We start from the raw sequence: 57,671 nt of genomic DNA on the forward strand, positions 1-57,671 counted from the left end.
CGAAGCGTTCCGCACAAAAATGCCAATCCTTGGGCTGTCGCATGGCCAACTCAGGTCGAATATCGAGCGCGCTCGCCGCCGGATCAATGCGCAAGGCGGCGCTTGGTTGCGTCGCGTGCTTTTGCGCATCCGGCGCGGCGCTCGCCGCCGACAAGGATGAGGAGGGTGCCGCGCCCTGGTGCAGATCCAGCCCTTCACCCAACCGATCCTGCGGCTCGACCTCGACCGCATGGACGACAACGACAATCGCCTGTTCGGCATCACGGCGCAAATCGCGTGGATGCCGAAGCCGTCCTATCAAGTGACGCTGCGGACACCGCTTTACGCCGTGCGCAACTGACTCCCCGCGTGGTGGATTTTCGGTAAAGCAAACCCTGGATGAAGGTGCTGCGCGTTCTCTCGCGCTCACTGATGGACAAGGCTTTTTCGCACGCCGCGCGTCCGCCCGACGACATTATCCGTCAACCGATCGTTAGCCTTCCCGCAAAATCGCCAGCTGCGTTATCCCGCCACAAGGGGCATTGCGGCAGACTGGAAGCGGTTTCGTCTGGGAGGTTGTGATGCCCCGCTTGACGCCGGAACGAACGTTCCTGGCCGGGAAAATTATCTTCAACTTCGGGCAATCATCGCTCGATTGCGTGGTGCGCCGCATGTCGGAGGAAGGAGCGACGCTCCAGCTCGAGACGGGCCTTGGCGTGCCCGACCAATTCCAGTTGAAGCTTGCAGATGACGAGCTGCTGGCATGCCGCGTGGTCTGGCGTTCCGACCGCGAGATCGGTGTCGCACTCGGCAGGGTCGGAGGCGAGGTTCGGAACGAGGCCCCGTCTGCACGGCGCGGCGATGCCTTGATGCGCAGCCAGATGCTGGCGCTGCGCGCGGCGCTCGATCACGTGCCGACCGGCATCGTGCTGCTCGACGCGCAGCTCAGGGCGCGTCTCATCAACCGGTCATTCCGCCAGATGTGGCGGCTGCCCGAAGAGGTTGCCGACAGCAATCCGTCGATCCTCACGCTGCTCTATCACGGACGGGATACCGGGGCCTACGAAGTGGCGGCCGCGGAGCTCGACGCGCTCGTTGCGATGCGCGTCCGCCAGATCGAGGCAGGAGACCCCACGCCGGTCGATCTGCGTCGAACCAACGGCGACGTCATGCGCGTGCAGTGCACCCCTCTGCCCGACGGTGGGAGGATGCTGACCTACACGCCCGTCACCGATATCGTGCGTTCCTCCGACGAGCTGAAGCTTCTGCGAGATGCGCTGGAGAACGTCCAGGACGGCGTGCTTCTCCTCGATTCCGACCTGAACGCGGCCTTCATGAACCGGCGGATGCGGCGATTCTGGGAGGTCAGCGACGAGGAGGCAGCGGGCCGGCCGGCCTACGCGTCGCTGGTGCGGCGCGTGCATCGTGCCAGCGCGCCCGATCTGCCTCCAAGCGAGCTCGCGAGATTTCCGAGCAAGCGCGTGGAAGAGGTCAAGGCCGGCGATCACGTGCGCGACCTTCAGACGCCTGACGGCCGGCGCATCCGCGCCCATTGCACCACGATGTCGAATGGCGGCCGCATGCTGACCTATGTCGACATCACCGATCTCACGCAAAAGGCCAAGATGCTGGAGACGCTGGCCACCACCGATCCGCTCACCGGCCTGTTCAACCGCCGCCATTTCCTCGAAAGCCTCGATGCCGAATGGAGCCGCTTCCAGCGCTATTATCGCTCCGTCTCGGTGTTGATGCTCGATATCGACCACTTCAAGTCGGTCAACGACCGCTACGGTCATGCGGTCGGCGACGCCGCGATCAAGACGGTCGCGGCTGCGTGCCTCGATGGCAAGCGCAAGTCTGATATCGTCGGCCGTCTTGGCGGCGAGGAGTTCGCGGTTCTGCTCCCCGAAACCAGCCTGTCCCGCGCTAGAACGGTCGCCGAGCGTATCCGCAAGCGCGTGATGAGCTCGCTTATCGCAGCTCACAAGATCCAGTTCGGCGTCACCGTGAGCATCGGCATCGCCGAGGCCAGCGTCAGCATGTCCGGCATCGACGCGCTGATGGGCGCAGCCGATCACGCGCTCTACCAAGCCAAGGCCGAAGGCCGCAATCGCTGCATCGCCTGGGCGCCCCCGCCGCCCGCAAGCAAGGCGGCGGAGTAATCGGGCAAGCGTGCCGGCGTCTAGTCCGGCACCGGCACGTCGAACGTGTTCAGCGTGACCGAGACCATGCAATAGACGCCGACGAGATAGGACAGTTCGGCGGCGCCGTGCTCGCCGAACTCCTTCACCGCCGCGCGCCAGGTCAGCTCGGGTAGCACGCCGCCGCTCACCAGCGCGGACGCCACGTCGTAGGCGACGGCCTCCTGCTTGGTCAGGTCGACGGGCCGCTGGCCGGCCACGATTGTCGCGAGCTTCTCATCCGACAGGCCGCGCTGCTCCGCGACCAGCACGTGGGCGTAGAGCTCGTAGCCGGAGCGGAAATGCGAGCCGGTGACCAGAATGGCGACCTCGCGCACCGGCGCCGGCAGCAGTGGATTCGATGCGATCGCCTTGACCAGCTCCCACACCGGTCCGCCGAAACGCGGCTCGCGGAGCCACGGATTCCAGGGCCCGAGCAGCGCACCGTCCTCGCGCATGTTCACAAAACCCTTGAAATGATCCTTGATGCCCGCTCGCATGTCGTCATAGAGCGGCTTCTGCTCGTTGCTCAGGTCTTTTGGATCGAGAATGGGAAGGCGCACGGCAGATCTCCTCGTTCAGGAAGGGGCGAAAGTCGCTCGGGGGCTGGCGCAAGGCAAGTGAAGTTGCCGTGACATCGTCGCAGTCGTTTTGCGGTGGCATGGAGACGCCGCTACAACCATGCTATGCCATGGAGAGAGCCGATCAGGGCAGGAGACGGCGTGGCCGGTCCAAGAAATCACGGTCCAAGACGTCACGGTCCAAGACATCAGTCATGCATCCGGATTGTGCTGACCGCATGCATTCTTCTTGCCGCAATTCCGCGCATTGCCCGTGCACAAAGCGTCACGATCTGGCCGACTGCGGGTTGGCAGACCTCCACTCCCGAAGAGCAGGGCATGGACCCGGCGGCGCTCGCCAGGTGGGTCGCGTTCGGCAAGACCCATAGCTTCGACAGCCTGCTGATCGTCCGTCACGGCGTGATCGTGCTTGATGCCTACTATGCCCCGTCTACGCCTGAGACGCCCCACGTCATCAACTCCGCCACCAAGGCCGTCACCGCCACGCTGATTGCGATGCTCCTCAAGGACGGACAGCTCGATAGCCTGGATCACCCCATCCTCGATTTCTTCGCCTATCGTGACATCGCAAATCTCGACGAGCGGAAGAAATCCATAACGGTGCAACACCTGCTCGACATGACGTCGGGCTTCGAGTGGGAGGAGGGCTTTGAAGGCGGCCGGGAGCAATCGCTCATCGACCTCGGAAACAGTCCCGACTGGATCAAGTTCATTCTCGATCGCCCGATGGCACATGCGCCTGGCGAAACGTTCTATTACAACAGCGGCAATTCATATCTTTTGTCTGCCATCATCACCAAGTTGACCGGCAAGCGCGCGCAGGAGTACGCGAAGACAAGGCTGTTCGAGCCGCTCGGCATCGCGCCGCCATACTGGCGCGAGGCACCACGCGGGCTCACGCAGGGATCCGGCGGGCTCGAGCTGAAGCCGCGCGACATGGCCAAGATCGGCTATCTCTATCTGCATCACGGCGAATGGGCAGGCCGGCAATTGGTGCCGCCGGAGTTTGTCGAGGCGATCACGCATGCCACGGTGAACATGCAAGCCTCCTACGATCCAAACCTGCGCTACGCCAACCAGTTCTGGGTGATGCCCGACAGACACGTTTTCATGGCCTGGGGCTATCACTGTCAGGCAATCATGGTTTTCCCCGAGCACGACATCGTCACGGTCGTGACTGCCCACGACAATTGCCCGTCCAAGAGACTTGCCCGCGATATCTCGGCCGCCGTGACGTCGGAGGCCGCATTGCCGGCTAATCCGGCCGCGGCTGCCGAGCTTGCGAAGGCGCTTCGCGACGCTGCGGTCGCGCAGTAACCCCTGGTCCGACGGAATTGCTGGCACACTTTCGAACCGGGCTCTCTAGTCCACCGACAAAGGCGGGCAGGTCTGATCAAGAGAGCGTTTTGGATGCGAAAGTTCGTCGTTTTTGCGCTTGCCAGCGCGATGTTCGCTGCAGGCTTGTACATCGCAGGTGTTGAGCTGTTTTTGCGCGAAACGATCTACTATCGCCTTCTCTTCGTTGGCGGCTCCTTGGCCTTGCTGGGCGGTTATCTTCTTTGGACCGATTTTCTGGCGCCGTCACTCAACGTCAGGACCTGGGAGGACTGACGTCCGACCCGGCTGCGCCCAGCTCACGCCACCGGCTCGCCCAGCGTGTGCATCAGCCGGTTGGCCCAGCCGAAGATCGCGGCCGAGAGCACGAGGTCGAGCTGCTCGAGCTCGCTGAGACCAGCGTCAGCCAGCCGGTGTGCATCATCCGTCGTGGCCTCGATCGGCGTCGTCGAGAGTTTCGTGGCGAAATCGAACAATGCCTGCTGCCGCGTCTCCAGCTTCGCGTCGCGTTCGTCGGCAAAGATCTGCTCGACGACATCGTTTCGTCCCGAGAGGCCGATGAAGCGCGAGGCGTGGACGGCTGCGCAATAGATGCAGCGATTGACGATGGAGGCGCTCAGCGCACCGAGCTCGCGCTCCGCTGAGGACAGGCCGTCCTTGCCATACATGATCATGTTGAACAGCGGCGAGCGAACCTCGAGCGATTCCGGATCATGCGCCAAAGTCAGCACGTAAGGCGAGACGCCCTTGTTCGACGGCGTGACCTTCATCGCCGCGAGCTGCTCCGGCGTTGCGGATGCGAGCTCGACCGGAGTGACGTAAGGCGACCAGGTCGGGATCGTGGCGGTGAAGGTGTGAACGACCTCGCTCATCGGGCCTCGACTGCTTGGAGAAGTTTCAGGCCCGCAACAACCCGCAACTGATAGTTCACGAAAGCGGCGAGCTCGGACAGCCGCACGATGTCGGCCTCGCCGACGCCTGCGGCTTTCAGTGTCTCGACGTCCAGTCGTGTCGCCTTGCGCGGGGAGAGCGTCAACAGGTCGGCGTGGCGCGCCATGGCGTCGTTCAGCACATTGCCGCAAGTGCCACCGGGCTCGGCGAGGGCGGCGACATCCAGATCATGCGAATGCGCGAGATAGGATTCGTAGTGCGCGGTCAGCGCGACATCGCCGACATGCCGGCACATGCGCGCCGCGAGCGCCGCGCGCAGGCCGTGGCTCAGTCCGCCGGGTTCGCGCGGCAGCAGAACCGCGTCATGGGCGGCTTCGCTCAGGCGCAGAATCTCGGCGCGCGCTTTCAGCGCCTGACCGAGCCGCGACCCCTCGGGCACGCCGGCCATCGTTTCGATCAGCGTGGTCACGCGCCACCTCGCGAGCTCTGTGGGTTTGCCACATCCGCGACCGCAAAGCTGAGCGGCTTGCCCGTTTCCAGGAGGGCCGACAACTCGGCTTCATAAGGTGCGGGATCGAGTCCGCGTGCGGCCAGCCATTGCGGCTCGTAATAGGTCTGCCGGTAACGGTCGCCGGAGTCGCAGATCAGCGTCAGCAGCGATCCCGTCTCGCCCGCATTGCGCATCTGCGAGGCGATGCGGCACAACGCCAGGAAATTGGTGCCGGTGGATCCGCCGACCGCCCGGCGCAGCCGGCGTGTCAGCAAATTCATCGCGGCGATCGTCGCGGCGTCCGGAATCTTCATCATGCGGTCGACCACGCCGGGCACGAAGGAGGGCTCGCAGCGCGGACGGCCGACGCCTTCGATCAGCGAGGGCCGCTCGCAGATCTGCGTGCGGTCCTGGGTGTGGAAGCAGTCGAAGAAGGCGGAATGCTCGACGTCGGCAACGCACAGTCGCGTCGGATATTGCCGATAGCGCAAATAGCGCCCGATGGTCGCCGAGGTGCCGCCGGTGCCGGCGCCCATCACGATCCAGTCCGGCACCGGGCGCGGCTCGCCCTTGAGCTGGGTAAAGATCGACTCGGCGATGTTGTTGTTGCCGCGCCAGTCGGTAGCGCGCTCGGCAAAGGTGAACTGATCCATGTAGTGGCCGTTCAGCCGCGCGGCGAGCGCGGCGGCCTCCGCATAGAGCGCGCGGCCATCGTCGATCAGATGGCAGTTGCCGCCATAATGCGCGATCGCGGCGATCTTCTCCGCCGAGGTCGTGCGCGGCATCACCGCATAAAAGGGCACGCCGATCATCTGCGCGAAGTAGGCTTCCGACACCGCCGTCGATCCCGACGAGGCCTCGATCACCGGCGTGCCTTCGCGGATGTGGCCGTTGCAGAGCGCGTAGAGGAACAGCGATCGCGCCAGACGATGCTTCAGGCTGCCGGTCGGGTGGGTCGATTCATCCTTCAGATAGATGTCGATGCCGGTGAGCGCCGGCACGATCAGGCGGATCAGGTGCGTATCAGCCGTGCGGCACTGGTCCGCTTCGATCGCCGCCACAGCCTCGTCGACCCAGCCGCGCCTGTAGGCCGGTCCGGCCGGGTTTTGATGGCGGAAAGGGGCTGGCTCCTTTGGCATGACAAAAATCTCTCATAATTCTTCTTGCGCATCAAGAAATATTGTTCATTCTATAATCGAATAATGCAAGCAGCCCGTCCATGAACAATGAAATTATCGACATCCGGCTCTTGGAGGCCTTCGCGGCGGTGATGTCGGCCGGCAGCATCACCGGCGCGGCACGGCTGCTCGGCCGTTCGCAGCCGGTGGTGACGCGGCAGATCCAGGACCTCGAGGCCGATGTCGGCTACCTCCTGTTCACCCGCAATGGACCGCGCATCAGCCCGACGGCGAAGGGCGTGTTGTTTCATGCCGAGGTCGAGCGGCTGTTGATGGGCCTGAAGCACATCCGCCAGCGTGCCAACGCGATCGGCGCCGGCGCGCTTCCGGTGCTGAGCCTCGCCGCAATCCCGGCGCTCGCCGCGGGCTTCGTCCCGGCTGCGCTTGCCGCGCTGGAGCGCGAGCTGTTGCCGGGCCAGGTGCATGTGCAGGCGCTCTCGGCCGAGAACGTCGTGCAGTCGGTGCTGTCGCAATCGGTGGATTTCGGGCTCGCCAGCCTGCCGGTCCAGCATCCCGGCCTCGACGTGCAATGGGTCTGCGAGGTGCCGTGTGTCGCTTGCCTCGCGATGGATCATCCGCTCGCGAAGAAGAAGGTGATCCGGCTGAAAGATCTCAGCGGCGGCCGGCTTCTGACGATGGCCAATCCCTACCGGCTGCGCCGCCGGGTGGACGAAGCGCTGGAGCGCGAGGCGGTGGTGCCCGCAGAGGTCATCGACACCAATTCCTCGATGACCGCGATCGCGATGGCCAAGCAGTCGCTCGGCATCGCCATCGTCGAGCCGGTGCTGACGTCGAGCCTTCCGGTGGAAGGCGTCGTCACCCGGCGTCTCGATGTCTCCATTCCCTTTCTGTTTGCTGCACTCTCGCCAACCGGGCGCGAGCTGACGCCGACTGTCGCCTCCCTCAACGGCGCGCTGCGCGCGGCGGTGGCGCTGATGCCCGGCGCGAAGCTGCACAGCGGCGCGGCCGCAAGCCTCGAACCCGATGAGGCGGTCGACGAATTCGAGAAGGCCAATTCATGACGACGATGACGCCAAACGCAGCCGGCCTCGCGACGCTCGAAGAGCGACTCAAGCAGGACCTCTCGTGGCTGGAATTGCCGGCCAAATCCTGGGTTCCGCGGCGCGCCGTGGAGGGCGAGGCCGTCGTCGACGTCGTGATCGTCGGCGCCGGCATGGCGGGCCTCGTTGCCTCGGCCATGTTGAAGCGGCTCGGCGTCGACAACCATTTGGTGCTCGATCGTGCGCGCGCAGGCAAAGAAGGGCCATGGGTCACTTTCGCGCGGATGCGCACGCTGCGCTCGCCGAAGGAATTGACCGGCCCCGCGATGGGCATGCCGGCGCTGACCTTCCGCGCGTTCTATGAAGCGCAATACGGCCGCGACGCCTGGAAGGCGCTCGACCGCGCGCCGCGCACGATGTGGATGGATTATCTCGTCTGGTACCGCAAGGTGCTCAACCTGCCGGTCCGCAACGAGGTGACGGTCGAGCGCATCCACGCGCGTGCCGACGAGCTGTTCGAGCTCGACGTCAGCGAGCGCGGCGCGCCGCGAAAAATCCTGGCGCGTCACGTCGTGCTGGCGACGGGCCGCGACGGCCTCGGCGGGGTCTATGTGCCGCCGCTCGCCGATGGCATCGATCGGCACTTCTGGGCGCATTCGTCCGATGCGATCGACTTCGAAAAGCTGTGCGGCAGGCGCGTCGCCGTGGTCGGCGCTGGCGCATCCGCGATGGACAATGCGGCGGTGGCGCTGGAGAGCGGCGCTGCGCGGCTCGATCTGTTCATTCGCCGTGCCGACATTCCGCGCATCAACAAATTCACCGGCATCGGCAGCCAGGGTGTCGTGCACGGCTTTGCCGGCCTCACCGACGCATGGAAATGGCGCTTCCTCGATCACACGCTGAAAGCGCAGACGCCGCCGCCGCGGCAGAGCGTGCTGCGCGTCTCCGGCTATCCACACGCGCGTTTCCATCTCGCAAGCCCGATCGACGATCTCGCCGTCAAAGGCGATCATCTCGTCGTGACGACGCCGAAGGGTCGCTATGAGACCGACTTCATCATCTTCGGCACCGGCTTCAAGGTCGACCTCGCGTTGCGGCCCGAGCTTGAGGAGTTCGCCCCGCATATCCGCTTCTGGCGCGATCGCTTCCCGGCGCCCGTGGGTATGGACAATGCCGAGCTGGAAGGCTCGCCCGACCTCGGCGACATCTTCCAGTTCCAGGAGAGAGTGGCCGGCGCCTGTCCGATGCTGTCGCGGCTCTACTGCTTCAACTATCCGGCGACGCTCAGCCACGGCAAGCTCTCCGGCGATATCCCCGCGATCAGCGAAGGCGCTGACCGGCTCGCCCGCGGCATCGTCCGCCGGCTCTTCGTCGAGGATCGCGAGCTTCACTTCGCCAATCTCAAGGCGTTCGCCACGGCCGAGATCCTCGGCGACGAATGGACCGACGCCGACGCCACTCCCCAACCCGCCGAGTAACCCAGCAACCGGACAGGCAAGCGCGAGATGCAGACGAACAGAAAAGCCATCGTGGCGGCGATCGCCGGCAATGCGATGGAGTGGTACGATTTCACGGTGTTCGCGCTGATGACGCCGGTCATCAAGAACCTGTTCTTCCCGGTCGACCCGAAGGTTCCGGGCAGCGAGATCAACGCGCTGCTGCTCACCACGGCGCTGTTCGGCACCGGCTTCTTCATGCGGCCGGTCGGCGGCCTCGTGCTCGGCTATTTCGGCGACCGCAAGGGACGCAAGGCGGCGATGACGCTCGGCATGGGCATCATGGCGCTCTCGGTCGCGCTGCTCGCGCTGACGCCGACCTATGCGACGGCGGGCATCGCCGCGCCGCTGATCGTGCTGCTGGCGCGGCTGCTCCAGGGCTTTTCCGTTGGGGGTGAGTTTGGCACCTCGACCGCCTATCTGATCGAGGCTGCGCCTGCCGGCCGCACCGGCTTCTACGGCTCCTGGCAGATCGCAGGCCAGCTCATGGCCAACGTGCTCGGTGCCGTGCTCGGTGCCATCCTCACGCTCACGTTCACGCAGGAGCAGCTCGCGGCCGGCGCCTGGCGCATCCCGTTCTTCGTCGGGCTCGTGATCGTTCCGATCCTGCTCTACATGCGCGCCAAGGTCGTCGAGCCCGAAGCCTCCCAGCGCAACATGGCGGCTGTGCACAAGGAGCGCTTCATCGCCGCGTTGAAACATCCTGGCCGCAACTTCCTGATCGGCATGGGCATGGTGGTCGCGAGCGCAGTCTCGTTCTACGTCACTTTCGGTTATACCGTGACCTATGCCAAGGAAGTGCTGAAGCTGCCGCTGATGCAGAGCTTTCTGGTGCAGATGATCGCGGCAATCGTGATGGTCGTCGTCGTCCCCGTCGCCGGCGCTGTCTCCGACCGCTATCCGCGCAAGCCGCTGCTGCTTGCCTCGCTCACCGGGTATTTCGTCTCGCTCTATCCGCTCTATGCCTGGGTGATCTCCGAGCCGTCGATCGCAAGGCTCCTCGTCGCCCAGGTCGTGATCGGCTTCTTCAGCGCATTCTTCCTCGGCGTCTACTGCACCACGCTGGTCGAGCTGTTCCCGATCCGCGTTCGCTCGACGGCGCTTGCGATCGTCAACAACGTCGCGGTGCTGATCTTCGGCGGCTTCGCGCAGTTCTTCGTGACCTGGCTGATCGCGCTCACGGGCTCTCCGCTCGCGCCGATCTTTTACGTCATGATCGGCGTCGGTCTCGGCCTGATCTCGGTGGTCGCGATGCGGCCCGAGGACAGCGAGCGCGGCGTGGCTGCGGCGGAGCGCGTCGCCGAGCAGGTCTCGTGACGCGCGCGTGCTTCTATTGTTTGAGCATGACCTTTTCGGAAAACCGCTGCACACTTTTCCGGATCATGCTCTAGAACTCCAGCGGCGCGTTGTCGACGACCTCCTTCATCACGAAGAAGGTGCGGGTCTGGCGCGCGCCCGGCAGCGCGATGAGCTGTTCGCCATGGATGCGGTTGAAGTCCTCCATGTCGCCGACCCGGATTTTCAGGAAATAATCGAAATCGCCGGCGACGAGGTGGCAGTCGAGCACGCATTTCAGCTTCGCCACCGCCTGCTCGAAGAGCGCAAAGCTCTCCGGCGTCGAGCGGTCGAGCACGACGCCGACCATCACCAGCGTGCCCTTCGCCACCTTCTTCGGCGCGACCATCGCGCGCACCGAGGCGATAAAGCCGTCCTCGAACAGGCGCTGGGTGCGGCGATGACAGGTGGCAGGGCTGATGGCGACCGCTTCGGCCAGCTCCGCGTTGCTGAGCCGGCCGTTATTCTGCAGCAATCGCAATATCTTAAGATCGGTGCGGTCGAGTCTTCCCGACATGGAAGAAGATTCCGAATTTAGATCATATTATGAAAGAAATAATACCTATTTTCACATTGGCTGCAAGTTTAGCGCATTGTTGGCGTAGCATTTGAGAGCACATTTCATTGGAGAGGTGATAGTTGCTTTTCCGAGTTCAACGCCAAATCGGGATGATTTTGCATGAAGCTGGAAAAGTTCGAGCGCTATCCACTGACCTTCGGGCCGACCCCCATCGAGAAACTGGAGCGGCTCTCAAAACATCTCGGCGGCAATGTCGAGATCTATGCCAAGCGTGAGGACTGCAATTCCGGTCTCGCCTATGGCGGCAACAAGCTGCGCAAGCTCGAATACATCGTTCCCGACGCGATCGCCTCGAATGCCGACACGCTGGTGTCGATCGGCGGCGTGCAGTCCAACCACACCCGCATGGTCGCCGCGGTCGCGGCCAAGATCGGCATGAAGTGCCGCCTGGTGCAGGAAGCCTGGGTGCCGCACGAGGACGCCGTGTACGACCGCGTCGGCAACATCCTGCTGTCGCGCGTGATGGGCGCCGACGTGCGTCTCGTCGAGGACGGCTTTGACATAGGCATCCGCAAGAGCTGGGAGCAGGCGCTCGAGGAAGTGAAGGCAGCGGGCGGCAAGCCTTACGCGATTCCCGCCGGTGCCTCCGTGCACAAATATGGCGGTCTCGGCTATGTCGGCTTCGCCGAAGAGGTGCGCAAGCAGGAGCAGGACCTCGGCTTCAAGTTCGACTACATCATCGTCTGCACCGTCACCGGCTCGACCCATGCGGGCATGCTGGTTGGTTTCGCCGCGGACGGCCGTGCGCGAAAAGTGATCGGTATCGACGCCTCCTTCACGCCGGCGCAGACCAAGGCACAGGTTCTTTCGATCGCGCAGAACACGGCAAAACTCGTCGAGCTCGGCAAGGAGATCGTCGAAGACGACGTCGTGCTGGTCGAGGACTACGCCTATCCCACCTACGGTGTGCCGTCGGAAGAGACAAAGGAAGCCATCCGCCTCACCGCGCGTCTCGAGGGCATGATCACCGACCCCGTTTACGAGGGCAAGTCGATGCAGGGCCTGATCGACCTTACCAAGAAGGGTTATTTCGAGAAGGGCGCGAAGATTCTCTACGCGCACCTCGGCGGCGCACCCGCGCTCAACGGCTACGCCTACGCGTTCCGGAACGGGTGAGGCGGGCCGAATTTCGTCCCCTCACTGGTGTCGTCCCGGCGAAGGCCGGGACCCATACCCACAGGGTGTAGTTTGGCGAAGACTCGTGGTTCGGTACTCCTACCGATCGCAGTCGATGGTTTCCGCGGTATGGATCCCGGATCAGCGCTCGCTTGTCCGGGATGACAGCAGAGATATTTGCGCGCCCTACCGCGTCCTGACCAGCCGCAGCAGCTCCTCGCCGTAGTGCTCGAGCTTCTTGTCGCCGATGCCGGGCACGTTGCGCAATTCATCCAGTGTCGTCGGCCAGGCGCGCACGATGCCGTCGATCGTTGCATCGTGCAGCACGACATAGGCTGGTACCCCGCGCTCGCGGGCGACTTCGGAGCGCCAGGCGCGCAGGCGCGCGCGCAATTCGGGATCGACGTCGCCCTGCGGCGCGCTCGACGCCGGCGCAAGATCGCCGCGACGAGATTTCGCGCGGCTGGCGCGAAGGCGCGTGCCTGGGGCTTCCTCGCGCAGCCAGACTTCCGTCTCGCCGCGCAAGACGCCGCGCGAGGATTCCGTCAGCTTCAGCGAGCCAAAGGCTTCGCTGTCGCTCTGCAAATGCCCCATCGCCACCAATTGTCGCAGTACCGTGCGCCATTGCTTCTCGTTGAGCTCGCGGCCGATGCCGAACACCGTGAGCTTGTCGTGACCGAACTGCGTCACCTTCTCGGTCAGGCGTCCCACCAGCACGTCGATCAGGTGCATGGCGCCAAAGCGCTGTCCGGTGCGATAGACGCAGGACAGGAGCTTCTGCGCCAGCACCTTGCCGTCCCGCATCTGCGGCGGTGTCAGGCAGTTGTCGCAATTGCCGCAATTCTCCGCCGTAACCGTCTCGCCAAAATAGGCGAGCAGCCGCCTGCGGCGGCAATGTGCGGTCTCGGCAAGCCCAACCAGCGCGTCGAGCTTGCCGATCGATGCCCGCTTGAACTCGTCGGATGCTCCGGACTCGTCGATCATCCGGCGCTGCTGCACAATGTCCGAGAGGCCATAAGCCATCCAAGCGGCGGATGGATCGCCGTCGCGGCCGGCGCGTCCCGTCTCCTGGTAATAGGCCTCGATGCTCTTGGGCAGGTCGAGATGCGCGACGAAGCGCACATCGGGCTTGTCGATGCCCATGCCGAAGGCGACGGTCGCGACGATGACGATGCCGTCCTCGTTCAGGAAACGATCCTGGTTGCGCGAGCGCACACTGCCGTCGAGCCCGGCATGATAGGGCAGCGCCGGAATGCCGGCATCGCTCAAGGCGGCAGCGACTTCCTCGACCCGATTGCGAGAGAGGCAATAAACGATGCCCGCATCGCCGGCATGGCGTTCCCGGATGAATTCCTTCAATTGCGCCACCGAATTGCGCTTGTCGACGATCTCGTAGCGGATGTTCGGCCGGTCGAAGCTGGAGACGAATTGCGGCGCGCCAGAGAGTTGCAGCCGTTCGACGATCTCCTTACGCGTCAGCTCGTCGGCGGTGGCGGTGAGCGCGATCCGCGGCACGTCGGGAAAGCGCTCGGCGATGACCGAGAGCGCAACGTATTCAGGACGAAAGTCATGCCCCCATTGCGAGACGCAGTGCGCCTCGTCGATCGCAAACAGAGCGACCCTGGCCTGCGCCAGCATCGACAGGCAGCGCGGCGTGACCAGCCGCTCGGGCGCGACATAGAGCAGGTCGAGATCGCCCGCGATGAGCCGCCGCTCGACCTCGGAGGCCTCTTGCGGCGTCAGCGAGGAGTTCAGCGCGGCAGCGTTGACGCCGGATTCGATCAGGCCCGCGACCTGGTCGCGCATCAGCGCGATCAAGGGCGACACCACGATGCCGCAGCCTTCGCGCAAGAGCGACGGCAACTGGTAGCACAGCGATTTGCCGCCGCCGGTCGGCATCAGCACCAGGCAATTGCCGCCCGACGTCACATGCCTGACGATCTCGCCCTGCGCGCCACGGAAACCGGAGAGCCCGAATACCGAATGCAGCACCGACAATGCGTTGCGGCCATCGACCGGCGCGGGTTGGGAAGCGGTGGAGGGGGCGGACATGGGCGTGTCGGACCGGGCCGTGAGATTCGGCCCACGGCAGTCGCATGGCGGGGCCGCGGTGGCAAGTGTGTTTGCGCAACACGGGCAGTGCCCAGCCCTCTCCCCTTGTGGGAGAGGGCGCCTCGCGAAGCGAGGCGGGTGAGGGGTTCTCTCCGCGAGTGAACCTTTCGCGTTTGAATTCGCTGAAGCGACCCCTCATCCGGCGCTTCGCGCCACCTTCTCCCGCAAGGGGAGAAGGGAAGAAGGACGCTACGCCCCGATTCGCCGCAAGGCTTCGGCGACCGTCACGATCGGAACGTCGCGCTTCTGGGCCGCTTTCAATGCGTGGTGCAACAGCGACGGCGAGCAGCCATAGGGACTCGGCTGGTCGACGACGTCGTGGCCGTAGAAGATCAGCCAGCCGCCGCTCGCGGCGGTCTCGTCGAAATAGCGATCGATGCCGCCGGTATCGATGTCCCTGTCGATCAAGGGCGTGGAACGAAGCAGCTGCAGGTCGATGACGTCGCGATTGACGCCGGGAAGAATGCCGCGCGACGAGCGGAAGCTCTTGGTGAGCTGCGGCTTGCGCCAGATCGAGGCGAGACCATACGGATAGGCGAAATTCTCGAGCTTGATCGTTGGGTCGAGCGCGTGAAAATAGTTGCGGTTCTGCTCGATCTCGCGTGCGAGCGTGGCCTCGTCGAGATCCGCCGCGCGGCGATGCGAGAACGTGTGGCAGGCGATTTCGTGGCCGCGGTCGTGAAGCCGCAGGAGGGCGTCGTTGGACAGCCCGAGCCAGTGGACGGATCGCTGCCCGATCTGGCTGCCGGCCAGATAGAACGTGGCGCGGCCGCCATACTCCTCCAGCATGGGCGCGCCATGGCTCGCGGCGCTATCAGGAGCGTCATCGAAAGTGAAGCTGACCATCGGCGCATGTGCCGACAGCCGGTGCGGCGAGACCGCGAAATGCCGGGCCAGCCGATTGCTGACGCGTCCGTTGATTGCCGACCACACCGGGGTTGTTTCCCTGTATTTCCAAATGGGGCGGTAGCAATGAACCATCCGCCCTCGGCCTGACGCAAGCTTAACGATTCGTTAAGCCTAACGGAGAGCCTGCTCGGCTCCTTAGCGCAGAGACAGCGGCGTGGCCGCATCCTCGGCGAGAAAATCGAGCCAATTCCTGAAAAGCACTGCCGCAGCGCTGCCTGCGGCGATATCGCTGCGCAAATTCAGCGCGGGCAGCTCGCTCGCCATTGCCGGATGACGCTGATGCCTGGCGCGCTTTTCGAAGCGGATCAGCTTCTCCTCGGTCGCTGCGTCGAAATAGCTCACGGGCACCGCCGGATAGGTCTCACGCTCGCGCGCAAGATAGCGGCCGATATCGCGCAGATATTCACGCTGCAGCGACAGCGCGTCATATTCGGGATGGCCCTGGAAGAATACGAAACGGCTGGCATATTGCCGGGCGAAAACGTCAACACCGGCTTTCGCCGATCGTGTCAGCACCTGGTAGCCATGCTTGGTGAGGTCGGCTTCCGTGACCTCGTTGAGCCGCGAATGCGAGACTTTGAGATGCGCTGGCGCGGCGCGCGTCAGCGGATCGCTGCCGACCGTCTCGCAGTCGAAGATGCCGTGGCATTTGGCGGCAAGCGGCCGCCGCGCGATCCGGTCGAGATGCAGCACCGCCGCATGGGCGGCAAGGCACGACCAAATCGTCGAGCGCGTGTTGGTCCTCGCCCAGTCGATGATGTCAGTGAGATCGTGCCAGTAGGGCTCCTGGTCGAGATCGGGCGCGACCGGCTCGGCGCCGGTCACGATCAATCCGTCGAATCTTCGCCGCTTCAGATCGGAGAGATCGGAATATTCGCTCTCGACATGCCAGCGCGCCTCCGGCGAGCGCTTGACCGACGGTAGCGAAAAAAACTGGAAGCGGATGCTGCGTCGTCCGGCGGCGGCTTGCAACAGCTTCATGAACTGTCGCTCGGTCGCCTTCAGTGCCGGATCCGGCATGTTGTTGATCAGCCCGATGGTGATCTCGCGGCCACCGCCGCGCGCGTCCTCCAGCGCCGGCACCAGGGCAGGGCTCAAGATACCTTGATCCTTGTCGACCAAGATGGTCATCGGCGCTGCCGTCTACTCCGCAGCCTGAAGCCGTTCCGACGGGCAGGCCTTTGCCAGCGCCTGGTCGATGTCTTCGATGATATCGGCGATATGCTCGATGCCGATCGAGAGGCGGATCGTCTCCGGCAGCACGCCGGCGGCGCGCTGCTGCTCGGCCGACATCTGCCGGTGCGTGGTCGAGGCCGGATGACAGGCGAGCGATTTCGCGTCGCCGATGTTGACGAGCCGCGTGATCAGCTCGAGCGCGTCATAGAACGCCTTGCCGGCCTCCATGCCGCCCTTGATGCCGAAGGTGAACAAGGACGAGCCGTTGCCCGCGAGATATTTCTGCACCAGCGGATAATACGGGCTGTCCGGGAAGCCTGCATAATTGACCCAGGCCACGCGCGGGTCAGTGCGCAAGAACTCTGCGACCTTGCGCGCGTTCTCGACGTGGCGCTCCATGCGCAGTGCCACGGTCTCGATACCCTGAAGCAACAGGAAGGCGTTGAAGGGCGACAGCACCGAGCCCATGGTGCGCTGATAGATGCTGCGCGCGCGCTCGATAAAGGCGGTCTTGCCGAAGCGCTCGGCATAGACGAGGCCGTGATAGGACGCGTCCGGCGTGTTGTAGGCCGGGAAGCGTGCGGCGTGCTGCGCCCACGGGAAGCGCCCGGAGTCGACGATGGCCCCACCGAGCGTGGTGCCGTGGCCGCCGAGAAACTTCGTCAGCGAATGCACGGAGATGTCGGCGCCGTAATCGAACGGCTTGAGCAGGATCGGCGTCGCCACCGTGTTGTCGACGATCAGCGGCACGCCATGAGCATGCGCGATCTTCGCCAGCGCCTCGATGTCACAGACATTTCCGGCAGGATTGCCGATGGTCTCGGCGAACACCGCGCGCGTGTTCTCGTCGATCAGCTTTGCGATCGCCTCGGGCTTGTCGCTCTCGGCGAAGCGGCCCGTGATGCCCTGGCGCGGCAGGATGTGGGAGAGCAGAGTATGCGTGGTGCCGTAGAGCTGCGGAACGGAAACGATGTTGCCGCCGTGATCGGCGACGTTGACGAAGGCGAAATGCAGCGCCGCCTGTCCGGTTGCGACCGCAAGCGCGCCGACGCCACCTTCGAGCTCGCTGATGCGCTTCTCCAGCACAGCGGTGGTCGGATTGGCGATGCGGCTGTAGCGATAGCCTTCCGTTTCGAGATTGAAGAGAGCTGCGCCATGATCGGCGCTGTCGAACGCATAGGCCGCGGTCTGGTAGATCGGCACGGCGACCGCATGGGTGGTCGCTTCAGGTTCGTAGCCGGCGTGAATAGCGATCGTTTCGTTGCGCATCGTCCACCTCCGCGTCCAGCGGGTCGCAACTTGAATGTGCGTTATCCGCCGTCCTCGTGTTAGAGGCGGGTGGTAAAGCCGGCAATAATTCGTCTAGAGATCGACGAAGTAACCCTAACGATTGTTGCCGAATTAGCTAAAATTTGAATCAAACTGCGGGAGGCTCACCCACCCACGGCGCGGCGGACCTGTTCGCCGATCTGCGACAGCACGAGCTGCGCCTGCGGCAGGATCGCGCCCATGGCATGGAAATTGTGAACCATGCCGTCGTGGCAGACATGCTCGACGACGACACCGGCCGCCAGCAGCTTGCGTGCGTAGGCGTTGCCCTCGTCGCGCATCGGGTCGAACTCGGCGGTGTGGATGATCGCCGGTGGCAAACCGGCCAGTCGCGTCGCGCGGAGCGGCGAGATGCGGGGATCGGCGGCGTCGATGCCGTCAGGCAGATAATCGGCGAGATCGGCGTCGATCGTGACACGATCGATCAGGTGATTTTCGGCAAAGGCCTCGCGTGAGGGCGAAGTCTCCTCGAAATCAAGCACCGGGCAGATCAGGCATTGCGCGACGATGGAAAGCCCGGCGTTCCGTGTCGCCTCCTGGCACACGACGGCCGCTAGCGTCGCGCCTGCGGAATCGCCGCCGACCACCAGTTGCTCGGCGTCGATGCCGAGGAGATCTGCGTTCCGCGCCACCCATTCGGTCGCGGCGATCGCGTCGTCGATCGCGGCCGGGAATTTGTGCTCGGGCGCGAGGCGGTAGTCGATCGACACCAGGCGGCAACCGGTCACGTGCGCGATGCCGGCGGCGACGCGGTCATGGGTCTGGATGCTGCCGGCGACGAGCCCGCCGCCGTGGAAGAACACGAAGCCCGGCGTTCGCGGTGCGGCGTTCTCCGGCGCATAGAGACGGTAGGCCAGCTCGCCGCCGGGGCCGGGCAGCGTGCCGTCGGATGTTGCAACGCCGGGTGCCTCGGCGCGCGCAAACTGCATCAGCTTCGCCAGTGACTGCCGCCGCGCCTCGACGCTCGGGCGGGCGCGCGCTGCGGGACCCGCCGCGGCCATCATGGTCAACAAGCGCTTTGCGAGCGGATCAAGTGGCATTTGTGAGTACCGATTGGCTGACGATTACATCTGGATACTAACGTGAAACCGCACACGCGCACACGCTGCTTTCCTTATCCTCTTGAAGGGGAGAGGGTGAACCGCAGTTCCACGCAGGACATCCTTTAGGAATTCGGCTAATAGTGACGCATATTGCGGCATCACGGTAAGGGGAGGCGGCTCATGGCCGAGAGCACAAAACCCATCGAATACTCGCCGAGCTGGACCTTCTTCGAAGGCAAGTGGCACGAAGGCAACGTGCCGATCATGGGACCACGCACGCATGGCGCCTGGCTCGGCTCGGTCGTGTTCGACGGCGCCCGCGCGTTCGAAGGCGTCGCGCCCGATCTCGATCGCCACGTCGCCCGTGCCAATCAATCCGCGATCAACTTCGGCCTCAAGCCGGTGGTCGACACCGACACCTGGATGACGCTCGCGCGCGACGGCATTGCGCGCTTTGCGCCGAACGCCGAGCTCTACATCCGTCCGATGTACTGGGCGCAGAATGGCGCGGGCGGCGGCGTGCTGTTCGACCCTGAAACCACCAATTGGTGCCTGTGCATCTACGAGGCGCCGATGCCAAAGCCGGTCGGCAACGCGATCACGCTGTCGCCGTTCCGCCGTCCGACGGCCGAATGCGCGCCGGTCGAGGCGAAGGCGGCCTGTCTCTATCCGAACAATTCGCGCGCGCTTGCTGAAGCTGCGTCCCGCGGCTTCCAGAACGCCCTGATGCTCGACATGCTCGGCAACGTCGCGGAGTTCGGCAATTCCAACGTGTTCATGGCGAAAGACGGCGTGGTTTACACGCCGGCGCCGAACGGCACTTTTTTGAACGGCATCACGCGCCAGCGCGTCATCGGCCTGCTGCGCGCCGACGGCGTCACCGTGATCGAGAAGACCTTGTGCTATGCCGATTTCCTCGCCGCCGACGAGATCTTCTCGAGCGGCAATTTCGCCAAAGTGGCCCCCGTCATCCGCATCGACGACCGCGAGCTGCAGCCGGGCCCATTCTACACCAAGGCGCGCAAGCTCTATTGGGACTTTGCTCACGCCGTGAAGCTCGCGGCGTAGGGCTGCTCATCGGCGCCTGCGAAAGCGGCTGAACTGAAACGCCTGCGTCGCATCCCAGGGCGTGTGGTGGACGTCGCGACGCGTCTCCAGCAGCTCGAAATCCGGGCCGAGCTCCGTGGCGAGACTGTTGCCGTCATAGCGCTGCACCGGCAGGCCGCTGCATTTCTCGGGACCGTCGAGCGCGAAGGTGCCGATGATGACGTGACCGCCCTCGCGCACCGCCGATCGCAGGCGGTCGAGATACGCCGCCTGGTCGGAACGCTCGGTCAGGAAATGAAACGCGGCGCGGTCGTGCCAGACGTCGTATGAGCGTGCCGGCTGCCAAGTCGTGACGTCGGCGACGATCCAGTCGATATCAGCGGCGGCAGGTCCTATTCGCGTCTTTGCAGTGTCCAGCGCATGGGCGGAGAGATCGAGCACCGCAATGGAGCGATAGCCTTCCTGCAACAGCGCATCGGCCAGCCGCGACGCGCCGCCGCCGATATCGATGATGGCAGCGTCACGGCCCGGATTCGCTGCGCGGATCATTTGAAGCGAGATCGCCGGGCTCTCCTGGAACCAGCTCACCTCGGTCTCGCCCTTGGTCGTGTAGACCTTTTCCCAGTGCGTGCTGCGCTCGGACATGGGTTGGCTTCCGTGATCGCCAGAGCTTACCACACGCCCAGTCGTCATCACCCGCGAAAACGGGTGATCCAGTATTCCAGAGACGGCGATGGGATACGGATAGGCTGCGGCGTACCGGATGCCCCGGTCCCGTCTCCGCCAAGGCTCCGACGAGGCTCGCGAACTCGGCGCGCCGAAGCTTCAGCGGAGGCGGCAAGCCGGGGCATGACAGCGGAGAGGGAGGATAGATTCGCGATCTTTCGTTGATCGATCCGCCTACGGCCCGTACAGCACGAGCTCCGTATCCGTGAGGTCGGCCAATTGCGGCCGGTGCGGGCCCTTGAAATACTTGCGGCCGCGCCGCTCGGTGTAGACGCCGGTGAGGCCTGGGATAGGTCCGTTGGAATCGACGATGACCGAGATCTTGCCGAGCCGCAGTAGCAGGCGGCCGATGCGGCCGGCGCAGGCGGCGAATTCGGTGACGCTGCGGCAATAGATCAGCTGCATCGCCGGCGGCGCGATCCAGCCGCGGCGGATCCGCACCGGTTGCAGGATGAAGGGGAACACGCCCTTCGGCGTGCGGACCACAAGGCTCAGGCAGTTGTAGCGCGCATGCCGCGTCAAAAGCTCGGTCTCGGCCTTGCCGAGGCCCTCAATCTCCTTGGCGTGCGGCGCGATCACCTCGATCTTGGTCCAGCGCGGCACGCGCGACAGCACCGGCACCGAGAAGAACAGGCCGCGGCAATAGGCCCTAAATCCCTGCGTCTCGATGATCGGCCAGGTCCACACCGCCGGGCTGATGTTGAGATAGGTCACGTCCTTGTGACGCTGCGCGATTTTGGTCAGCAGCGGCGCGTAGTTGCGGAACGCCGGCTCGACATACCAGCTCGACAGGTTGCAATGGATGGCGATGGCCTCGTCGTCCTTGCGCGCCGTGTAGATCAGAAGCAGCACGCCGACCGGCACGCCCTCATTGTCGAGCATGTAGCCGAAGCGCGGGTAGCCCTCGGGCACGGGCCGGAAGGCCTGCCTGCGCAGGCCCTGGATCCAATAGTCGCGCGAGCGGCCGACGAAGCCGCGCGTCAACAGGTCCGCGATGGCATCGACATCGGACTCTGTGATCTCGCGGCATCGGACCTTGGTATGGATCACGCTCGTCTTGCCCGTGGAAATGATCGGCCTCGTCGCTTAGCGCCAGCCTTCGACATGGGCGTCAGTCGCCACATGCGGCGACAGGCCCAGGATGTCCCGCACCTTCGCGGGCCAAACGGAAAGATCGGTGCCGTGGGTGTGGAACATCGCGACGGCGAGGCGGTCCATGCCGAAGGCGACGCAGCCCGTGTGGGCGGGCTCGCCATTGGCGTCCTGGATGCCCCAGGTCGTGCCGAAGTGCTCGCGATGATAGTTGAAGCTCATGCAGGCCGTCGGTTGCTCTTCCGAGCGCAGAGGAATGAGCAGCTCGAACTTGAGCTGCTGCTGCTTCTGGCTCACGGCCTTCATCTGGCCGACGCGGCCGAAGAAGGGGTCGCTGGCATAGTCGACGCGGAAGGTGAGGCCGAGATCGCGCGCGATTGCCTGCGCGCGCACCATCCAGCGCTCGCGGAAATCGGCGACGTCATCGGGGCTGCCGATGCAGACATATTCGCGCATCCGGAACGATTGCAGTCGGTCGAGATGACGCGACGGCTCGCGGCGGAAGCAGTCTGCGGCGACGTCGAAGCGCAGGCCGCCCTTGGGAAGCTGCCCGCGGCTCGCCGCGATCGGATAAACGGGGTAGCAGGCTGCCGGTGACAGCACGAGATCGGCGGGCGACAGCGACGTGGTCCAGTCGCCGCCGGTGTCGAAGCGGCTCACCGCGGCGTTGATCTCGCGCTCGGTGCCATGCAGGCCACAGACGCAGCCGAGCAGGTTCGGGAAGCTCTTGAGGTAGCCGGACTTCTCCAGCTGCGCCCGGCTCATCACCGGCGGAAAGCGCATCACCTCGGTGCCGGCCTCACGGTGCCTTGTGATCAGCGCAGCCAGCCGCTCCACGACATCCTCATAGAGTGCGGTGCGGGCGTAGACGCCGTCGGAACCCATGCGGTGGAACAGCACGTCGGTGAGATGGTCGAGCGGATCGATCGCTTGCGGCGCGGTGTCGGGCGAGGTCGGGAGAACGGCAACGTTCATGGCCAAAACTTCCTGTTATCTGCAATTCTTCTTGTTGGTCGTGCAGGCGCGTCAGTCTCGAAGGGATGTTAGTCGCGAAGGCTCGCCGGCACGCCGCTCATCAAGGTCGAGGTCGCGGCGTTGGCAAGGATGCGGTCATTGTTGATCATGATCGGCGCGGACAGCACGTCGCGCAAGTGGCGGCCCATGGTGAAGTCGCCGTCGTTGCGATAGCCGGCAAGGCCGGTCGTGCGCATCGCGTGCATCACGGTCTCGACTGCAAGCTCGGAGGCCTGCACCTTCAGAAGCGTGATGGAGGACTGGAAGTCGAGCGAGCCGAGCGCGCGCTCGTCATGCTCATGATGGGCGAAGGCGTCGATATTGGAGGCGATCAGCGCGCGGAGTTTTGCCAGCGACATCTTCGCGGCGGTGAAATGGGCGGCTGCCGGCGGCATCTGCCCGCCGGAGGCGCGCGCCGCCTTGCGGATGAACGCCTGCGCTCGCGTCACGGCGGCAGCCGCAACGCCGGCCCAGGCCGATGACCAGCACAGATGCGCGAACGGCGTCATCGTCTGTGCGTGGATCTTGTCATAGGATTCCGGGAAGACGCGGTCGGCGGGACAGTCGACCTTCAGCTCGAAGCCGGTCGAGCAGGTGCCGCGCATGCCGAGTGTTTCCCAGCCCAGTGTCCGCTTCAGCGAATAGTCATCCTTGGCGAGCGCCAGCAGCACCTGGTCGGAGGCGACTGCATCACCCGCGCGGCGTGCGATGGTGACGAGGCCATCGGCCTCGGCGCCGTAGGAGATCACGGTGGCATCGCGCGTCAGCGCGACCATGTCGCCTTCATGATCCACCGCGGCCGCGCTCGCGCGGATATTGCCGCCGTTCTGGCCTTCGGTGGTGGAGGAGGCGAGCAGCCACTGGTCGCGACCGACCCGGCGCATCATGGTTTCCATCCAGGGAATGCCGTGGCCGTGCCTGATAACGCAGGCGACCTTGGTCGTATGCATCGCATAGATCATCGCGGTCGAGGCGCAGGCGCGCCCGAGCGTGTAGCAGATGTCGGTGACGTCGTAGATCGAGGCACTGAGCCCGCCGAATTCGACGGGGATCATCACGCCGAGCAGCTTTTGCTCGCGCGCGGCGTCGAATGCCTTGTGCGGAAAGCGGCCGTCGCGATCGACGCCCTCGGCTTCGCCGGTCGCCACCGTCGCCACGCGCGCGGCGCGTTCCACCAGAGAAGGGCTGTGCTCGAGAAAGCTTGCCTGAGCGTCGTCGACAGGTTGAAGGGCCGCTTCACGCACGTTCATGCTGGTTCGCCTCCGGTTCGTCGTTCGAGATCGGCACGGTCACGCCGTGACGATCATCCGACCATGTTTGCTTGGCCCGGAGGCTAGGGATTTAATTCAAATTCGTCGACGAAATTGAAGGTAAACAAGGTTTAATTCGGAACGAGCAGTTAAGACCTGGTTTTTTGCGTCACCCGACTTTCCGAGATCGCGTTAATGATGCGAAGAAGGTGCGAGTTTTAGTCAATCTGAGTCATCGTTTACTAAGAAACGCGAGTTAAGAGTCGCGCCCATTGCGGGATCGGCCCGTCATGCCCATCGTAGACGCGGTCCGGACCTTATCAGAGTATGGGATATTGCAGATGCAGGCGTTCGATACCGATGTGCGGGATCGCATCATCAAGCTGGTAAAGGGTATCCTGGAACAGAACTCGCTCGCCGCTGACGTCGCACCGGGTGCGCGCCTCGTCGATGTTGGCCTGACCTCGATGGACATGGTCAACCTGATGCTCGGCGTGGAGGCCGAGTTCGACTTCACCATCCCGCAGTCCGAAATCACGCCGGAGAATTTCCAGTCGGTCGATACGCTCGAGCGAATGGTGGCGAGCCAGTTGCAGCCGGCGACCGCGGCGTAGCAAATAGTGCGACGACCTCCTCTGGTCGTTCCGGCGCAGGCCGGGACCCATAACCCCAGGGAGTAGTTTTGCGAAGACAAGTCGTTCGGGACTGCGACCATCCTCAATAGATGGATTCCGCGGGTATGGGTCCCGGCCTGCGCCGGGACGACACCAAGTGTTTGACGAGCGCTTTGCGCTCCTCGCTGCACCGACAGCAACACCACCCCCGTTCCAAATCCGTCCCAAAACTGGCATAGCTTAACCACGTTGCACATCGCGGACGGGGTGAAGCAGGCATGACGCAGGCGGTATTGGGCATCATCGGCGGATCCGGCATTTACGACCTGCCGGGACTCGAGGGCGCGCACGAAGAGGTGATCGGGAGCCCCTGGGGCGAGCCATCGGCGCCGGTCAGGCGCGGCACCATCGCCGGTCTGCCGATCGTGTTCCTGCCGCGGCATGACAAGGGCCATCGCCTGTCGCCCTCCGACATCAACTATCGCGCCAATATCGACGTGCTGAAGCGCGCCGGCGTCACCGACCTGGTGTCGCTCTCGGCCTGCGGCTCCTTCAAGGAGGAACTGCCGCCCGGCACCTTCGTGCTGATCGATCAGTTCGTCGACCGCACCCACAAGCGCGAGAGCTCGTTCTTCGGCAGGGGCTGCGTCGCGCATGTATCGATGGCGCATCCGGTCTCGCCGCGGCTGCGTATCCATCTCGCCGCCGCGGCCGAAGCCGAAGGCATCGCAATCGCACGCGGTGGCACCTATGTCTGTATGGAGGGGCCGCAATTCTCGACGCTTGCGGAAAGCATGACCTACAAGACGCTGGGTTATTCCGTGATCGGCATGACCAACATGCCCGAGGCCAAGCTCGCCCGCGAGGCGGAGATCTGCTACGCCACCGTCGCCATGGTGACGGACTTCGATTGCTGGCATCCGGACCACGACGCCGTCACGGTGCAGGACATCATCCGCGTGCTGACCTCGAATGCGGACAAGGCCAAGGCCCTGGTGGCGCGGCTGGCAAAGGATTTTCCGCGCGAGCATGAACCGTGCCCGATCGGCTCCGACCGCGCGCTCGACACCGCGCTGATCACGGCGCCCGAGGCACGTGATCCCGAGCTTTTGAAGAAGCTCGACGCCGTGGCGGGGCGCATACTGCGCGCATAAAACGAAAGGCGGACCGCCATGAAGGTCGACGGCAAGCATTATCGCAGCATCTGGCGCGAGCGCGACGGCTGGTCGGTCGGAGCCATCGACCAGCGCCGGCTGCCGCACGAATTCGTCGTCGCTCGTCTCACCACGAGCGAGGAGGCGGCTGACGCGATCCGCACCATGCTGGTGCGCGGCGCGCCGCTGATCGGTGCCACGGCCGCGTTCGGCATGGCGCTCGCCATGCGCGTGGACAGTTCCGATGCGGGCTTGAAGCGCGCCTACGAGACGCTGGTGGTGGCGCGGCCCACAGCCATCAATCTCAAATGGGCGCTCGACGAGATGCGCGCGACGCTCGCGCCGATCGATCCGCTGGAGCGGGCGGAGGCGGCTTACGCGCGTGCCGACGAAATTCTGGAGCAGGATGTCGAGATCAACCGGGGCATCGCCCGCAACGGTCTGGAGTTGATCGAGGCGATTGCCGCGAAGAAAAAGCCGGGCGAGACCATTAACGTGCTGACCCACTGTAATGCCGGCTGGCTTGCCACCGTCGACTGGGGCACCGCGACGGCACCGATCTATCTGGCGTATGATCGCGGCATCAAGATCCATGTCTGGGTCGACGAGACGCGGCCGCGCAATCAGGGCGCCTCGCTCACCGCCTGGGAGCTCGGGCATCACGGCGTGCCGCACACGGTAATCCCCGACAACACCGGCGGTCACCTGATGCAGCACGGCATGGTCGATCTCGCGATCGTCGGCACCGATCGCGTCGCGGCCAATGGCGACGTCTGCAACAAGATCGGCACCTATCTGAAGGCGCTCGCGGCAAGCGACAATGACGTGCCGTTTTATGTCGCGCTGCCGTCACCGACGATCGATTTCGCGGTCAATGACGGCATCCGCGACATCCCGATCGAGCAGCGCAGTGGAGTGGAGGTCACCGACATGACCGGCCGCACCGCCGACGGGCGGCTCGAGACGGTGCGGATCGTGCCCGAGGGTTCGCCTGTCGCGAACTATGCCTTCGATGTCACGCCGGCGCGGCTGGTGACAGGCTTGATCACCGAGCGCGGCGTGCTCAAGCCGGATCGCGCCTCGCTCGCCGCCGCCTTCCCGGAGCGGATCGCGACGGAGTAGGATATTTGACGAGCAATGACGCGGCCGTGGCAGCCGCGCACGCTCGTCTCACACCCTCACCCTGAGGAGCCGCGAAGCGGCGTCTCGAAGGGCGAGGGGCACGAGCAGGGCCTTCATCCTTCGAGACGCGCGTACCGCGCTCCTCGGGATGAGGAACTGGCGTCATGGGTGCGTGAACTACCCGAGCTTCAGCCCCGTGGCCGCCTCGAGCTCGGCGATCGCCTGCAGGCCGCTCACGACCTTGATCGTCGTCATCCCCATCTCGCGCGCGGGCTTCAGGTTGACGCCGAGATCGTCGAGATAGACGCAAGCATTCGGATCGACCTTCAGCGCCTCGACCATCATCCGGTAGATCCGCGGATCGGGCTTGCGCAGGCCGATCTTGGCGGACTCGATGACGTGATCGAACAGCGCCATCACCTCGGCGATATAGAGCGTGCGTCCGGTCATGCTGCCGATGGCATTGGCGGGAAGATTGTTGGTAATGCAGCCGGTCTTGAAACGCGCCTTGATCCGCTTCAACGCCTCGACCATCTCGGGCCGCAAATTGCCTTGCAATAGTGGCAGCACATCCCGGCCGCGCACCTCCGCGCCGAGCGCAAGCGATTCCGCGGCGAACAGCCGGTCAAATGTTTCGATGTCGACCTCGGCGCGCTCGAACTTCGCCCAGGCGTTTTCGAGATGATTGGCGGCATTGGTGCGGCGGATGATGTCGGCGGGCAGGCCGCGCTCCTGTTCGAAGCGCGTGAAGGCCTCGAAGGGCGAGCTCGTCAGCACGCCGCCAAAGTCAAAGATCACAGCCCCGATCGCCACTGTCCCGCCCTCGTCGATATCAGGTGAAGACCGCTAGCACGCTGCCGCCACAACGGCCAGCACGAAGCATCTCTTCCAAGGGGCTCTTGGCGAAAGGCGTCCCAGCGGCTACCACACTCGCCCATGAACAAGTCATCCATCCTGCTCGCAGCAGTGGCGCTGCTGTTCACTGCACCCGTCAACGCCATCGTCGGCGGCGGCACGCCACAGTCCGAGGGCGTCGCGCGCTCGATCGTCACGATCGTCGGATCGCGCGGCAATTTCTGCACCGGAAGCCTCATCGCCACGAGGCTGGTGCTCACCGCCGCACACTGCGTGCAGCCTGGCGCGGAGTACAAGATCCTCGACTACGGCGCCGACGGCAAACCGCAGTTGCAGAACGTGCGTGCGGTCGCGATCCATCCGAGCTTCAACATGCAGGCCATGCTGGCACATCGTGCGACCGCCGATGTGGCGTTGCTGCAACTCGAAATTCCACTCAAAGGAAAATCAACATCGCAGATCGGCGCGCCGCAAATTCCGATCGTGGTCGGCGGCCGCTTTACCATCGCAGGCGTCGGCGTCACGGTGCCCGGCGACGGCAAGAGCAGCGGCATGACGCGTGTTGCGGGCCTTGTCGTGACCGGCCAGCCTGGCACGTTGCAAATCAGGCTTGTGGACCCCGTAACCAACGGCGTTCGCGCCGGAATCGGCGCCTGCACCGGCGATTCCGGCGGTCCCGCGTTCGAGGACAAGCCCAACGGTCCCGTCGTCGTCGGCGTCATCAGCTGGTCGACGGGGCCGAATGGCAGCGCGGGCTGCGGCGGTATGACCGGTGTCACGCCGCTCACGCTCTACCGCGACTGGATTGTGCAGACGGCGCGGAGCTGGGGTGCGGCGTTGTGATTTGATTGCGATTTGATCTATGTCATTTTGAAGCGGAAGCGCGGTGGGCAGCGATGATCCCGTCGCGGAGGAAACGCGTCGCCTGGTCAAGGCGACCTCAAAAGGCAAAGAATCAACAATGAATGTCGCCGTCCGTACTCAGCCCACCACGCAGCAAACCACTGAACATTTCGACGTCCTGATCGTCGGCGCCGGCATCTCCGGTATCGGCAGCGCCTATCATCTGACAAAGCAGCTTCCTGGCACGAGCTTCGTCGTCCTGGAAACCAAGGACAGCTTCGGCGGCACCTGGATCACGCATCGCTACCCCGGCATCCGCTCGGACAGCGATCTCCACACCTTCGGCTATCGCTTCAAGCCCTGGGTGGGGCCGCCGATTGCGGCTGCCGAGGAGATCCTGACCTACATGAACGATGTGATCGAGGAGAACGATCTCGGCAAACACATCCGCTACAAGCACAAGATCAATTCGGCACGCTGGTCGAGCGAGACCAATCTCTGGACCATCGAGGCAGTGACGACCGATACCGGCGAGACGAAGATCTTCATCGCAAACTTCCTCTGGATGTGCCAGGGCTATTATCGCCATTCCGAAGGGTACACGCCGGAATGGAAGGGCACGGACAGGTTCAAAGGCCGCATCGTCCATCCGCAGACCTGGCCGGATGATCTCGATCTCACCGACAAGAAGGTCGTGGTGATCGGTTCGGGTGCAACGGCTGCGACGCTGCTGCCGAATATCGCCGACAAATGCGCGCACGCCACCATGCTCCAGCGTTCGCCGACCTATTTCCGCATCGGCCGCAACGCCATCGAGATTGCCGAGGAGTTGCGCAGGCTTCAGGTGGATGAGGAATGGATCCACGAGATCGTGCGGCGGAAGATCCTGTTCGAGCAGGATGCGTTTACAAAACTCTGCGTGGCGAAGCCGGAAGAGGTGAAGAAGGAGCTGATCGGGCAGATCTCCGCAATCCTCGGTCCGGACTACGACGTCGAGACGCATTTTACGCCGACGTACCGACCGTGGCGGCAGCGCATCGCCTTCGTGCCCGATGCCGATCTGTTCAAGGGCATCGCCGGCGGCAAGGCCTCGGTCGTCACCGACGAGATCGAATGCTTCGTCGAGAACGGCATCCAGCTCAAATCCGGCAAGCTGCTCGAGGCCGACGTCATCGTCACCGCGACCGGCTTCAATCTCGCCGCGCTCGGAGACATCGCCTTCGAGATCGACGGAAAACCGCTCGCCTTCGGTGACACCGTCACCTATCGCGGCATGATGTTCACGGGCGTGCCGAACATGGTGTGGGTATTCGGCTATTTTCGCGCCAGCTGGACGCTGCGCGTCGATCTCGTCGCCGATTTCGTCTGCCGGCTTCTCGGCCATATGAAGGCGAAGGGCGCCAGGAAGGTCGAGGTCAAGCTGCGTTCCGAAGACCACAACATGCCAATTCTGCCCTGGATCGATCCGGAAAACTTCAACCCCGGCTACATGATGCGCAACATGGACCTGCTGCCGAAGCGCGGCGACAAGCCGGAATGGCAGCACAGCCAGGATTACTTGACCGAGAAGGACGAGATCCCGAAGACGAATCTGGACGACAAGGCGTTCGTGTACGGGTGAAGTGGGCTACAGCGCGCTCCGCATATTCCGTAGTCGTCCCGGCCTTCGCCGGGACGACACCGTTTGTTGGGCGGGTAGCGTCCAGTGAGCCGTTGCGCTACGCGGCCGACGACCAGGACCAAGGATCGGTCATCGAGAAGGGCCGGCCGCGGCCTGCGGCAACCCGCCGCGGGCTGGCCTTCGCGGCTGGCCTGGCGTGCGCGGGATGATAACTGCAACCTCCCAAAGCGTGGCGTGGTTGCAACAACCGCGCCTGAATCTGCTCGGGTTGTACGCGAATCGGCCCATTCAGTGGGGCACGTAGTTTCCCGCAGGGACCCCATCGCCTAATTTCCCGTCGGCGCCGCTGGGAGCGCTGGGGATGTGGGGCGTTGGGGGTGGAGTTTCGGTCGCCATTGAGCAGGCGCGACGGATCGTGGCTCGGTGCCACGGCCCCTCGACCGGTCGTCTGGGTCATTCTGGCCTTGAGTGCAGTTGCTGTGCCGGCTCCTGTCAGCGCTCAGCAATTCTTCAATGGATCACAGACCACCCCGAACGGCAGCATCAATGGCGGCGGCGGCGCGTGGGATACGACCACCACCAACTGGACCAACGATCCCGGCACGGTGAGCTCCGTCTACGATCCAACCGCGCTGACCACGACGGTGTTCGGCGCTTCTGGCACCTCCACGCCGGCCATCGGCGGCACGGTGACGGTCACGTCCGCCGGCGTGCAGCTCACCAGCAGCGTCGTGTTCGATCTTACCGGCGACCTCTCGATCTACACCATCCAGGGCGGCGACCTCCGGCTCGCCGCGGGCGGAACGACGATCAGCGTGGCCGATCTTGCCGGCCCGACCGATCCGTCCGCGGTGATCGCCTCACGTATCGTCGGCAGCGGCGGTCTGAACGTCCAGGGGCCGGGCGTGCTCGCATTGACAGGGGCCAATACCTACACCGGCGGCACCTTCATCTGCTCCTGCGCAACGCTTCAGCTCGGGGACGCCACGAACACCGGCAGCATCGTCGGCGCGGTTACCAATGATGGCTTCTTCAACATCGTCAACGCCAACACCTCAGGCATCACCTCAATCCTGAATGACGGCGCGGCGACGACGACGTTCTTCAATGCGACCAGCGCCAGTTCGATTGCGATCACCAATTTCAACGGTGGCGAGACGTTCTTCGGCACATTTGGGGGAACTGATACCGCAACTGCTGCCAACGCAACCATCGTCAACGATGGCGGCGGCACGATCTTCTTTGCCCACACCACCGCGGGCTCGGCGAAGATCACCAATCAGAACGGCGGTGGCACTCTCTTTCTCGATCAATCCTCGGCGGGCTCTGCCACCATCGTGAACGCGAATTTCGGCGTGACCGTCTTCGGTCAGCCGTCCTGGACCGACACGGCGACCGCCGGCAACGCCACGATCATCAACGAAGCGACCGGCCTGACCCAGTTCGGCGCCTTCACCACCGCCGGCAACGCCACCATCATCACCAAGGACGGCGGCGAAACGGATTTTTACGACAATTCCACCGGCGGCAATGCGCGCTTCATCACCACCGGGACCGGCGTCGTCGACTTTAGCGGCAGCATCGGTCCCAATGGCGATGGCCGCATCACCGCCGGCTCGATCGAGGGCAGCGGCAACTACTACATCGGCGGCGGCAACACGCTCGTCGTTGGCAGCAACAATCTCTCGACCGAGGTGAGCGGCGTCATCGGCGACTCCTGCGGCTGCGGTCCGACCAGCTCCGGCAACCTGGAAAAGGTCGGCAGCGGAAAGCTGATCCTCTCGGGCACCAATACCTACACCGGCACCACCACCGTGAATGGCGGCGTGCTGGAGATCGACGGCGTGAACTCCCAGTCGAGCCTGACCACCGTAAACGCAGGCGGCGCGCTGTTCGGCTTCGGCATTGTCGGCAACACCGTCATCGCCTCTGGCGGCATCTTTGCGCCCGGCGACGGCGGACCGGGCTCGAGCATGCTGGTTCAGGGCAACCTCGCCTTCCAGTCCGGCGCGCTCTACCTCGTGCAGATCGGGAGTGGCATCAGTTCGAGCTTTGCCAATGTGCTCGGCAATGTCACCTTGAACGGCACTGTCGGTGTCTCGCTAAATCCGGGCAGCTCGGTGTTAGCACAATACCAGATCATGCAGTTTACGGGCACCGCCACCGGTAACTTTGCAGGAGTCGCCGCGCCCGGTGGCCTCATCGGTACGACCAACGTGGTAGGCGGCATCGTCTATCTCAATTTCACGCTCGACTATGGAGCCAAGTACGGCCTCAACGTCAATCAGAAGAACGTCGCGACCACTCTGCAAAACTTCTTCAACGCCAATGGCGGCCTGCCGGCTGCATTCGCGGGCCTCGGTCCCAACGGCCTGACCCAGGCTTCGGGCGAGCCGGCAACGGGTTCGCAGCAGGCCACGTTCAATGCGATGAGCCTGTTCCTCAGCCTCCTGACCGATCCGTTCTCGGCTGGACGCAATGGTGGCGCACCAGGTGCGACGCCCTTTGCCGATGAAGCTGGCGCGAGCGCCTACTCATCCAGCGGCAAGGCCACGGGTAGGATCGCGCGCGATGCGTTCGCTTCGATCTACCGCAAGGCGCCGCAGGCTGATTTCGAGCAGCGCTGGAATGTGTGGGCGGCGGGCTTTGGAGGTTCGCAGGCCACGGATGGCAACGCTGCGCTCGGCTCCAGCAACACGACAAGCAATTTGTACGGCACGGCAGTCGGCCTCGACTATCGCTTCTCGCCCTCGACGGTCGCCGGCTTCGCGCTTGCCGGTGGTGCCACCGGCTTCAGCGTCAACGGGCTCGGCTGGGGGCATTCCGATCTGTTCCAGGCGGGTGCCTTCGTTCGTCACACGTCGGGGCCTGCTTACGTCACGGCCGCGCTGGCCTATGGCTGGCAGGACCTCACCACCAATCGCATCGTCACGGCCGCGGGCTTCGATCAATTGCAAGCCCGGTTCAACGCCAACGCATTCTCGGGTCGCATCGAAGGCGGTTATCGTTACGTGACGCCCTGGATGGGCGTGACGCCCTATGCCGCGCTTCAGGCGACCAATTTCAATCTGCCGAACTACGCCGAAGCCGCGGTCGTCGGCAGCAACGCCTTTGCGCTCACTTATGCCGCCAGAAGTGTAACCGATACCCGTGCCGAGCTCGGCCTTCGCACCGACAAATCGTTTGCGGCCTTAGGCGGCGTCATCACGCTGCGCGGCCGCGCTGCCTGGGCGCATGATTTCAATCCAGACCGCACCATTGGTGCCGTGTTTCAGACCCTGCCGGGCTCGGCCTTTGTCGTGAACGGTGCGGCACTCTCGCGTGACTCCGCATTGACCACGGCCTCGGCAGAGATGAGCTGGCTGAACGGCTGGTCGGCGGCGGCAACCTTCGAAGGCGAGTTCTCCAACCTCACCCGGTCCTATGCCGGCAAGGGCGTCGTGCGCTACGCCTGGTAGGCAAATCACTGCTTCTGCTGTGTGGGCCTGCGCGGCGGGCGAGGGGCCACCGGCGTGCCGGCCATCTTGTTGGCGGCCTCGCTGATGTCGAGGAGGGTGCGGCGGCCGTCCTCGATGAAGCTCGCCGATTTCTTCTTCATGGTGTCGGCGAGCTCGCGCAATCCCTTCACCTTCTCGAACAGCTCGTCGGCCCTGCCGTCGGCGAAGCCGGGCACGACGTTCTCGATCTTGGTCACCGCATTGTCGAAGCTCGCGAAGCCCTTGTCGACCTTGCCCATCACGGCGTCGATCTCTTCGCCCTTGCCCTTGAGGTCGGCGGTATAGTCTTCGAAGGTGCGCAAGCCGTCCTTGATCGCGGCCGAGTTGCTCACGATCATACGGTCGACATTGTGCAGGGTCTCGACGATCGATTCGGCGTCGCTGAGATCGGCGGTCAGCACGGGAATTCCGTCCTCATCCAGCGGCACGGGCGGTGCCGAGGGCGCGCCGCCGATCAGCGAGATCGCGGCGATGCCGGTCAGGCCCTGGAACTCGATGCCGGCCACGGTGTCCTTGCGGATCGGGGCCGCGTTGTCGAGCATGACGAGCGCGACGACCTTGCGCGGATTGTCGAGCTTGATCGACAGGATCTGGCCGGCCGGCACGCCGTCGAAATTCACCGGGCCGCCCCGGCGCAGGCCGCTGGCCGAGCCGCCCTCGAAGACCACGCGCAACTGGCTGCGGCTCTGGGCCGCGCGGTATTTCTGCACGCCAAGCAGGCCGCCGAACGCCACGGCGATCGCCAGCAGCGTCACGGTTCCGATCATCAAATTGCTTCTGCGCGCCATGGTCCGTTCCGGCCCGCGACCTGCCGCCGAGGAAGCGGAGTCGCGCGCCGATTTTATGGGCAAAGCGCGGCCAGTGGAAGCCGATCAATGCCCGGCCGCGCGTCGGGCGGCGGCGTTGTTGAGGACGATCAATGCGTCTACGGCGACACCGGTTCTGGCATTGATCAGGAACGGGTTGACGTCGATCGAGGCGATCCGATCGCCGGCGTCCGCAATCAGGTTGGCGAGGCCGACCAGGGCCTTCACGGCGGAGGCCTCATCCAGCTTTGGCTTGCCGCGATAGCCGCGCATCTTGACCCCAGCCTTGGTGCGGCCGATCAGCTGCCGTGCCTCGGCAGCATTGAGCGGCGCGCCGGCCAACGCGACGTCCTTCACCAGCTCGATGTCGACGCCGCCGGTGCCGAACAGCACCACCGGTCCCATCTCGGCGTCGAGCGAGGCGCCGACCACGAGCTCGAGATCGGCCTTGACCTGCTGCGCGATCAGGATGCCGTCGAGCCTGGGCTTGCCCTTCAGCTTCATGACCCGCGCGGTGATGTCGTTGAACGCCTGCTTCACCTCGGTCGCGCTGCTCAGATTGAGCACGACGCCGCCGATGTCGGACTTGTGCAGGATCTCGGCGCTGACGACCTTGGCGACCACCGGGAAACCGATCTGCTTGGCGATCTTCACGGCCTCGGCCGGCGTCTGCGCGATTCCTTCCTTGGAGATCGGGATGCCGTAGGCCTTCAACAGCTTCTTCGAGGCGACCTCGTCGAGTGCGGCGCCGGTGGCGGCCTTCAGCGTCTTCTCCAGCACGGCGCGCGCCGCGGGCCTCGAGCTTGCGACGGCATCCGGCACTTCCTTGGCGAGTTTTGCGTAGTCGAGCAGCGACTTGATTGCGGTCACTGCTCGGTCGAGGCCCTGCATCACGGCGATATGCGGCAGCGATTTGCGCAGGGCTTTTGTGAACTCGGTGAAGCCGATCGACATCGCGCTGATATAGATCACCGGCTTTGCGGCCCGGCTCGCCATCTCGTTGACGATGCGCAAGTTGCGTTCGCGCTGCTCATGCGGCGCCTTCGGCAGCTCGGCATCGATGATGACGATGTCGATATCGGGATCGTCGATCATCAGCTTGATTGATCGCATGTAGACGGATGGATCGACCACCGCGGCAAAGCCGGCGTCGAGCGGATTGCCGACGATCGAGCCGGGACCCAGCATCTTTGCGAGTTCGCCGCTGACATGTGGGCTCAGCGCTGCAAAGTCGAGCCCGGCCGCGTCGAAGGCATCGATCAAGAGCCCGCGCTTGCCGCCCGACAGCGTCACCGCCGCGAGGCGATTGCCTTTCGGCACGGTGCTGTGCACGAAACATTCGGTGGTCTCGATCAGCTCGTCGAGACCGCGAACGCGGATCACGCCTTCGCGCGTTGCGATCGCGTCGAAGGTTTCGATGGAGCCCGCAAGCGCGCCGGTATGCGCCATTGCCGCCGCGCGGCCGCCCTCGGAAGCGCCGAGCTTGAGCGCGATCACCGGTTTGCTGGCGGCACGCGCGGCCTTGCAGGCATCGCGAAACGCCTTGGTGTTGCGCACGCCCTCGAGATAGACGACGATCACGCGGATGCTCGGATCCTCGGCGAAATAGCGCATCAGATCGGGCGTTTCGAGCCCAGCCTCGTTGCCGGTAGTCACCATGTACCCGACACCGACGCCCCGATCCTCCAGCGCCTGGCGGATCGCCATCACGATGGCCCCGGATTGTCCGGCGATCGCCACCGCGCCCTGGTCCATGGTGACGACGCGGTCGTCGATATTGGTGAAGAGTTTTTCGCCGGCGCTCAAATTGCCGAGGCAGTTCGGTCCGGTGACGGCGAGGCCGGTCTCGCGTATTGCCTGCTGCAATTCGCCAGCGAGTTTCTGGCTCTCCTCATCCTGCAGCTCGCTGAAGCCCGAGGTGACGATGGTGGCCGAGCGTGCGCCGGCTGCGGCGGCATCGCGGATCACCTGCACGGCGAAGCGTGCCGGCACCAGCACCAGCACGTGATCGGGCTGTTCGGGGAGGCTTGAAAAATCCTTGTAGCAGGTCACGCCCCAGATTGTTTCGCGCTTCGCGTTGATCGGAAACAGGGAGCCGGCGAATCTGTACTTGATCAGGTTGTTCCAGATGCGCTCGGCATAGTTGCCGGGCTTGTCGGTGGCGCCGACCAGCACGATGTTGCGCGGATGCAGCATCGCGTGGATGCCTTTCACGACGTCGCTGGCATCGGGAGCTGGAGACCATGGCAGGGCGGTTGCAGCGGTTACCTTTGCTTCCATGGTTCCTCACCTTGTTCTTCTCGGCGTGCGTTCTTGTCGGCACGTCCGCTTTTGTAGGGTGAGTTCGCACGGGTGGCAACCGCGCGGCCCGCATGCCGCCGCGCGGAATAGGGCCTGCCGCAATCAGTATTTAAGGAGGCCGAGTTTGTAGCCGTAGTGATAGGCAATCTGGAGCGCGAGATAAGGCGCGATGACACGGCGGATCTCGGCCTGCGTGGGATCGAAACCCAGCACGCGCCGCCGCAGAATTCCCATCTCCTTCACCCCCACCGCATAGGTGGCGGCGGTCTTCTGCGCATCGTGGATGCGGAAGCACGACAAGAACCGCGGCAGGCGGACGAATTTGAAACCCGCCGCCTGCGCGCGCAGGATGAAGTCCCAGTCGAGGGCGTAGTGGAAGCTCTCGTCGATCGGCCCGACCTTGTCCCACACCCGCTTGCGCCAGAACATGGTCTCCTGCGGAATGTAGTCGGCATATCTGAGCGTCTTGCCGTGATAGGGCGGCAGCACGGCGCGGCCGACCTCCAGCCCGTCGCGATCGACGAACACGCGATGCCCATAGACGATGTCGACGTCCGGATGCGACGTGAAATAGTTGGCGACATAGGCGAGCGTACCGGGCAGCAGCATATCGTCGCTGTTGAGGTACGCCATGATCTCGCAGTCGACGCCGGAAAAGCCGATATTGATGGCGTTCGACTGGCCCTTGTCGGGCTCGCTGCGCCAGCTCAGGCCGTTGCCGCGCTTGCCGAGCAGCTCAGCCGTTCCGTCGATCGAGGCGCCATCCTGCACGTGATAATGCAGGTTTGGATAGTCCTGATTGAGGATGCTGTCGATGGTGGCGTCGAGATAGTGCACGTGATTGTAGCTCGGCGTCACCATCGCGATTCGCGGTGCGTTCGCGGGCGCCGCTGGAGCGGGCTGAAAGCCGTTCACGTTGAGCAGGCGCGGCGGATATTGCTCGAACGTCCACATCGGCGGCCGTCGCCAGAGGCTGCGCAGCGACTCTCGTCTTTGTCCCGCGGCGATGAGATGCTGGTTTCTCTCCAGGAGCGCGATACGGCTTCCGATCTGATCGAGCTGTTGCAGAACCTTCTGCTTGAATTCGTCGTCCATCAATAAAGTTCCGCAACAGGAATGCAGTCTCAAAAATCGCCTGGCCAAGCCGTTCGCTATGAGGCGTTCTCTACGAGCCGTTCTCTATAGGTCTATGGCCGGTAATGCCAGTTCAGTTCCCCGCGCAAAGCGGGCGCCCGGAGGCCATGGTTAGAAGCCATCGTTAATTGTGCGCGACATGAGAAGCTCTCACCAGACCTCCCGGGGTCTTGAGGGCGAGGCGATGCCCGCCAGCAGCACGGCGAGGATGCCCGTCAGGAAGATGCCGTCGAACGTCCCCGCGCCGCCGATCGAGGCGACGGGGGCGCCGAGATTGCCGATCTTGTCGAGGTTGAGCAAATCGGCTCCGATCAGGGTGCCCATCGAGCCGCCGATATAGGCGAGCGGCGCGGCATATTCGCGCGACAGCAGGAAGGCCAGGATCGCCGTGACCACCACCGGCGCGAAGACGGGAACCGCGATGCCGACTCCCTGCACCGGTGTCGCCATCATGTGGATGACGAAGGCGATCGCGATCACCGCGATCACAGCCTTCAGCCAGAGTTGGTAGCGTAGCACGAGATAGCTCGACATCAATGTTGGGATCACGGCGCCGCCGACATTCACCGCAAGCACCGTGCCCGGCCATTGCGTTACCAGCGGCACCACATAGCGCATGCCGAAGAAATCGACAATCTCGCCCGAGCGTACCGCCTTGCCCGGCAGCACCGTGACCGGGATGTTGAAATAGCTGCCGACCAGCGAGCCGAACAACAGCAGCAGCGCAACGCCTGGTCCGACGCCAAGCTTCATATAGGCATAGCGCAGGATGCGGAGCTGGATCAGGATGATCAGCCCGGCGAACAGCAGCACCAGGATGGAAAACAGGCCGGGTGTGATCGGCAGGTATTGAACTTGTGAATGCATAGTCACACAGGTTGCATCTGGCGCGGTGCGGCTGCCACCATCCCACGGGACGGCCGCGATGACAAACCTAGCTGCCGGTTCCAATCAGAGTCGCGTGCAGGATGTAGCGATCCGGACCCGAGGTAAGCGCGTCGAACGGCCAGCAGGTCGACAGCACGAGCTCGTAGCCTTGTGCATGGGGATCGATGCCCGAGGCGTCGAAACGCACGATGGCCGAGGAGTCGGCGCGGTAGTGAAAGTGCTTGCCGTCGCTGCGCGTGACCTCGATCGCGTCACCGATGGCAACATCTCGCAAGAAATGGAAATGCGTGTCGCGATGCGCGGCGTAGACGGCGACGCCGCGCTCGCCGGCGTCCGCGGTCTGTTCGACATGTCCGGGACCGAAGGCGAGCGCCTGGCCGCTGCTGCCTGCAAGCACGATGGCGCTGGCGCCGATCCGCTTCACCTCGATCCGCGCAACCGGCCATGTATCCGCCCACGACCACGGCTTCGTCGGCTGGCCGCTTGCGATGCCCTCGGTGAACGCGCGTTCCAGCAGCACCTGCGCCAGCCATGCCTTGGCGTGGATATAAGCGCCGTCGCCGAACAGGATGAGGCCGACGAGCGCCAGGGTGAGAGGAGAGATGATGCGGCGCATTGGTGTTTCCGCAAATCGAAAAAAGGCGCGCGCGGCTGTTTGGGGCGGGTGACGGGCAGCCGCGCGCGCTGAAGAAGAGGAGGTGGCTGAGACCTCCTCTTTCACCCGGCGTCAGTGAGCAAAGGCTGACGCCGGTTGAATACGAACAGGACCAGGCTGAGCAGCAGCACGATCAGTCCTGCGATCATCTTCAACTCGGCCGAGGTCGCCGTCTTCGGCAGGCGGATCGTGTCGGCTGCCGCAGGCGTCGGGCGCCGCGCGGTCGGCTGGGTACTCGCATCCGCATGACGCTCGCGAAGCTGTGTCGGCACTTGCTGCGGCCGTTCGCCGAACACTTTTTCGAAGTCCCAGCCGGCCGGCAGGTTGATCGGCAACTCGTTGAGCTTGAGCGGCTCGCCTTCGGGGCGACTCGGCGTCTTGTCGACGGCGACGAGGCTAGTCAGCCGGGTGACGATCTGGTGCTCCAGCGCCAACCGCAAAATTGCCTTGTCGGCATCCTCCGGATTCATCTCGCGCATGGTGCGCGCCACCTCGGCGTCGCCGATCTTGCGGTTGGCCCAGAGTTTTGAGAGGCCCTTGCCCTCGGCGGCATTTTGCAGCGGCAGCGTCACCGACCACGGCCGGTCACCGACACGACCCTTGATCTCGAGCGAGCCCGAAAGCTTGTCGAGCTTGGCCGCGAGCACCAGCGGCTCGTCGCGATAGACGTCGGGGATGATGGCCGGCGTGATATCGGCCGAGGCGTCCGAGAACTTGGTGGAGAGGCCGGTCACGGCCGGATTTTCCAGCTTGGCGAACAGGCCGCGCATGCGTTCCTCGACCTGCTCGACCGAGCCGATATGGGTGAAGGCGCCGCGCCCGAGCTCGGAGGCGCGGGTCATCAGATAGGTGTTGGGCGCAGAGCCGATGCCGACCATGAAGATGCGCGAGCGGCCGCGCATCGCCGTGATCGTCTCGAACAATTGCTGCTCATTGCCGATTGCGCCGTCGGTCAGGAATACGACCTGGCGGACCATGCTGGTGTCGCCGAGACCATCGGTCAGCGCGGCGCGCATCGCCGGCACCATCTCGGTGCCGCCACGGGCCTGAAGCGCGTCCACGAAAGCGGTTGCCTGCCGGACATGCTCGGTGTCGGCGGGCACTGACGTCGTGAACAGCACGTCCATGGTGTCGTCGAAGCGGATGACGTTGAAGCGATCGTTCGGCTGGAGGCGAGAGAGGGCGTAGGTGAGGCTGGCCTTGGCCTGGATGATCGAGGTGCCGCCCATCGAGCCGGAATTGTCGATCACGAACACGACTTCGCGCGGCAAGGGTTTTTGCGTCGCCTGCTCGATCGACGGCGGGGTCACGAAGGCGAGCAGGTAATCGGCGTCGCCGACATGCTCGCGGAACAGGCCGACCGACGGCGCTTTCTCGGCCGCGGGCTTCCAGGTCAGCTCGAAATCGCGGTCTGCGGGCACGGTGTCGTCGGCAAGACGAACGATCCGCGTTGCATTGTCGGGGCTCTCGATCTTGACGGCATGGTGATGGCTCTTGACCTCGCCGAGCGCGAAGCCGCCCTGGAGACGAACCGTGATGCTGGTCGGATTGATCGGCGGATTCTTGGCGGGATCCAGCACAGGCGGCGAGATACGATCACGATCCGGCACCGGGTCGGTCTTGCTCGCGCCCCAGCCGGAGCCGTCGGGACGGAAATCGACGCTCTGCACGATCGGCGCCGGATTGTAGCGCGGCCCGACCACGAGCGGCACGCGCAGCGAATACTCGTTGCCGGACTGGTGCACCGGCTCCTGATATTCGATCTGCACCAGCACGGTTTCACCCGGGCCGATATTGGCGACCGAGTTGGTGAAGATATTCGGCCGTTCCTGCTCGGTGAGCGCGGCCTTCTGGCCGTCCCGACGCGCCTGCTCATAGATCACGCGCGCCTGCTGCCGCTCCTTGATGTCGCCGACGATGACGCGGTCGCCGACCACCATCTTCAGCGTGTCGACCGCGCCGTTGGCGGCCATCGGATAGACATAGGTCGCCTCGACCCAGTCCTTGGTGGGATTCCTGAACACTTGCGTGACGCGGGCGCGCAGCGTCGGGCCGGAGACGGTGATGTCGACATCGATGCCGAGACGGACGGCCTCTGTGGTGGCGCCGTCGTCCTTCAGAAACAGCGTCCCCGAGCGGGCCTCGCCCGGCTGCAGCAGGCTCGCCTGCTCCGGCGTGGCCGACCAACTCGGCACGAAGCTCACAAGCAGGGCCACGAAGGCGATCAGGATCACGGCAACGCCCTGCGCCAGCAGAAACAGCCCCAGATTGATCAGCTTTCGCAGCATGGGGTGTTCGTCACTGTCGGTCTCGTCATAAATGCTCATCTCACCTGCTCCCGAAGCACGTTTGGCTGGCCTCTATTTCGGCCGCGGAGCCCTGATTTCGCGAGCAGAATGATCGGCAATGTTCGGCCGCCGGCCACCCGGACCGGCCGCCGCGGAGACGGCCCTGTGTGGTTTTGTGCTGATTTGTCCGGCCTGCTAGAATGTCCGCCTGGAGCAGGGAATAACGATGCAGACGCCGGACAAGCAGCTTACCGACGAGCAAAGCCGCGAGGTTGGGGAGAAAATCCGCGAGGAGCTCGCCAAACGCCGCATCTCCCGGCAGGCGCTGGCCGAGCAGGCCAAGCTCAGCCTGTCGACGCTGGAAAAGGTGCTGGGCGGCCGGCGCCCGTTCACGCTGGCGACCACGGTGCGGCTGGAGCAGGCGCTGGGGGTCTCATTGCGGAAAAATCACGCTGCGCCGCCGGCGCCTGCCGCAGGCAACGATGTCGCGCCCGACAGTCTCGGCTCCTATTCGCACCGCGCGGTGACCTGGCTCGAGGACGTCTACATCACGCTGCGGCCGTCATTCGGCGACAAGGACGCCCTCTTTGCCTACCGCACCGAGATCGCCTGGGAGCCGAAAGTGTCGTCGCTGGTCTTTCGTGAAGGTGAGCGCACGGACGCCGCCTATGAGCATACCGGCGAGGTTGCCGTCCCCCATCAGTCCGGCTTCATCTATCTCGTCATCAACCGGCACGGGCAGCATCGCGTGATCACGGTGTCGCGGCCGACGGTGGCCGGCGAGATGTACGGCATCATCTCGACGCTGCGCGCCGGCCCGGGCTCGCAGCTGACGCCGATCGCGGCACCCATCGCCCTCGTGCCGGCGCGAAACGTCAAGACGCCGACCTTGGGGCGGATTGCTCCCGACAACGTCAATTATGCGCTGTACCGTGACCATCTGCGTCGTACGGTGGACGAATCATTCGCCCTGTTCCTTCCGGTCTAGCGGCTCTTTCGTCCCGGCGTTGCTTTTTGTTGAATCCATTTGTCAGTGTCATTCATGCCAAGTCCGCAAGCCGAGCCCGACGCCGAGGGGCCGCTGTTCTCCGTCATCATTCCGCTCGAATATCACCGCGGGCAGTGGGAGCAGTCATGGCAGGGCTGGATGTCGCAGACCATTGCCCGCCCGCTTTACGAGATCATCCTGGTCGTGCCGCCGGACTTTTCGCTGCGCGAGAATCTGTCCGCGCTTGCTGGCGGTGAGGCGCGGCTCGAGTTCGCCGATTCGGCCCATGACATCGGCCTTTGTGCGGTCGGCGCGACGAGGGCGCGTGGGAAATATCTGTTCTTCACGGAATCGCACTGCTGGCCGGAGCCCGACGTGCTCGCGCTTTGTGTCTGCGCCTTCGAGGATCATCCCGAGTGGTCTGGCTTTTCCTGCAAGTCGATTCCGGTCTGCCACAATCGCCTCTCGCAAGCAGAGGCCACGATGTATCAGGCCGACATCGATTTCGGCATGAAGGTGCATCCCTGGCGCAAGGTGCTGGACCAATGCTTCGTGACGCGGCGTGAGGTCTATGAGGAATGCGGCGGCTTGCGCGAGGAGCTCGGCCATTTCGCCGAATGGGTGCTCGCAGCCGCCTACCACGCGCGCGGCCATGTCATCGGTTATCTCGAGGAGGCGCGCTTCCATCATTACTATGTCGGACGGCTGTCCGACCTGAAGACGTTCACGCTCGATTTCGTGGAAGGCGAGATCCGCTACCTCAGCGGGGCACGGCGGGAGCCCGGCAGCGAGCTTCTGGAGATTCCGGTCGAATGGAGCAGCCAGGACAATTTCGATCCCGCGCTTGCGCGGAGCGCGCTTCGTGCCTTGGTGATTGATGGCCGTTCATGGTCGAGACACCGTCGCGAGACATGGCGCGGATTCCGGCGGTGGGTTGGGCCTGCGCTGTTTGGAGACCTTCTCGCGCGCGGTGCAGCGCGGCTCGCAGCAGCCTATGCCCGCTGCGTCCTGACTGTTCTGTCGCGTGTCGGCTCGTCCGAGAGCATCGCGCGCTGGATGAAGCGTTACATTGCAGCCCTGATCGATGTTCAGCGTCTCGATTGCATCCACCGCGTTCGCGAGGCCGGCGGCGCTCGGTTGCAGCGGTTGGGCGATCCTGTACTTGCGCAGGCCGGCTTCAATGCGGTGGAGATCTGGCAGGGTCGCGCCTTCCGCTGGAGTGAGCCCGAAGCTGCGGTCCGGATCAGCGGACGGCCCGGCCGCAACGTCGTTCGTGTTCAATGCCTCAACGTTCGCGAACCCCTCGATCGAGTAGGGCTCCGCTTCTATCTCGACGGCGCTGATATCGCCGACCGATCGATCGCGATCCATGAGGATGGCTTCGTGCTGCGCCTTGAGCTGCCGTCATCGGGCGAGGCCACGCTGGCATGGACCTGTCCGCGCTTTGCGGCCTTGGGCGATCCGCGCCGCCTCGGCCTGCCGGTGGTGGCGATCGAAGTGGCGAGCGACACACAGCCGCGCGAGGCTTGACGCTCAGGCGGTCGCGGGCGTGGCTTTGTCGACTTCCGAAGCCGCCGAAAACTCCTTGCGTAGCGTCGGCTTGTGGATCTTGCCGGTGGCGTTGCGTGGCAGCGCGTCGACGAAGCGGACCTGACGCGGGCATTTGAAGCGTGCGAGATTGGCGGCGCAGTGCGCGAAGATGTCCGCTTCGCTCAAAGCTTGTCCCGGCTTGACCGCGACGATGGCAAGCCCAACCTCGCCCCATTGCGCATCGGGAATGCCGATCACGGCGGCTTCCGCGATTGCCGCGATCTGATGCAGGACGTTCTCGACCTCGGCCGGATAGACGTTCTCGCCACCGGAAATGTACATGTCCTTCCAGCGGTCGACGATGTAGTAAAACCCCTCCTCGTCGACGCGCGTCGCATCGCCCGTATGCAGCCAGCCGTCGGTGAAGGAGGATGTGTTGGCCTCCGGCCGGTTCCAGTAGCCGGGCGTGATGTTCGGTCCCTTCACCCAGAGCTCGCCAAGCTCGCCGACATCGGCGTCGGCGCCGTCGGGCCGCACGATCCGCACCTCCGTATGCAGCACCGGCTTGCCGGCGGAGCCGGCCTTGCGCGCTGCATCCTCTCGGTCGAGCACCAGCACCGCCGGAGATGTCTCGGTCATGCCGTAACCCTGCTGAAGCGCGACGCCGCGCGCCTCCCAGACCTTCAGCAGCGGCACCGGCATGGGCGCGCCGCCGACGCCGCAGGTCGCGAGCCGACTGAGATCAGTGGTCGCGAAGGCCGGATGCTGCGCCATGAACTGGTAGATCGCAGGCACGCCGAAGAACACGTTGATGCCCTGCGCGGGATCGCCGATCAGTTGCAGTGCAAGTCCGGGATCGAAGGCGCGCATGATCAGCGCGGTGCCGCCGGCATGCAGCGCCGGATTGGTGTAGCAGTTGAGCCCGCCGGTGTGGAACAGCGGCAGCACGGTGAGCAGCACCGTGGACGGTCCAATGCCGGCGGGCCCGCCGAGATTGACGCAATTCCAGAACGTCATGCCATGGGTGATGGTCGCGCCCTTGGGATGGCCGGTGGTGCCCGACGTGTACATGATGGTCGAGACATCATCGAGCGTGACCTGCTCGATCTTGTCGAGCGGCCTTGCCGCGGCGATGCCGGCTTCGTAGGAGCCGCCGGGACCGAGCAGCAGCGTCGCCTTGATGTCGCAGAGCTTGTCACGCTGAGCGCGGTCTCGGCGAGATCGCCGTCATGGACCATCACCTTCGGCGCGCAATCGCCGACGATGAACTGCAATTCGGGAACGGTGAGGCGGGTGTTCAGCGGCACGAACACGGCGCCGAGCCGGAAGCAGGCGAACTGCACCTCCAGCGTGTCGGTCGTGTTCTGCGCCAGCACCGTGACGCGATCTCCGCGCGAGACCTTCAGGCTGTCGCGCAGATGCGCGGCGAGGCGCGAGATGCGCGCGTCGAATTGTGCGTAGCTGAAGCGGCGCTCGCTCGCGAGGTCGACGATCGCGATCTTGCTCGGCGCGCGGCGGCTGTGATGGGCGATCCAGTCGTAATGGCGAACGGTCAAGTCTCCCTCCATTTGCGGTCTTGTGCCGCCTGCCTGCCATTGCCGTGCAACATGCCCAGGCCGGCCCGGAAAGGGCCGGCCGGAGTTTTGTGCAAGGTTCTTTTTGGTTCGGAGTTGGTCCGCGAGAGGCCTAAACTGTCTTGCGTTGAGTTGCTGGAACATGGCTCGACCGAAGCCGGCTGCCCCCGGCCAGCCACTCGACGCAAGTGAGCGGGGTGGTGTTCCGGCCATGGTGGCACCAGGAATCGCCGCCAGCGAAAGCGATCACGCGATGACGAGCCTGTTCTACACCGCCGAGCACGACGCCTTCCGCGCCGTGATGCGCCGCTTCGTCGAGAAGGAGATCGAACCTCACGCCCATGAATGGGACGAGGCCGGCGAGTTCCCGCGCGCGCTCTATCGCAAGGCCGCGGAGATCGGGCTGTTGGGGCTTGGATTCCCGGAAGAGTATGGTGGCGTCCCTGCCGACCAGTTCATGAAGATCGTGGCGAGCCAGGAACTGGCGCGCGCCGGCGCCGGCGGCATCAGTGCGTCGCTCATGAGCCACACCATCGGTTCACCGCCGATCGCGCGCGCCGCGCGGCCCGAGATCAAGGCGAGGGTGCTGCCGCAGGTTCTCGCCGGTGAAAAGATATCCGCACTTGCGATCACCGAGCCGAGCGGCGGCTCCGACGTTGCGAACCTGCGCACCAAAGCGCGCCGTGAAGGCGATCGCTACGTCGTGAGCGGCGAGAAGACGTTCATCACCTCAGGGCTCCGCGCCGACTATCTGACTGTTGCCGTGCGCACGGGCGGCGAGGGCGCCGGGGGCGTCAGCCTGCTCCTGATCGAGGGCGATACACCCGGCCTGTCGCGCACCAGGCTGAAGAAGATGGGTTGGTGGGCGTCCGATACGGCGACGCTGCATTTCGACGACTGCTGCGTGCCGGCCGAGAACCTGATCGGCGAGGAAGGGCAGGGCTTCAAGATCATCATGCAAAACTTCAACAGTGAGCGCATGGGCATGGCGGCAGGCTGCACGGCCTTCGCTCGTGTCTGCCTCGATGAGGCGATCGCTTATGTGAAGGAACGCAAGACGTTCGGCAAGCCGCTCGCCCAGCACCAGGTGATCCGCCACAAGATCGTCGACATGGCGCAGAAGGTCGCGGCGTCCCAGGCGATGCTGGAACTGCTGGCCTGGCGGCTGGAGCAGGGCGAGAGCCCGGTTGCCGAAATCTGCATGATGAAGAACCAGGCGACGCAGACGATGGCGTTCTGCGCCTCTGAGGCCGTGCAGATCTTTGGCGGCGCCGGTTTCATGCGCGGCATCAAGGCCGAACGCATCTACCGCGAGGTCAAGGTCAACGCCATCGGCGGCGGCACCGAGGAGATCATGAAGGATCTGGCGTCGAGGCAGATGGGGTTGTGACCTTCACCGTCATTCCGGGGCGACGCGAAGCGTCGAACCCGGAATCTCGATATTCTTGGACTCATCTCTGGATTCCGGGTTCGCGCTTCGCGCGCCCCGGAATGACGAAGGGAAAGAAATGTTGTTCACCGCCGACCACGACGAGATCCGCCGTAGCTTGCAGAAATTCATCGCGGGCGAGATCAACCCTCATGTCGATGAATGGGAGAAGGCCGACATCTTCCCGGCGCACGAGCTGTTCAGGAAGATGGGCAGCCTCGGCTTCCTCGGGCTGAACAAGCCGGTCGAGTTCGGCGGCTCGGGGCTCGACTACTCCTATGCGCTGCTGATGGCGGAGGAGCTGGGGGCCATCACCTGCGGCGGGGTGCCGATGGCGATCGGGGTGCAGACCGATATGGCGACGCCGGCGCTGGCCCGCTTCGGCTCCGACGAGGTGCGGCGCGAGTTCCTGGCGCCCTCGGTCGCCGGCGATTTCGTCGCCTGCATCGGTGTCTCAGAGCCCGGCGCAGGCTCCGACGTCGCCTCGATCAAGACCCATGCGCGCTCCGACGGCGAGGACTACGTCATCAACGGCGGCAAGATGTGGATCACCAACGGCACGCAGGCCGATTGGATCTGCCTGCTCGCCAACACCGGCGACGGGCCCGTTCACCGCAACAAGTCGCTGATCTGCGTCCCCATGAAGAGCAAGGGTGTCACGGTGGCCCGCAAGCTCGATAAGATGGGCATGCGCTCCTCCGACACCGCGCAGATCTTCTTCGACAATGTCCGCGTGCCCAAGCGCAACCGGATCGGCGAGGAGGGCAAGGGCTTTACCTACCAGATGATCCAGTTCCAGGAGGAGCGTCTGTGGGGTGCGGCCGCCTGCCTGAAGGCGCACGAATACATCATCGACCAGACCATCGAATACACCCGCAACCGAAAAGCCTTCGGCCAGAGCATCCTTGACAACCAGGTCGTGCACTTCAAGCTCGCAGAGATGCAGACCGAGGTCGAGCTGCTGCGCGCGCTGGTCTATCGCGCGGGTGAGGCGCTGGTGGCGGGCGAGGACGTGACGAAACTCGCGACCATGGCCAAGCTGAAGGCTGGTCGACTGGGACGCGAGCTCACTGACGCCTGCTTGCAATATTGGGGCGGCATGGGCTTTACCAACGAGACGCCGGTCAGTCGCGCCTATCGCGACAGTCGCCTGACCTCGATCGGCGGCGGCGCCGACGAGGTCATGCTGATGGTCTTGTGCAAGATGATGGGAACGCTGCCCGGTAGCAAGGGAAACGCCTGATGATCACGCTCTATCACTGCGACGCCGCGCGCTCCTTTCGCCCGCTCTGGATGCTGGAGGAGATGGGCCTGCCCTATGAGCTGAAGATGCTGCCGTTCCCGCCGCGCGTCTTTGCCAAGGAGTATCTGGCGATCAATCCGCTGGGCACGATTCCTTATCTGATCGATGGCGAGACGCGGATGACGGAATCCTCCGGCATCTGCCACTATCTCGGCACCCGATACGGGCCGACGCCGCTGATGGTCGACGCCAATGATCCCGATTTCGGCGCCTTCCTGAACTGGATGTATTTCAGCGATGCGACATTGACCTTCCCGCAAACGCTGGTTCTTCGTTACACCCAGCTCGAGCCGGAGGAGCGGCGCAATCCGCAGGTCGCCGGCGACTATGCAAAATGGTTCTTGGGAAGATTGCGCGCGGTTGAGGCAGCGACTGCCAATACTGAGGCCTTGTGCGCCGGCCGCTTCACAGCGGCCGACATCGTGATCGGCTATGCCCTGCGGCTTGCAGATAGCATCGGGCTTTCGCGGGATTTCGGGCCAAATGTCGCAGCCTATTGGGCGCGGCTGCAACAGCGCGAGGGTTTCAAGCGGGCGGTGGCCGCCGAACGCAAGGCCGGCGTCGAACAGAACATCGCACCAAGGGCGAGAGCGTAGGCAAGTCGTCGTCCTGGCGAAAGCCAGGACCCGATGTTGCCAACGGTTCCGGGTTCGCCCTTCGGGCGCGCCGGAACGACGATGAGCCGTGTCGGATGACAGCGCTATCTCGTCGTGACACCACGCAAAATTCCGCTAAGGTGGCCCCGTCCGCAGCGGCCAAAAGAGCCGCGCGAGGAGGACCGCCGATGGAAGGCCTGACAATGGAAGACAGCGGTCGCGAATCCGACCATTTGATGCTGATCACGCCGGAGCGCGTGTTCTATGCGGGGCTACTCGGCCGTCCGCGCCGGCGGACCGCCGGTTGCTGCCACGTCTATGTCGCGGTGAAGGGCAGCCTGCATCTGACCATCGACGACGTCCACGCCACCGACGTTCTCGTCGTGACCCTGCCGAACCAGCGGCACACCATCGCGAGCGACTATCGCACTGTCATTAGCGTGACCCTCGAGCCCGAGAGCGTGCCGGACGGCGTGATCGAAGCACTGCGACAGCGCCTGACCGGACCCGATAAGGCGGTCTATGCGCGAAAAATCCTCGCCGCCTACGCGTTGCTGCGCCAGCGCCGCTATGGCGACGTCACCACCGCCGAGTTCGACGAGATGTGCTTTGGCGAGGCGCTGCCGCGCCGCGTGCTCGACCCGCGTGTGATGCGGGCGATCGCGCGCATCGAGCGTTTCTCCGGCGAGCCGGTGACGGCTGATACCTGCGCGGCGGAAGCGGGCCTCTCGGCTTCGCGCTTCCTGCACCTGTTCAAGGAAGAGACCGGCATCTCCTTCCGCTCTTTCCGTGCTTGGAAGCGCGCGCGATATCTCCTTCATTTCGCCAACCAGGATCTCAACCTCGCCCATCTCGCGCAGGACATCGGCTATCCCGACAGCACACATTTCAGCCATTCGATCCGCCGCTTCTACGGCTTGAAGCCGCGCGCCATCTTCGTCGGCTCGCGCGATCTTGCGATCTATCGCAGTGGCGAGACGGTGAAGCTTGCGGAAGCAAGCTAGCCGAGGATTTTGTAGGGAGGGCAAAGCGACTTGTCCGCCGTAGCTCGAAGAGCGAAGGCGGAAGCGTGCCCACCGCTTCAGCTGGAGTCTGGAGAGATGGTGGGCGCGGCGCAAGAGCGCGCCTTTGCCCACGTGCCGTTGAGCAAACGGGGAGAGACGAAAAACGCCCCGCATTCATGAGCTCCGCGAATAAGTCTTATCGCGTCCAGCCGGCTAATCGCCGGCTGCACGACCGACTATCTCCGCGCAACCCGCCATCCGGCTAGGCGGACGGTCCAAGTTTGCGCCGGCTTCCGTCTTGAAGAGTTCATCATTGAAACCCATCTTGTGCCGCCTGCGGGTAAGCGAGTACCCTGTTTTCCGCCGCAGCCACCAAGGAAGGGGGCAAGACATGAGCGAGCCGAACTCGAGGCAGCATCCGGTCCGACGGCAATCCGTGCCCCGTCCCTTCTTCACGGTTCTGGCGCTGACGGTTACCGGGCTCCTCGCCGGCTGCGACAAGCCGGCCTCGCAGGCCGCAGCTCCGTCGGCGCCCTCCGTCACAGTCGCTCAGCCGGTCAAGCGCACCGTCACCGATTGGGAGGAGTTCACCGGCCGCTTCGAGGCGGTGGAGGAGGTGCAGGTGCGCCCGCGGGTCGGCGGCTTCGTCACCTCGGTCGAATTCCAGGACGGCGCGATCGTTCACGCCGGCGATCTCCTGTATGTGATCGACTCGCGTCCGTTCGAGGCAGTCGCCGAACAGGCGGATGGTCAGCTCTCGGATGCGCGCGCCAAGGTGGAGCTTGCCAAGCGCGAGCTCGATCGCGGCCTGAACCTCGTGCAGACCAATGCGGTCTCCGAACAGGTCGTCGACCAGCGCCGCCAGGCCTTGCAGGCCGCGCATGCCGCCGAGATGCAGGCTGAAGGCGCGCTGAAGGCCGCCAAGCTCAATATCGAGTTCACCCATGTGGCGGCGCCGCTCACCGGCCGCATCAGCCGTCATCTCGTCAGCCCCGGCAATCTCGTCCAGGGCAGCGACACCGGCACCTCGACTTTGCTGACGTCGATCGTATCGCTCGATCCGATCTACATCTATTTCGACATGGACGAGGCGACCTACATCAAGAACAGCAAGCTCTGGTTCGAGGGCAAGCGCCCGAGCTCGCGCGATACGCCGAACCCGGTGCAGGTGACGCTGGCCGGCGAGACCAAGCCGTCGCATGACGGTACCATCGACTTCCTCGACAACCGCCTCGATGTCTCCACCGGCACGCTGCGCAGCCGTGCCGTCATCAAGAACACCGATCTCTCGATCCTGCCCGGGCAGTTCGGCCGTGTGCGGCTGATCGGCAGCGCGCCCTACGAGGCGCTGCTGATTCCGGACGTCGCGGTCGCGACCGACCAGTCCCGCAAGATCGTCTTCGTGGTCAAGCCTGATGATACCGTCGAGGCGCGCCCCGTGACGCTCGGTCCGCTCGATGAGGGGCTGCGCGTGATCCGCGAAGGGCTCAAGGCTGATGACCGCGTCATCGTCGATGGCATCCAGCGTGCCCGCGTCGGCGCCAAGGTCAACCCGCATCAGGCGCAAGCGCCGGCCGGTGGCAAGTCATGAATCTCGGCCGCCTCTCCATCAACCAGCCCATCCTGGCGATGGTGCTGTCGATCGTGCTGCTGATCGTCGGCGCACTCGCCTACACCACGCTGCCGGTGTCCGAATATCCGCAAGTGGTGCCGCCCACCGTCGTCGTCACGACGCAATATCCGGGCGCTTCCGCGCAGACCGTGTCCGACACGGTCGCCGCTCCCATCGAGCAGGAGATCAACGGCGTCGAGGACATGCTGTATCTCTACAGCCAGGCGACCTCGAACGGCCAGCTCACCATCACCGTCACCTTCAAGCTCGGCACCGATCTCGACAAGGCCCAGGTGCTGGTGCAGAACCGCGTCGCGATTGCGCAGCCGCGTCTGCCTGAAGAGGTGCAGCGCAACGGTGTCACCACGCGCAAGAACTCGCCCGACATCCTGATGGTCGTGTTCATGCTGTCCCCCGACGACACGTTCGACCAGCTCTACATCTCCAACTACGCGCTGCTCCAGGTCCGTGACCAGCTCCTGCGGCTCGACGGCGTCGGCGACATCCAGATCTTTGGCGCGCGCGACTATTCGATGCGCTTGTGGCTCGATCCCGACCGCATTGCCAATCTCGGGTTGACCTCGACCGAAGTGCTCGCCGCGATCCGGTCGCAGAACGTGCAGATCGCGGGCGGCCAGATCGCCGAGCCGCCGATCGCGGACCGCGCCTTCCAGCCGAATCTCACCTTCACGGGGCGCCTGAAAGACCAGAGGCAGTTCGAGGACATCCTGATCAAAGCCGGCTCCGACGGCCGCACGGTGCGCCTGCGCGACGTCGCCCGCATCGAGCTCGGCGCGCTGTCCTACACCACCAACAGCTTCCTGTTGCGCAAGTCGGCGGTCGCGATGCTGGTCACCCAGCGTCCCGGATCGAACGCGCTTGCGACGGCCAAGAACATTTCCGACACCATGGTGAAGCTCAAGGCGAGCTTCCCGAAGGGCCTCGACTACAACATCGGCTACAACCCGACCGAGTTCATCGCGCAATCCGTCCATGAGTTGATCAAGACCATCTACGAGGCCATGCTGCTCGTGGTCATCGTGGTGCTGGTCTTCCTGCAGGGCTGGCGGCCCGCGATCATTCCGATCATCGCGATCCCGGTCTCGCTGGTCGGCACCTTCGCAGTGATGGCGGCGCTCGGATTCTCCATCAACAATCTCACGCTGTTCGGCCTCGTGCTCGCCGTCGGCATCGTCGTCGACGACGCCATCGTCGTGGTCGAGAACGTCGAGCGCCATCTCGAGCATGGCATGAGCCGGCGCGATGCTGCGCTGAAGACCATGGAGGAGGTCGGCGGCGCGCTGGTCTCGATCGCGCTGGTTCTGTGCGCGGTGTTCGTGCCGACGGCGTTCCTGGGCGGCATCTCAGGCCAGTTCTTCCAGCAATTCGCCGTCACCATCGCGGTCGCGACCGCGATCTCCTGCTTCTGCTCGCTGACGCTGTCGCCGGCGCTGGCCTCGCAGATTCTGGTGCCGCACGAAGAGAAGCGGCCGCCGGCGCGCTGGAATTTCATCGCGCGCGGCTGGGACGCCTTCACCGGCGTCTTCAACCGCGTGTTCGACCGGTTGTCGCATGGTTATGCCGGCGTTGCCAATTTCGTGATCCGGCATTCGGTGGCGATGCTGCTGATCTATGTGGCGCTGATCGGCAGCGCCGGCTGGCTGATCGCGACCACGCCGCAGGGGTTCATTCCGGCGCAGGATCGCGGCTATGTCATCGTCTCCGTGCAACTGCCGGGGGCGGCGTCGCTGGCGCGCACCACCGAGGTCGTCCGCGAAATCGAGCGCATTGCGCTCGGTACGCCGGGCATCATCCGCGTCGCCGCCTTTGCTGGCTTCTCCGGCGCCACGCGCACACAGGCCGGCAACGCTGCGGCGCTGTTTCCGGTGTTCGACGAGCCGGAGGTGCGTCTGAAGAAGGGCTTGTCCGCGAACGTCATCACGGCCGAGCTGCGCAAGCGCCTGTCGGTCATCGAGGGCGCCTTCATCATCGTCATTCCGCCGCCGGCCGTGCCCGGCATCGGTACAGGTGGTGGCTTCACCATCCGTATCCAGGACCGCCAGGGCCGCGGGCCGGAATTGCTGGCGTCAGCGACCGACGAGCTGGTAGCGGCGGCACGCAAGACGCCGGAGCTCACTTCGGTGTTCTCGCCCTTCACCGCGAACACGCCGCAGCTCTTCGTCGACATCGACCGCACCAAGGCGCAGAAGCTCGGCGTTCCCATCGCGAGCATCAACGACACGATCCAGACCTATTTCGGATCGACCTATGTCAACGACTTCAACCTGTTCGGCCGTACCTATCACGTCACCGCGCAAGCCGACCTGCCGTTCCGCAAGGAGCGCGGCGACCTTTCGCGACTGCGCACGCGCAACGCTGCCGGCGACATGGTGATGCTCGGCAGCGTCGTCGATTTCAAGGACGTCTCGGGCCCCGACCGCGTCGCGCGCTATAATCTCTACGCGGCGTCCGAATTGCAGGGCGAGCCGGCGCCGGGCACCAGCTCGACCACCGCGCTCAACGCCATCAAGAAGCTCGCGGACGAGACCTTGCCGAGCGGCTTCTCCTTCGAATGGACGGACCTGTCCTACCAGCAGGTCACCGGCGGCAATGCCGGCCTTTACGTGTTCCCGATCTGCGTACTGTTCGTCTATCTCGTGCTCGCCGCGCAGTACGGCAGCTGGTCGCTGCCGTTCGCGGTGATCCTGATCGTGCCGATGTGCCTGCTGGCTGCCACCATCGGTGTGCGCATCATGGGGCAGGACGTCAACATCCTGACGCAAATCGGATTCGTCGTGCTGGTGGGGCTTGCGGCCAAGAACGCCATTCTGATCGTGGAGTTCGCCCGCGACATCGAGCTCGAGGGCAAGCCGCGGCTGGAAGCCGTGATCGAGGCGTGCCGCCTGCGCCTGCGGCCGATCCTCATGACGTCCTTTGCCTTCATCCTCGGTGTGCTGCCGCTGGTGGTCTCGACCGGCTCCGGCTCGGAGATGCGCCAGGCCGTCGGCGTCGCCGTGTTCTTCGGCATGCTCGGCGTCACGCTGTTCGGCCTCGTCTTCACGCCGATCTTCTACATGATCGTGCGCAACCTCGCGGATGGGCGCGGGAAGAAGGCGGCGGCTTGATTGGTCATTGTGGCCACCCGCGTCTCAACACTCTCCGTGTCGTCCCGGCGAAGGCCGGGACCCATACCCCCAAGGGAGAAGTTGTGGCGCGAGGCAGGTAACCACGAGTCTTCGCCAAACTCCTCCCTGTGGTCATGGGTCCCGGATCTGCGCTTCGCTTGTCCGGGACGACGAGGTGAGTTTGGGGAAGCACGCCCATACTAACGGCTGAGGCGAAATGGATGGGCATTGCCGGGGTTCTTCACTAGTATCCGCGCGATTTCAAAACAGAAAACTGCTGGGAGTTAAAATATGAAATCAGCACTTTTGGCCGCCGCCGCTGTGTCCGTGTTGCTGGCGGCACCTTGCTCCGCGCAAGGCGTCAAGATCGGCATCCTCAACGACCAGTCCGGCGTCTACGCCGATTACGGCGGCAAATGGTCGGTCGAAGCCGCAAAAATGGCGATCGAGGATTTTGGCGGCGAGGTGCTGGGCCACAAGATCGAGCTCGTCACCGCCGATCACCAGAACAAGCCGGACCTCGCCGCCGCGATCGCGCGGCGCTGGTACGACGTCGAGAACGTCGACATGATCACGGAGCTGACGACCTCCTCGGTCGCGCTCGCGATCCACGAGCTCTCCAAGGAAAAGAAGAAGATCGACATCGTCGTCGGTGCCGCGACATCGCGCCTCACGGGTGACGCCTGCCAGCCCTATGGCTTCCACTGGGCCTATGACACCCGTGCGCTCGCGGTCGGCACCGGCGGCGCGCTGACCAAGGCCGGCGGCGACACCTGGTTCTTCCTCACCGCCGACTATGCCTTCGGCTATGCGCTGGAAAAGGACACCAGCGAGATCGTCACCGCCAATGGCGGCAAGGTGGTCGGCTCGGTCCGCGTGCCCCTCAACTCGTCGGACTTCTCCTCCTTCCTGCTGCAGGCGCAGAGCTCCAAGGCCAAGATCGTCGGCCTTGCCAACGCCGGCCTCGACACCACCAACTCGATCAAGCAGGCCGCCGAGTTCGGCATCGTCACCGGCGGCCAGAAGCTCGCCGGCCTCCTGATGACGCTTGCGGAGGTGAACGGCCTTGGCCTCCAGGCCGCGCAAGGCCTCGTGCTCACCGAGGGCTATTACTGGGATCTCAACGACAAGACGCGCGCTCTCGGTGAACGCTTCTTCAAGCGCACCGGGCGGATGCCGAGCATGATCCACGCCGGCACCTATTCGGCGACGCTGAGCTATCTGAAGGCGGTCAAGGCCGCCGGCACCAAGGATCCGGACGCGGTCGCCAAGAAGCTGAAGGAGCTCCCGGTCGACGACGCCTTCGCGCAAGGCAAGGTTCTCGAGAACGGCCGCATGGTCCACGACATGTATCTGTTCGAGGTCAAGAAGCCGTCGGAATCGAAGCGGCCCTTCGACTACTACAAGCTGCTCGCCACCGTCCCCGGCGACAAGGCCTTCTTCACCGCCAAGGAAAGCGGCTGCCCGCTGACGAAGTGACGGCAAGGCGCGCGCCACAATTCCGATGTCGTCCCGGCGAAGGCCGGGACCCATAGCCCCAGGGAGAAGTTGTTGCGCGGGCTGATAACCACGAGTCTTCGCCAAAATACTCCCTGTGGTTATGGGTCCCTGTGTCTTGGAAGTCTGTCATGATGAGGTGGGCGGGAAGCCGTTGGGTCCTTGGCGCTTGACGCCGTGATCCGGCCCGGTCTCCCGCCCGTTCCATCTATCAACCTGAACAGTTGCACGAGGCTGCGCTAACAGACCTCGCATCACAGGGACAGGCACCGTGATCATACCCCCTCGTTACGTCGGAATCGACGTCTCCAAACATCATCTCGATATTTTCGATGAGGCCATCGGTGTATCGGAACGCATCGTCAACGCGACACAGGCCATCACACAGCTGGTGGCGCGTTGGCGATGCGATGCGCTGGTCGTCTTCGAGGCCACGGGTGTCTATGACCTCGAGCTTCGCGAGGCACTACGTCAGGCTGGCGTCCGCTTTGCCCGGATCAATCCGGCCCGTGCCCGTGACTTTGCCCGTGCCAGCGGCCAGCTCGCCAAGACCGACCCGATCGATGCGCGGATGCTGGCAGCCTTTGCGCGCGCCATGAAGCCCGCCACCGAGCAAGTCGCCACCCCGGCCCGTAGCGCTCTGGCAAGGTTGGCAAAACGGCGGGATCAGCTGGTCTTGATGCGCGTCCAAGAGAAGAATCGCCGCAGCGAAGCCGATGACCGCGCCATGGCCGAACGCATCAGTCGCTTTGTCGAGGTCCTCGACGGCGAGATCGAGGAGATCGAGACCGACATCCGCGCACTGATCAAGGCCGAGCCGGAGATCTCGGATGATGCACAGTTGATGCGATCACTGCCCGGTATCGGTCCCGTGGCCTGCATGCAGCTCATCGCGCAGATGCCGGAACTCGGGCGGGTTGGACCGAAGCAGGTGGCGGCGCTCGCCGGCCTGGCTCCCTTCAACGTCGACAGCGGCGCCTACCGCGGCAAGCGCAAGATCGGCGGCGGCCGAAAACGCGTCCGCGATGCCCTCTACATGGCCGCTCTCAACGCGGTTCGCAGAGCCGCCCCCTTCAAAACCTTCTACACACGACTACGACAGGCCGGAAAGCCAGCCAAGCTCGCTCTCATCGCCGTCGCCAGGAAGCTGCTGACGGTCATCAACGCCATGATGCGTGATAGGAAGTCCTATAGACTAGAGCCAGCAATATAACAGTTGCCGGATCTGCGCTCCGCTTCGCTGCGCTTGTCCGGGACGACGGTGGTGATCGTGGCCGCTATTGCACCTCAATGCACCACCCGCCAGACCACCGCGACCAACGCGCCGATCCACAGCGCGATGCTGGCAAAGGCCTGGATGGCGAAGCCGGGGCCG

At 64.3% G+C, this 57,671-nt stretch carries 47 protein-coding genes and 1 pseudogene (1 of these 48 running past the window's edge); 25 read left to right on the forward strand and 23 right to left on the reverse strand.

Annotation, left to right across the window (positions count from 1 at the left end; genetic code table 11):
* Positions 1-178 precede the first annotated feature (178 nt).
* Both NLM33_RS31650 and NLM33_RS31655 read left to right on the forward strand, forming a co-directional pair.
* Positions 179-340, forward strand: a complete 162-nt coding sequence (locus tag NLM33_RS31650; protein ID WP_254106217.1) for a hypothetical protein — start codon at positions 179-181, stop codon at positions 338-340.
* A 220-nt stretch (positions 341-560) separates the two neighbouring features.
* Positions 561-2,141: a diguanylate cyclase gene (locus tag NLM33_RS31655; protein ID WP_254102074.1), complete on the forward strand. Its 1,581-nt coding sequence runs from the start codon at positions 561-563 to the stop codon at positions 2,139-2,141.
* A 20-nt stretch (positions 2,142-2,161) separates the two neighbouring features.
* On the opposite strand, the gene NLM33_RS31660 is transcribed toward NLM33_RS31655, so the two are convergent.
* Positions 2,162-2,722, reverse strand: a complete 561-nt coding sequence (locus NLM33_RS31660; protein WP_254102075.1) for a carboxymuconolactone decarboxylase family protein — start codon at positions 2,720-2,722, stop codon at positions 2,162-2,164.
* Between the two features lie 336 nt (positions 2,723-3,058).
* Between NLM33_RS31660 and NLM33_RS31665 the strand changes: the two genes are divergently transcribed.
* On the forward strand, positions 3,059-4,057 hold the full coding sequence (locus NLM33_RS31665; protein ID WP_371930005.1) for a serine hydrolase domain-containing protein: 999 nt from the start codon (positions 3,059-3,061) through the stop codon (positions 4,055-4,057).
* Between the two features lie 93 nt (positions 4,058-4,150).
* Positions 4,151-4,351, forward strand: a complete 201-nt coding sequence (locus tag NLM33_RS31670) for a hypothetical protein (protein WP_254102076.1) — start codon at positions 4,151-4,153, stop codon at positions 4,349-4,351.
* 23 nt (positions 4,352-4,374) lie between these two features.
* On the opposite strand, the gene NLM33_RS31675 is transcribed toward NLM33_RS31670, so the two are convergent.
* From NLM33_RS31675 to NLM33_RS31685, 3 genes are read right to left on the reverse strand one after another with little or no spacing between them, the layout of a single operon-like run.
* Positions 4,375-4,947 carry a peroxidase-related enzyme gene (locus NLM33_RS31675; protein WP_254102078.1) on the reverse strand — a complete coding sequence of 191 codons (573 nt, stop codon included), beginning with the start codon at positions 4,945-4,947 and terminating at the stop codon, positions 4,375-4,377.
* Entirely contained in the window at positions 4,944-5,414 is a 471-nt protein-coding gene (locus NLM33_RS31680; protein WP_254105998.1) for a CMD domain-containing protein, read from the reverse strand. Before NLM33_RS31680 ends, NLM33_RS31675 begins: the two co-directional genes overlap by 4 nt.
* A gap of 17 nt (positions 5,415-5,431) precedes the next feature.
* The gene (locus NLM33_RS31685; RefSeq protein ID WP_254102080.1) at positions 5,432-6,595 is read right to left on the reverse strand and encodes a PLP-dependent cysteine synthase family protein; all 1,164 of its coding nucleotides are present in this window, start codon (positions 6,593-6,595) and stop codon (positions 5,432-5,434) included.
* An 80-nt stretch (positions 6,596-6,675) separates the two neighbouring features.
* On the opposite strand from NLM33_RS31685, the gene NLM33_RS31690 reads away from it, so the two are divergent.
* Genes NLM33_RS31690 through NLM33_RS31700 form a run of 3 tightly spaced genes read left to right on the forward strand, consistent with a single transcriptional unit; the run spans position 6,676 to position 10,448 of the window.
* Complete coding sequence (locus NLM33_RS31690) at positions 6,676-7,656, forward strand: LysR family transcriptional regulator (RefSeq protein ID WP_254102082.1); 981 nt, start codon at positions 6,676-6,678, stop codon at positions 7,654-7,656.
* A complete protein-coding gene (locus NLM33_RS31695; RefSeq protein ID WP_254102084.1) occupies positions 7,653-9,113 on the forward strand; it encodes an NAD(P)-binding domain-containing protein in 1,461 nt (486 codons plus the stop codon). Before NLM33_RS31690 ends, NLM33_RS31695 begins: the two co-directional genes overlap by 4 nt.
* Positions 9,114-9,140: 27 nt before the next feature.
* On the forward strand, positions 9,141-10,448 hold the full coding sequence (locus tag NLM33_RS31700) for a citrate-proton symporter (protein WP_254102086.1): 1,308 nt from the start codon (positions 9,141-9,143) through the stop codon (positions 10,446-10,448).
* Between the two features lie 70 nt (positions 10,449-10,518).
* On the opposite strand, the gene NLM33_RS31705 is transcribed toward NLM33_RS31700, so the two are convergent.
* A complete protein-coding gene (locus tag NLM33_RS31705; protein ID WP_254102088.1) occupies positions 10,519-10,983 on the reverse strand; it encodes an Lrp/AsnC family transcriptional regulator in 465 nt (154 codons plus the stop codon).
* A gap of 162 nt (positions 10,984-11,145) precedes the next feature.
* Here NLM33_RS31705 and NLM33_RS31710 point away from each other — a divergent pair, with 162 nt between their 5' ends.
* Complete coding sequence (locus NLM33_RS31710) at positions 11,146-12,162, forward strand: 1-aminocyclopropane-1-carboxylate deaminase (protein ID WP_254102090.1); 1,017 nt, start codon at positions 11,146-11,148, stop codon at positions 12,160-12,162.
* Between the two features lie 186 nt (positions 12,163-12,348).
* Here the strand turns inward: NLM33_RS31710 and recQ are convergent, their stop codons facing one another.
* The 5 genes from recQ to NLM33_RS31735 all read right to left on the reverse strand — a co-directional run bounded on the left by recQ (position 12,349) and on the right by NLM33_RS31735 (position 18,728).
* Positions 12,349-14,214, reverse strand: a complete 1,866-nt coding sequence (gene recQ, locus NLM33_RS31715) for a DNA helicase RecQ (protein WP_254102092.1) — start codon at positions 14,212-14,214, stop codon at positions 12,349-12,351.
* Between the two features lie 249 nt (positions 14,215-14,463).
* On the reverse strand, positions 14,464-15,207 hold the full coding sequence (locus NLM33_RS31720) for a polysaccharide deacetylase family protein (protein ID WP_254102094.1): 744 nt from the start codon (positions 15,205-15,207) through the stop codon (positions 14,464-14,466).
* Positions 15,208-15,318: 111 nt separating this feature from the next.
* Positions 15,319-16,314: a homoserine O-succinyltransferase gene (locus NLM33_RS31725; RefSeq protein ID WP_254102096.1), complete on the reverse strand. Its 996-nt coding sequence runs from the start codon at positions 16,312-16,314 to the stop codon at positions 15,319-15,321.
* Between the two features lie 12 nt (positions 16,315-16,326).
* Positions 16,327-17,628, reverse strand: a complete 1,302-nt coding sequence (locus tag NLM33_RS31730) for an O-acetylhomoserine aminocarboxypropyltransferase/cysteine synthase family protein (RefSeq protein ID WP_254102098.1) — start codon at positions 17,626-17,628, stop codon at positions 16,327-16,329.
* Positions 17,629-17,792: 164 nt separating this feature from the next.
* Positions 17,793-18,728, reverse strand: a complete 936-nt coding sequence (locus tag NLM33_RS31735) for an alpha/beta hydrolase (RefSeq protein ID WP_254102100.1) — start codon at positions 18,726-18,728, stop codon at positions 17,793-17,795.
* Between the two features lie 183 nt (positions 18,729-18,911).
* On the opposite strand from NLM33_RS31735, the gene NLM33_RS31740 reads away from it, so the two are divergent.
* Positions 18,912-19,799, forward strand: a complete 888-nt coding sequence (locus tag NLM33_RS31740) for a branched-chain amino acid aminotransferase (RefSeq protein ID WP_254102102.1) — start codon at positions 18,912-18,914, stop codon at positions 19,797-19,799.
* A 6-nt stretch (positions 19,800-19,805) separates the two neighbouring features.
* Here NLM33_RS31740 and NLM33_RS31745 read toward each other — a convergent pair whose 3' ends face one another.
* The 4 genes from NLM33_RS31745 to NLM33_RS31760 form a co-directional block, all read right to left on the reverse strand.
* Positions 19,806-20,423, reverse strand: coding sequence for a trans-aconitate 2-methyltransferase (locus tag NLM33_RS31745; protein WP_254102104.1), 618 nt, complete (start codon positions 20,421-20,423; stop codon positions 19,806-19,808).
* Between the two features lie 255 nt (positions 20,424-20,678).
* Positions 20,679-21,554 (reverse strand): acyl-CoA acyltransferase, encoded by an 876-nt coding sequence (locus tag NLM33_RS31750; protein ID WP_254102106.1) that lies wholly within the window; start codon positions 21,552-21,554, stop codon positions 20,679-20,681.
* A 36-nt stretch (positions 21,555-21,590) separates the two neighbouring features.
* Positions 21,591-22,571 (reverse strand): amino acid--[acyl-carrier-protein] ligase, encoded by a 981-nt coding sequence (locus tag NLM33_RS31755; protein ID WP_254102108.1) that lies wholly within the window; start codon positions 22,569-22,571, stop codon positions 21,591-21,593.
* Positions 22,572-22,639: 68 nt separating this feature from the next.
* Positions 22,640-23,860, reverse strand: a complete 1,221-nt coding sequence (locus NLM33_RS31760) for an acyl-CoA dehydrogenase family protein (RefSeq protein WP_254102110.1) — start codon at positions 23,858-23,860, stop codon at positions 22,640-22,642.
* Positions 23,861-24,201: 341 nt separating this feature from the next.
* On the opposite strand from NLM33_RS31760, the gene NLM33_RS31765 reads away from it, so the two are divergent.
* From NLM33_RS31765 to mtnA, 3 genes are all read left to right on the forward strand, one after another.
* Positions 24,202-24,474, forward strand: coding sequence for a phosphopantetheine-binding protein (locus NLM33_RS31765; protein ID WP_254102112.1), 273 nt, complete (start codon positions 24,202-24,204; stop codon positions 24,472-24,474).
* Between the two features lie 278 nt (positions 24,475-24,752).
* Positions 24,753-25,628 carry an S-methyl-5'-thioadenosine phosphorylase gene (locus NLM33_RS31770; RefSeq protein ID WP_254102114.1) on the forward strand — a complete coding sequence of 292 codons (876 nt, stop codon included), beginning with the start codon at positions 24,753-24,755 and terminating at the stop codon, positions 25,626-25,628.
* Between the two features lie 18 nt (positions 25,629-25,646).
* Positions 25,647-26,750, forward strand: coding sequence for an S-methyl-5-thioribose-1-phosphate isomerase (gene mtnA / locus NLM33_RS31775; protein WP_254102116.1), 1,104 nt, complete (start codon positions 25,647-25,649; stop codon positions 26,748-26,750).
* Between the two features lie 177 nt (positions 26,751-26,927).
* Here the strand turns inward: mtnA and NLM33_RS31780 are convergent, their stop codons facing one another.
* Positions 26,928-27,563, reverse strand: coding sequence for an HAD-IA family hydrolase (locus NLM33_RS31780; protein WP_254102118.1), 636 nt, complete (start codon positions 27,561-27,563; stop codon positions 26,928-26,930).
* Between the two features lie 123 nt (positions 27,564-27,686).
* On the opposite strand from NLM33_RS31780, the gene NLM33_RS31785 reads away from it, so the two are divergent.
* The 3 genes from NLM33_RS31785 (at position 27,687) to NLM33_RS31795 (ending at position 33,527) form a co-directional block, all read left to right on the forward strand.
* The gene (locus NLM33_RS31785; protein WP_254102120.1) at positions 27,687-28,448 is read left to right on the forward strand and encodes a trypsin-like serine protease; all 762 of its coding nucleotides are present in this window, start codon (positions 27,687-27,689) and stop codon (positions 28,446-28,448) included.
* Positions 28,449-28,566: 118 nt separating this feature from the next.
* Complete coding sequence (locus NLM33_RS31790) at positions 28,567-30,069, forward strand: NAD(P)/FAD-dependent oxidoreductase (protein ID WP_254102123.1); 1,503 nt, start codon at positions 28,567-28,569, stop codon at positions 30,067-30,069.
* Between the two features lie 395 nt (positions 30,070-30,464).
* Positions 30,465-33,527: an autotransporter domain-containing protein gene (locus NLM33_RS31795; RefSeq protein ID WP_254102125.1), complete on the forward strand. Its 3,063-nt coding sequence runs from the start codon at positions 30,465-30,467 to the stop codon at positions 33,525-33,527.
* A 5-nt stretch (positions 33,528-33,532) separates the two neighbouring features.
* On the opposite strand, the gene NLM33_RS31800 is transcribed toward NLM33_RS31795, so the two are convergent.
* From NLM33_RS31800 to NLM33_RS31825, 6 genes are all read right to left on the reverse strand, one after another.
* Positions 33,533-34,354 carry an MlaD family protein gene (locus tag NLM33_RS31800; protein ID WP_254102127.1) on the reverse strand — a complete coding sequence of 274 codons (822 nt, stop codon included), beginning with the start codon at positions 34,352-34,354 and terminating at the stop codon, positions 33,533-33,535.
* A gap of 84 nt (positions 34,355-34,438) precedes the next feature.
* Complete coding sequence (locus NLM33_RS31805; protein ID WP_254102129.1) at positions 34,439-36,652, reverse strand: acetate--CoA ligase family protein; 2,214 nt, start codon at positions 36,650-36,652, stop codon at positions 34,439-34,441.
* A 123-nt stretch (positions 36,653-36,775) separates the two neighbouring features.
* Complete coding sequence (locus tag NLM33_RS31810) at positions 36,776-37,768, reverse strand: glycosyltransferase family 2 protein (protein WP_254102131.1); 993 nt, start codon at positions 37,766-37,768, stop codon at positions 36,776-36,778.
* Between the two features lie 189 nt (positions 37,769-37,957).
* A complete protein-coding gene (locus tag NLM33_RS31815; RefSeq protein ID WP_254102133.1) occupies positions 37,958-38,674 on the reverse strand; it encodes a DUF1614 domain-containing protein in 717 nt (238 codons plus the stop codon).
* Positions 38,675-38,741: 67 nt separating this feature from the next.
* On the reverse strand, positions 38,742-39,311 hold the full coding sequence (locus NLM33_RS31820; RefSeq protein ID WP_254102135.1) for a class GN sortase: 570 nt from the start codon (positions 39,309-39,311) through the stop codon (positions 38,742-38,744).
* A 101-nt stretch (positions 39,312-39,412) separates the two neighbouring features.
* Positions 39,413-41,677, reverse strand: coding sequence for a marine proteobacterial sortase target protein (locus tag NLM33_RS31825; protein WP_254102137.1), 2,265 nt, complete (start codon positions 41,675-41,677; stop codon positions 39,413-39,415).
* A 187-nt stretch (positions 41,678-41,864) separates the two neighbouring features.
* Between NLM33_RS31825 and NLM33_RS31830 the strand changes: the two genes are divergently transcribed.
* Both NLM33_RS31830 and NLM33_RS31835 read left to right on the forward strand, forming a co-directional pair.
* The gene (locus NLM33_RS31830; RefSeq protein ID WP_254102139.1) at positions 41,865-42,626 is read left to right on the forward strand and encodes a helix-turn-helix transcriptional regulator; all 762 of its coding nucleotides are present in this window, start codon (positions 41,865-41,867) and stop codon (positions 42,624-42,626) included.
* A 54-nt stretch (positions 42,627-42,680) separates the two neighbouring features.
* Positions 42,681-44,156, forward strand: coding sequence for a glycosyltransferase family 2 protein (locus NLM33_RS31835; RefSeq protein ID WP_254102140.1), 1,476 nt, complete (start codon positions 42,681-42,683; stop codon positions 44,154-44,156).
* A 3-nt stretch (positions 44,157-44,159) separates the two neighbouring features.
* Here NLM33_RS31835 and NLM33_RS31840 read toward each other — a convergent pair.
* A pseudogene (locus NLM33_RS31840) lies at positions 44,160-45,712 on the reverse strand (long-chain fatty acid--CoA ligase).
* Between the two features lie 271 nt (positions 45,713-45,983).
* Between NLM33_RS31840 and NLM33_RS31845 the strand changes: the two are divergent.
* The 8 genes from NLM33_RS31845 to NLM33_RS31880 all read left to right on the forward strand — a co-directional run bounded on the left by NLM33_RS31845 (position 45,984) and on the right by NLM33_RS31880 (position 57,509).
* Positions 45,984-47,120, forward strand: a complete 1,137-nt coding sequence (locus tag NLM33_RS31845; RefSeq protein WP_254106001.1) for an acyl-CoA dehydrogenase family protein — start codon at positions 45,984-45,986, stop codon at positions 47,118-47,120.
* Positions 47,121-47,238: 118 nt separating this feature from the next.
* Positions 47,239-48,402: an acyl-CoA dehydrogenase family protein gene (locus NLM33_RS31850; protein WP_254102142.1), complete on the forward strand. Its 1,164-nt coding sequence runs from the start codon at positions 47,239-47,241 to the stop codon at positions 48,400-48,402.
* Entirely contained in the window at positions 48,402-49,058 is a 657-nt protein-coding gene (locus tag NLM33_RS31855; RefSeq protein ID WP_254102144.1) for a glutathione S-transferase family protein, read from the forward strand. Before NLM33_RS31850 ends, NLM33_RS31855 begins: the two co-directional genes overlap by 1 nt.
* A gap of 203 nt (positions 49,059-49,261) precedes the next feature.
* Positions 49,262-50,062, forward strand: a complete 801-nt coding sequence (locus NLM33_RS31860; RefSeq protein WP_254106004.1) for an AraC family transcriptional regulator — start codon at positions 49,262-49,264, stop codon at positions 50,060-50,062.
* Positions 50,063-50,453: 391 nt separating this feature from the next.
* Positions 50,454-51,653, forward strand: coding sequence for an efflux RND transporter periplasmic adaptor subunit (locus tag NLM33_RS31865; protein WP_254102146.1), 1,200 nt, complete (start codon positions 50,454-50,456; stop codon positions 51,651-51,653).
* On the forward strand, positions 51,650-54,799 hold the full coding sequence (locus tag NLM33_RS31870; protein ID WP_254102148.1) for an efflux RND transporter permease subunit: 3,150 nt from the start codon (positions 51,650-51,652) through the stop codon (positions 54,797-54,799). The genes NLM33_RS31865 and NLM33_RS31870 overlap by 4 nt, the downstream gene beginning before the upstream one ends.
* Before the next feature lie 291 nt (positions 54,800-55,090).
* Positions 55,091-56,278 carry an ABC transporter substrate-binding protein gene (locus NLM33_RS31875; RefSeq protein WP_254102150.1) on the forward strand — a complete coding sequence of 396 codons (1,188 nt, stop codon included), beginning with the start codon at positions 55,091-55,093 and terminating at the stop codon, positions 56,276-56,278.
* Positions 56,279-56,567: 289 nt separating this feature from the next.
* A complete protein-coding gene (locus NLM33_RS31880; RefSeq protein WP_254102152.1) occupies positions 56,568-57,509 on the forward strand; it encodes a transposase in 942 nt (313 codons plus the stop codon).
* 74 nt (positions 57,510-57,583) lie between these two features.
* On the opposite strand, the gene NLM33_RS31885 is transcribed toward NLM33_RS31880, so the two are convergent.
* Positions 57,584-57,671, reverse strand: partial view of an MAPEG family protein gene (locus NLM33_RS31885; RefSeq protein WP_254102153.1) — the end only. The gene runs 302 nt beyond the window's last position; the window shows 88 of its 390 coding nt (coding positions 303-390); the start codon falls outside the window, past its right edge; its stop codon occupies positions 57,584-57,586.

The organism is Bradyrhizobium sp. CCGUVB1N3 (assembly GCF_024199925.1).
In the GTDB taxonomy this organism is placed as follows: domain Bacteria; phylum Pseudomonadota; class Alphaproteobacteria; order Rhizobiales; family Xanthobacteraceae; genus Bradyrhizobium.

What these genes read in the sequence shown, in the direction of transcription:
- NLM33_RS31655 (WP_254102074.1), top strand. Translation starts at nt 561, where the DNA reads ATGCCCCGCTTGACGCCGGAACGAACGTTCCTGGCCGGGAAAATTATC.
- NLM33_RS31665 (WP_371930005.1), top strand. Translation starts at nt 3,059, where the DNA reads ATGGACCCGGCGGCGCTCGCCAGGTGGGTCGCGTTCGGCAAGACCCAT.
- NLM33_RS31670 (WP_254102076.1), top strand. Translation starts at nt 4,151, where the DNA reads ATGCGAAAGTTCGTCGTTTTTGCGCTTGCCAGCGCGATGTTCGCTGCA.
- NLM33_RS31675 (WP_254102078.1), bottom strand. Translation starts at nt 4,947, where the DNA reads ATGAGCGAGGTCGTTCACACCTTCACCGCCACGATCCCGACCTGGTCG.
- NLM33_RS31680 (WP_254105998.1), bottom strand. Translation starts at nt 5,414, where the DNA reads ATGGCCGGCGTGCCCGAGGGGTCGCGGCTCGGTCAGGCGCTGAAAGCG.
- NLM33_RS31685 (WP_254102080.1), bottom strand. Translation starts at nt 6,595, where the DNA reads ATGCCAAAGGAGCCAGCCCCTTTCCGCCATCAAAACCCGGCCGGACCG.
- NLM33_RS31690 (WP_254102082.1), top strand. Translation starts at nt 6,676, where the DNA reads ATGAACAATGAAATTATCGACATCCGGCTCTTGGAGGCCTTCGCGGCG.
- NLM33_RS31695 (WP_254102084.1), top strand. Translation starts at nt 7,653, where the DNA reads ATGACGACGATGACGCCAAACGCAGCCGGCCTCGCGACGCTCGAAGAG.
- NLM33_RS31700 (WP_254102086.1), top strand. Translation starts at nt 9,141, where the DNA reads ATGCAGACGAACAGAAAAGCCATCGTGGCGGCGATCGCCGGCAATGCG.
- NLM33_RS31705 (WP_254102088.1), bottom strand. Translation starts at nt 10,983, where the DNA reads ATGTCGGGAAGACTCGACCGCACCGATCTTAAGATATTGCGATTGCTG.
- NLM33_RS31710 (WP_254102090.1), top strand. Translation starts at nt 11,146, where the DNA reads ATGAAGCTGGAAAAGTTCGAGCGCTATCCACTGACCTTCGGGCCGACC.
- recQ (WP_254102092.1), bottom strand. Translation starts at nt 14,214, where the DNA reads ATGTCCGCCCCCTCCACCGCTTCCCAACCCGCGCCGGTCGATGGCCGC.
- NLM33_RS31725 (WP_254102096.1), bottom strand. Translation starts at nt 16,314, where the DNA reads ATGACCATCTTGGTCGACAAGGATCAAGGTATCTTGAGCCCTGCCCTG.
- NLM33_RS31730 (WP_254102098.1), bottom strand. Translation starts at nt 17,628, where the DNA reads ATGCGCAACGAAACGATCGCTATTCACGCCGGCTACGAACCTGAAGCG.
- NLM33_RS31735 (WP_254102100.1), bottom strand. Translation starts at nt 18,728, where the DNA reads ATGCCACTTGATCCGCTCGCAAAGCGCTTGTTGACCATGATGGCCGCG.
- NLM33_RS31740 (WP_254102102.1), top strand. Translation starts at nt 18,912, where the DNA reads ATGGCCGAGAGCACAAAACCCATCGAATACTCGCCGAGCTGGACCTTC.
- NLM33_RS31745 (WP_254102104.1), bottom strand. Translation starts at nt 20,423, where the DNA reads ATGTCCGAGCGCAGCACGCACTGGGAAAAGGTCTACACGACCAAGGGC.
- NLM33_RS31755 (WP_254102108.1), bottom strand. Translation starts at nt 22,571, where the DNA reads ATGAACGTTGCCGTTCTCCCGACCTCGCCCGACACCGCGCCGCAAGCG.
- NLM33_RS31760 (WP_254102110.1), bottom strand. Translation starts at nt 23,860, where the DNA reads ATGAACGTGCGTGAAGCGGCCCTTCAACCTGTCGACGACGCTCAGGCA.
- NLM33_RS31765 (WP_254102112.1), top strand. Translation starts at nt 24,202, where the DNA reads ATGCAGGCGTTCGATACCGATGTGCGGGATCGCATCATCAAGCTGGTA.
- NLM33_RS31770 (WP_254102114.1), top strand. Translation starts at nt 24,753, where the DNA reads ATGACGCAGGCGGTATTGGGCATCATCGGCGGATCCGGCATTTACGAC.
- mtnA (WP_254102116.1), top strand. Translation starts at nt 25,647, where the DNA reads ATGAAGGTCGACGGCAAGCATTATCGCAGCATCTGGCGCGAGCGCGAC.
- NLM33_RS31785 (WP_254102120.1), top strand. Translation starts at nt 27,687, where the DNA reads ATGAACAAGTCATCCATCCTGCTCGCAGCAGTGGCGCTGCTGTTCACT.
- NLM33_RS31790 (WP_254102123.1), top strand. Translation starts at nt 28,567, where the DNA reads ATGAATGTCGCCGTCCGTACTCAGCCCACCACGCAGCAAACCACTGAA.
- NLM33_RS31800 (WP_254102127.1), bottom strand. Translation starts at nt 34,354, where the DNA reads ATGGCGCGCAGAAGCAATTTGATGATCGGAACCGTGACGCTGCTGGCG.
- NLM33_RS31805 (WP_254102129.1), bottom strand. Translation starts at nt 36,652, where the DNA reads ATGGAAGCAAAGGTAACCGCTGCAACCGCCCTGCCATGGTCTCCAGCT.
- NLM33_RS31810 (WP_254102131.1), bottom strand. Translation starts at nt 37,768, where the DNA reads ATGGACGACGAATTCAAGCAGAAGGTTCTGCAACAGCTCGATCAGATC.
- NLM33_RS31815 (WP_254102133.1), bottom strand. Translation starts at nt 38,674, where the DNA reads ATGCATTCACAAGTTCAATACCTGCCGATCACACCCGGCCTGTTTTCC.
- NLM33_RS31820 (WP_254102135.1), bottom strand. Translation starts at nt 39,311, where the DNA reads ATGCGCCGCATCATCTCTCCTCTCACCCTGGCGCTCGTCGGCCTCATC.
- NLM33_RS31825 (WP_254102137.1), bottom strand. Translation starts at nt 41,677, where the DNA reads ATGAGCATTTATGACGAGACCGACAGTGACGAACACCCCATGCTGCGA.
- NLM33_RS31830 (WP_254102139.1), top strand. Translation starts at nt 41,865, where the DNA reads ATGCAGACGCCGGACAAGCAGCTTACCGACGAGCAAAGCCGCGAGGTT.
- NLM33_RS31835 (WP_254102140.1), top strand. Translation starts at nt 42,681, where the DNA reads ATGCCAAGTCCGCAAGCCGAGCCCGACGCCGAGGGGCCGCTGTTCTCC.
- NLM33_RS31845 (WP_254106001.1), top strand. Translation starts at nt 45,984, where the DNA reads ATGACGAGCCTGTTCTACACCGCCGAGCACGACGCCTTCCGCGCCGTG.
- NLM33_RS31850 (WP_254102142.1), top strand. Translation starts at nt 47,239, where the DNA reads ATGTTGTTCACCGCCGACCACGACGAGATCCGCCGTAGCTTGCAGAAA.
- NLM33_RS31855 (WP_254102144.1), top strand. Translation starts at nt 48,402, where the DNA reads ATGATCACGCTCTATCACTGCGACGCCGCGCGCTCCTTTCGCCCGCTC.
- NLM33_RS31860 (WP_254106004.1), top strand. Translation starts at nt 49,262, where the DNA reads ATGGAAGACAGCGGTCGCGAATCCGACCATTTGATGCTGATCACGCCG.
- NLM33_RS31865 (WP_254102146.1), top strand. Translation starts at nt 50,454, where the DNA reads ATGAGCGAGCCGAACTCGAGGCAGCATCCGGTCCGACGGCAATCCGTG.
- NLM33_RS31870 (WP_254102148.1), top strand. Translation starts at nt 51,650, where the DNA reads ATGAATCTCGGCCGCCTCTCCATCAACCAGCCCATCCTGGCGATGGTG.
- NLM33_RS31875 (WP_254102150.1), top strand. Translation starts at nt 55,091, where the DNA reads ATGAAATCAGCACTTTTGGCCGCCGCCGCTGTGTCCGTGTTGCTGGCG.